This is a genomic window from Thiolinea disciformis DSM 14473 (assembly GCF_000371925.1).
Taxonomy (GTDB): Bacteria; Pseudomonadota; Gammaproteobacteria; order Thiotrichales; family Thiotrichaceae; genus Thiolinea; species Thiolinea disciformis.
Genome location: NZ_AQVE01000011.1, coordinates 57,672 through 104,417, shown reverse-complemented (window position 1 = coordinate 104,417; position 46,746 = coordinate 57,672). Strand labels below are relative to the sequence as shown.

Sequence of the window (46,746 nt, the reverse complement as noted above, 5' to 3'; positions counted from 1 at the left end):
TCGGGAATACCGTCGCGGTTGCCCACATTATGATAGTAAAGTTGAAAACTACGTTGGCAATCACGGCAGCGGTAACGCGGTTCACCACTACGCGCATAGCCGTGTTTGTAAATCGATGCACTTTGACAGTAGCGGCAGTCGACTGGTACGGTGGCCATACACACCTCTTCCTCAGATCAAATGCCTTTAACGATAAAGCTCCATCAAAGCGTTTTCAACTCCCTTAAATCACGACCATTTTTTGTTTGAGTTTTGTTTTATATACTGTTTTCAGCAACTGGTAGGGCGGTAGCTTTAATTTTGGCATAAATTTCAAAAATTCTCATTAGACCTCTTTTATATAATCAAGAATTAAGCACCACTAATGCTTATGGAGAGTGCCAAAGGTGTAGTAGTGGTTACAATAGGGGTATGAACACACCAACTCTTACCTTGACCGATATTCAGTTCAAACGGGTACTGGGCATTAGTCGTAAGACCTTCTGGGATCTATTGTCACATTTGCTCACGATTAATAACCTGGTCATGATTTAGAAGAGTTGAAGTTGAAATGGATTTGCGCGACCCTGTAGCTTCCCCTCTAAGATCCTAATAGGATAAAGCGATGGCAACGCTTGCAGTGAAATGTCGTTACTGTCAAAGTGAATTAATCTACAAACATGGTCGTGCTCGTAGTGGTGAACCTCGCTACCGTTGTCGAGTCTGTCTACGCAGTTTCCAAGTGGCTTATCGTTATGAAGGTAACAAAGCAGGTACTCTCGAAAAAATCATCGCCATGGCGATGAATGGGAGTGGTGTGCGCGCTACCAGTCGGGTATTAGGCGTGAGTATAACCACGGTGATCGCTCACTTAAAAAAAATTAAAACCTGTCCACGTCAATCCACAATCGTTTCAAGCCGTGCTGGAACATCATGAAGTTGAGCGGGTGTGTGAAATGGATGAGCAGTGGTCGTATGTGGGGCATAAACAGCAACACGCTGGCTGTGGTAGGCGTGGCAACCCCATCTGAAAACGGTGCTGGCTTATGCGCTGGGCGCACGAGGGGATGAAACCTTAAAGCGCTTACTCGCGTTGTTGAGTGTCTTCAAGATTCGGTTGTATTGCACCGATGGGTGGGAGGGCTATCAGCGCCACTTACCCGCTGATAAGCATCTGATCACTAAACGCTATACCCAGTCCATTGAGCGGCAAAATCTCAACTTCCGCACCCGCCTCAAACGCTTGGCTCGCAAGACCTTATGCTTTTCCAAATCCATCGAGGTTCACGACAAGGTCATTGGGGAATTCATTAATCGCATGTTCTTCAACTCTTCTAAAGCATGACCCTTTTTTTGTCCCGCTGCACAGGCATGTGCCCGCACCACGGTACTATTGATACCGCCTTCTTGATAGTCAGGCTCTACTTGAATGGCCTGAAATAAGGTAGCCCATACACCCATCGCCGCCCAACGATTATACCGTTTAAACACACTATTCCAGTGACCGTACTCACGCGGTAAACTCTGTCACTGACTGCCCGACCGCAGGATCCACAACACCGCCTGCAGGAATAAGCGACAGCGCTCTGGATTACCCACATACACCCGTGGATGTTGGAGAAGCAGATCATATAAGATAAGCCATTGCTTATCTGTTAACACATAGCGATTCGTCATAACACGCTGAAATCATTTGTTTTTAGCAAACTCTATCTATAAATGTCAACAGAACCTAGTCTAAAAACATGGATATGCCCGCTGGCGAGCCCCGTTATCGATGTCGAAGCTGCCAACACAGTTTCCAAGTGGCTTACTGTTATGAAGGTAACAAAGCCGGTACTCCCGAAAAGATTATCCAACTGGCGATGAACGGCAGCAGTGTCCGTGACACCAGTTGGGTGTTAGGCGTGAGTATCACTACGGTAATCGCTCACTTAAAAAAAATTAAAACCGGCCACCGTGAATCCCCTGCCAATTCAAGCCCTAGCTGAATGCCATGAGGTTGAGCTCGTGTGTGAAATGGATGAGCAGTGGTCTTATATGGGTCATAAAAAGCAGCCGCGCTGGTTATGGCCTGCGTCGTACCCCACCTGAAAACGGTGTTGGCATATGAGCTCGGTACGCGTAAGGATGATACATTAAAGCGCTTACTAGCGTTGTTGAGTGTCTTCAAGATTCGGCTTTATTGTACCGATGGCTGAGAGGGCTATCAGCGCCACTTACCTGCTGAGAAGCCTTTGAGCACTAAACGCTATACTCAGTCGATTGAACGGCAAAATATCAACTTCCGCACTCGCATCAAATGTCTGGCTCGTAAGATCTTATGCTTTTCCAAATCCCTCGAGATGCACGACAAGTTTATCGGCGAGTTTATTAATAGAATTTTTTCAACTCTTCTAAAGCATAACCGACTAACGCTAGGGTCATCGCTTGAAAAAAATGATGTGATGAATGCTCTGGATACTCAGGCGTTCAGTGAGAGGTTTGTGGACTGGGTGAATACCCTAAGCAGCCGTGAAGCCGATATCATTGCCATTGATGGTAAGACCTCAAGGCGCAGTGACAGAGCGGAGCAAGAGGCCTTACATCTAGTATCGGCCTGGGCAAGTGAGTAGCGTCTGGTCTTAGGCCAAGAAGCCACCAAGGCGAAGTCGAATGAAATCATCGCGATTCCCGCCTTGTTTAAAGGGTTGAACCTCCACGGTAGCTTAATTACTCTGGATACGATGGGCACACAACAGTCCATTGCTCAGAAGATCACTCAGGCAGGGGGTGATTACCTGTTGGCGGTGAAAGGCAATCAACGCACGCTGTACGACGCTATTCGTACCTTTTTCCAGCACACGCCCCACACATACACCTTCACCCTAGACTAGTATACCACCGTTGAAAAAGATCATGGGCGACTAGAACAACGCCGTTGTCGCCTGTGTACCAAGGTCGAATGGCTGGAGTCGCGTGCTCCGTGGGCAGGGCTAGCAGCTATTGTCGAAGTGACCCGTACAGTAGGGCAGCGAGGAAAATCAACCACCGATTATCGCTATTATATCACGAGCCTCGCTATGACCGCGAAGTGCCGCATTATACGCAGTTCGCTCTCATTGGGGCATTGAAAAAGCTGCACTGGGTGCTAGATGTCTTATCAAGGAAGACTACGCGCGTGTCCGTGTGGGGCATGGTGCTCATAACATGGCCATCGTGCGGCATATCATCACCAACCTACTACGACCAGTATCTGGCAAAACCAGCCTAAAAGTCAGGCGCAAACAGGCGGCTGGGTCGATTGATTTTTTGGAGTAGGTCTTGCGAAATCAGGCGTGATTTTTTCAAGCAATTGCCCTGCATCTACTATTACTTAAGCGCATTGGTTTAATGTATTCGTGCATGTTGAATACCTTGATTACCGATATAAAGATAAGATGCTTAAGCCTTCGTGGATTATACTTAAACAGTAAAGAAAGCCTGCAAGCCCTAGCCCCGTCTTAGGGCGACGCATTACGGCCTAGGTAATCGTATCAGACATGGTAAGTGACATCTAATCAAATGCCTTTTCAGTAAGATTAAATATTATTGGCGACTCTTTGCACGATTTGATAAACCCCTCAGCATTTTATGAATCCACACATAGCCTCCATGTACTACATGGTTTGTCTCATATCTCTAAATTAGCTCTAAAAATTTGGATAAATTCATGCTAAAAACAATTGAAAAATCAACTCTTGCTATTATGGGCCTAGGTTATGTCGGCCTGCCTTTAGCTGTTGAATTTGGCAAAATAATGCCAACTATCGGCTTTGATATTAATCAGTCTCGAATTAAAGAGCTTCAAGGTGGTAATGACCATACACTAGAGATCACTCCAGAAGAATTACAATCGACCAAACACTTAATCTATACCTCACAACTGGGCGATTTACGAGATGCTAATATCTTTATCGTAACAGTACCAACCCCTATAGATGCACACAAGCGTCCTGATCTAGCGCCATTAATCAAAGCAAGCGAAAGTATTGGTAAAATCATCAAAAGTGGGGATATAGTAATTTATGAGTCCACTGTCTATCCTGGAGCCACAGAGGAAGATTGCATTCCTGTGATTGAACAGGTATCTGGTCTGATCTTTAATGTTGATTTCTTTGCCGGGTACTCACCAGAGCGGATCAATCCCGGTGACAAAACGCACCGTCTGCCTACTATCAAAAAGATAACATCCGGTTCCATTCCTGAAGTGGCTGATTTTGTGGATGCTCTCTATCAACGCGTTATCACCGCTGGCACACACAAAGCCCCTAGCATTAAGGTTGCCGAAGCTGCCAAGGTTATTGAGAACACACAACGTGATTTGAATATTGCGTTAATCAATGAACTGGCAGTAATCTTTAATCGCATGGGCATTGATACAGAATCGGTGTTATTAGCTGCAGGGACTAAGTGGAATTTCCTCCCCTTCCGCCCTGGTTTAGTCGGCGGGCATTGCATCGGGGTTGACCCATATTATTTAACACATAAAGCGCAATCTTTAGGGTATCACCCTGAGGTAATTCTGGCAGGGCGGCGTATTAATGATAGCATGGGAGTTTATATTGTATCACAACTGGTCAAAGCAATGCTGAAAAAACGCATCCAAGTTGAGGGTGCAAGGATTCTAGTAATGGGTCTAGCCTTTAAAGAAAACTGTCCGGATTTGCGCAATACTCGTGTAATAGACATTTTGAAAGAGCTTTACGAATACGGTATTGAAGCAGATGTCTATGATCCGTGGATCTCAGTAGTCGAGGCACAGCATGAGTATAATATAACTCCCATTATTGAATTACAAAAGAATACGTATGACGCAATTATTTTAGCAGTTGCACATCAGCAATTTAAAGCAATGGGAATAGAAATGATCCGCGCCTTGGGTAAGGCCGATCACGTCATGTATGACGTCAAATATGTATTCCCTATCAACGCATCGGATTTAAGGCTTTAACCGATGACTCCATATGAAATATTATGCTCGACCCTGCCCTCGCAATCTAAAACATGGTTGATTACAGGAGTCGCTGGGTTTATTGGATCTAACTTGCTCGAAGCTTTACTTAAACTCAATCAGCAGGTAGTTGGACTTGATAATTTCGCCACAGGACACCAGCGTAATCTTGATCAGGTACAAAGCCTTGTCAATAGCAAACAATGGGCAAATTTTCGATTTATCAAGGGTGATATCCGTAAATTGAGCGATTGTCAGAGAGCATGTAAGGATGTGGATTATGTATTACATGAAGCGGCACTGGGAAGTGTTCCGCGATCATTAGCAGATCCTATCACTACTAATAGTACCAATATTGACGGGTTTCTAAATATGTTGGTAGCAGCACGAGATGCACAAGTAAAGCGTTTTGTGTATGCCGCTTCTAGCTCCACATATGGGGATCACCCAGCACTGCCCAAGGTTGAAGAAAATATTGGCAAACCTTTATCACCATATGCTGTTACTAAATACGTCAACGAGTTATATGCAGATGTATTTGCTCGCTTTTATGGTTTAAATGCAATAGGTTTGCGCTATTTCAACGTATTTGGTAAACGCCAAGACCCAAATGGAGCTTATGCAGCCGTTATCCCCAAGTGGATTGCTAGTATGATTAGAAATGAGCCTGTTTATATTAATGGTGATGGTCAAACTAGCCGAGATTTTTGTTATATCGACAATGCGGTACAGGCAAATTTATTAGCAGCGACAGCTGAAAATCCTGATGCAGCGAATCAGGTTTTTAATGTGGCTGTAGGTAAGCGTACTACGCTAAACGAACTATTTTGGTATTTACATAAGCACTTATTGCCCTATTTTGCACATTTGCAAGCATTTGAGCCGATCTATGTAGATTTCAGAGCTGGAGACGTAAGGCACTCACTAGCTGATGTCAGTAAATCTGCGCAGTTACTAGGTTATATACCCAGCCATCACATCGATGAAGGTTTAAAAATAGCTATAAATTGGTACTTAGCATAGAGAATTACTAATGCGAACTGATCCAAACACTATTCAGTCGTTAATTATTTGTTTGTGGCAACATATCAACTCACGTCGTCGTCGACAGTTTAGCCTCTTAGTGGTGCTGATGGTGTTAAGCTCTTTTGCTGAAATCATTAGTATTGGAGCTGTTTTACCATTTCTTGGTGTGCTAACTGCACCCGAACAGGTCTTTGGACATGCAACTGCTCAACCTTTTGTTCAAGCCTTAGGTTTAAGTAAACCCGAACAGTTATTATTACCACTGACTATTGCTTTCGGACTAGCTGCGGTCATTGCTGGAATCATGCGTTTGACACTATTGTGGGCAAGCACTCGTTTATCTTTCGCAACAGGGGCTGATTTAAGTATAAACATTTATCGTCGTACCCTTTACCAACCCTATGCAGTGCATTGTGCACGTAATAGCAGCGAAGTCATTACGGGAATCTCAACGAAAGCCAATCAGGTTATCTATCAAACTATTGTCCCTATCTTAACATTAATTAGTTCCAGCATTATGTTAGTTGTGATCCTAGTTGCACTGATGTTGGTCGATCCAAAGATTGCACTGATCACGTTTGGAGGATTTGGTTTGATTTACGCTTTTATTATTCGCGTGACTCGTAAACATCTACTAACAGGAAGCCAACGTATCGCTCACGAATCTACCCAAGTCATTAAATCATTACAAGAAGGGCTGGGGGGTATTCGCGATGTGCTGATTGATGGAAATCAGGCAACTTATTGCCAGGTTTATCGTAATGCAGACCTACCGCTACGTCGTGCCCAAGGCAATAACCTTTTTATTAGTAGTAGTCCTCGCTTTGGTATGGAAGCATTAGGAATGTTGTTAATCGCATTACTAGCCTATTCATTAGCCCAAAAAGAGGATGGCATCGCTCAAGCGATTCCAGTGCTAGGTGCTTTAGCGTTAGGAGCTCAACGTCTTTTACCTGTACTACAACAAGCTTATGGAGCTTGGTCACAAATCCGTGGCGGACAAATTTCATTACAAGATACATTAGCTTTATTAGGCCAACCACTTCCAACTCATGCTAACTATCCTATCCGCCAAGCTTTAACTTTCCAACGCCATATTCAACTTCAGCACTTGGCATTTCGCTATAGTACGGCAACACCTTGGGTACTACGGGATATTAATTTAAACATTTATAAAGGCAGCCGTATCGGTTTTATTGGTGCAACTGGCAGCGGCAAAAGTACATTGATTGATATAATTATGGGTTTATTAGAACCTACAGAAGGAGTATTAGCTATTGATGGGCAACTGATTACTCCAGAAAATCAGCGGGCTTGGCAACAACACATTGCCCATGTACCACAGAGTATTTTTTTAGCAGACAGCACGGTAGCGGAGAATATTGCCTTCGGAGTTCCCAAAAACCAAATTGATCATCAACGTGTGCTGTTAGCTGCACAACAAGCACAAATCGCTGTAAGTATAGAAAGTTGGCCCAAGCAATACCAAACCTTTGTAGGTGAACGTGGTATCCGCTTATCTGGTGGTCAACGGCAACGAATTGGTATTGCCCGCGCTCTGTATAAACAAGCAGACGTTATTGTGTTTGATGAAGCCACTAGTGCACTGGACACAGATACAGAACAGGCTGTCATGCAGGCAATTGAAAATCTTAGCAAAGACCTGACCCTTATTGTTATTGCACATAGGTTGACAACCCTAAAAAACTGCACACAGATTGTGGAGTTGGGTGATGGGCATATCAAACGTATAGGCAGTTACCAAACAATCATTAGCGACTCTATCAATACTCAGTCAAATGCTAAGGAACAACAAAGTTATGCTTAGAAACTCATCCATCCTAGTCACCGGCGGCACTGGTTCATTTGGTCATACATTCATTCCAATGACCCTCGCCAAATATACACCAAAAAAAATTATTATTTATTCCCGCGATGAAATGAAACAATGGGAAATGGCAAAATTATTTCAAGGTGATGAACGAGTACGATTCTTCATTGGCGATGTACGCGATAAAGACCGTCTATATCGTGCCTTAGATGGCGTGGACTATGTGGTTCACGCAGCAGCGACTAAAATTGTACCAACTGCAGAATATAATCCCTTTGAGTGTGTTAAGACAAATATCAATGGTGCAATGAACTTGATTGATGCCTGCATTGATAAAGGTGTGAAACGGGTTGTCTCACTTTCTACGGATAAAGCCAGTAGTCCTGCTAATTTATATGGGGCAACCAAGCTAGCTTCAGATAAATTATTTGTGGCGGGTAATTCTTACAGCGGCGGTAAACATACACGTTTTGCGGTGGTGCGTTACGGTAATGTGATGGGTTCACGGGGTTCTGTTATTCCATTTTTCCTATCAGTCGCCGATAAGGGTGTTTTGCCCATTACTGATGCTCGCATGACCCGTTTCATGATTACCCTAGAGCAAGGTGTAGAGCTTGTATGGCACGCTTTTGAGGATATGGTGGGTGGTGAAATTTACGTTAAAAAGATTCCATCGATGAAAGTTACAGATGTTGCTCGTACCATTGCACCTGACGCCGCACAACAGATAATAGGCATTCGACCCGGTGAAAAACTACATGAACAAATGATCAGTGCTGAAGATGCTTATCATACCTATCAGTACACTGATCATTTCAAAATACTACCCGCAATTCATAACTGGAGTAATGACCCTGATCGGATCAAAGATGGCATAAAAGTACCCGAAGATTTTGTGTATGAAAGTAACAGTAATACCGAATGGATGAGCATTGACACCCTAAAGCAGTGGATTATTCTAAATCAGCATAAAATTGGAAACATATAAATGAGTTTTATTCCTTATGGTCGGCAAGATATTAGCGAAGCTGATATTCAGACAGTTGTTGAGGTATTACGCTCTGATTTTCTTACACAGGGACCTGCTGTTCCAGCTTTTGAAGAAGCAGTAAGTCATTATTGTGGGGCAAAACACGCTATCGCGGTGAATAGTGCTACCTCTGCTTTACATATTGCTTGTTTAGCATTGGGAGTGGGCGAAGGTGATATAGTTTGGACTAGCCCAATTACTTTTGTTGCAAGTGCAAATTGTGCATTGTATTGCGGGGCAAGTGTAGATTTTGTTGATATAGATTCTCGCACTTATAATTTGAGTGTTGACCAATTACAAATAAAATTAGAGCAAGCTCGTCAAAAAAATTGCTTACCTAAGGTGGTGATTCCCGTACATTTATGCGGACAACCTTGCGAAATGGAACAGATTCACCAATTAAGCCAAGAATATGGCTTTCGGATTATTGAAGATGCCTCCCATGCTATCGGAGGCAAATACCAAGGACAACCTATTGGCAATGGTCTTTATAGTGATATAACTATTTTCAGCTTTCATCCCGTCAAAATCATTACTACAGCTGAAGGCGGAATGACACTTACCAATAACACTGCGTTAGCAGAAAGAATGATGTTATTGCGTAGTCATGGTATCACTCGAGATACAAAACAGATGACACATGAACCTGATGGAGCTTGGTACTATCAACAAATTGATTTAGGTTTCAACTACCGCATGACAGACATGCAAGCCGCATTGGGGCTTAGTCAAATGCAGCGTTTGGATAACTTTGTACAACGACGACACGAGCTGGCACAACATTATGATGAACTATTAGCACATCTCCCGATTACTTTGCCTTGGCAACATCCAGATAGTCATTCTGGTTTACACCTTTATGTAATACGTTTGCAACTGGATGTTATTAAATTAACGCATCGCGAAGTATTTGATGCACTACGCCAACAAGGTATTGGAGTCAATCTGCACTATATCCCAGTACATACACAGCCTTATTATCAGGCAATAGGATTTAAGCAAGGAACTTTTCCTCAAGCAGAGCGTTATTATCAAGAGGCAATTAGCCTACCTATGTTTTCAAGCATGACTAATGAGCAACAAGAATATGTTTGCTCTACACTAACAGCTATTTTATCAAAATGAATGTAGCTATTATTCCAGCACGTGGGGGTAGTAAACGAATACCACGAAAAAATATTAAAGATTTTTGTGGCAAGCAGATGATCGCATGGTCAATTGAAGCAGCGTTACAAAGTGGCTGTTTTGATCGGGTAATTGTTTCCACAGATGATAAAGAAATCGCCGCAGTTGCATTAAGCTTTGGCGCAGAAGTACCCTTTTTTCGTCCTGCTAAGTTAGCAGATGATTTTACTGGGACAATTCCTGTAGTTAAACATGCCATTGAGTGGTTGGAGCTTAACCAAATTATACCTGATTTGGTATGCTGCATTTATGCTACAGCCCCTTTTATTTCTGTCGATGCTTTGCAAAACGGTCTAAGTTTAATACAACAACAAAAAGCCGATTACGTTTTCTCTGTCACTAGTTATGCATTTCCTATTCAACGTGCTATTACCGTCCAGCCGAATGGTATAGTAAGGATGTTTACGCCTGAACATTTTCAAACTCGATCTCAGGATTTAGAACAAGCTTACCACGACGCAGGTCAATTTTACTGGGGAAATAGAAAAGCATGGTTAGAAGAAAAGCCTGTTTTTTTATCCAATTCTTATCCTCTCGTCTTACCTAGATATTTGGTACAAGACATTGATACGCAAGAAGACTGGATTAGAGCGGAATTTATGTTTAAAGCCGTCCACAATATGAGGGCTATATAAAATGATAGATAAGCTCAAAAAAAATGAGCTTGGTTTTTGGGAGGTCAGTCAAAAACCATCGCAACAAGAACTAACTGATTATTATGCTAAGAAATATTATCAAGATGCATTAGGAAGTTATCAGCACACTTACAGCACTGATGAATTAGCGTTATTTAATGCTAAACTTGAGCAAAAATATTTAATAATTAAAGAGAAAATAAAAACAAGCAACAAGCAACAAGCAACAAGGCTTTTAGATGTAGGCTGTGGCGAAGGTTTTGCCCTTGCTTATTTTCGCAAACAAGGCTGGATAGTAAAAGGAATTGATTTTAGTTCCTCTGGCATTGACTCTCAAAATCCTGAATGCCGTGATACCCTTCAAACTGGTGATATTTTTATACTATTAGATGAAGAAATTAGTGCAGGTAATAAATACCATGTTGTCTGGCTTCAAAATGTTCTTGAGCATGTACTAGAACCAATTAAACTACTTCAATCACTAAAATCCTTGCTGGAAATAGATGGAATTGCTGTTATCACAGTACCTAATGATTTTTCTATCATCCAACAAAAAGCACTCGAGTTGGGTTATATTGATAAAGAGTTTTGGGTAGCACTACCAGATCACCTGTCCTACTTTAATCACATTTCCTTACCTGCAACCACTACAGCCGCGGGGTGGAAATGTTTAGAAATGCTAGCAGACTTCCCCATAGATTGGTTTTTGTTTAATCAAAACTCGAATTACATTAAAAATAAAGAACTTGGCAAACTATCTCACCAAGCCAGAGTTCAAATTGAAAATCTTATTCATGTACAAGGAGCCGAAATATCCAATGAATTTTATTCTGCGATGGCCAAGCTTGGTATTGGGAGAAATTTAACTATTTTTTTACAAGCAGATTAAGCAATATGAAAAATACAGATATCAGAACAGTTGTAGGCTCAACTCAATCAGAGATTAAAAGAAAACAAACTCTTGTTAATCGTTTGCGTGCATCTCAAATACCTGATAGTGAATTACTGGACAACATCGGTTTATATTTAACTCGGCAAACACTCTCTCGAATAAACTTTATGCAAAGAATTTATCAAATGATAGTGCCTGTGCATGGTGTTGTAATGGAATTCGGGGTGCGCTGGGGGCAAAATTTAGCATTATTTTCGGCACTGAGGGGTATACACGAGCCATTCAACTATAATCGAAAGATTATTGGATTCGATACTTTTACTGGTTTTCCTTCGGTAGAATCACAAGATGGAGGAGGAGTCCAGCCAGGAGATTATGGAGTCATTGACGGATGGCCTGACGAATTAGATGAAATTTTGGATTTCCATAATCAAAACGCTCCAATCCCACATAAAAAAAAATATGCTCTCGTTAAAGGTGATGCAACAGTAACTTTGCCAGAATATCTCAAAAATAATCCTGAAACTATTGTGGCACTTGCGTATTTTGATTTTGATATTTATCAACCAACTCATGATTGTCTGAAAGCTATCTTGCCACATTTAACAAAAGGCAGTGTTTTAGCATTCGATGAGCTTAACACACCTGAATTTCCAGGTGAAACTATCGCTTTACGTGAAGTATTAGGTTTATCGCGTTATGCAATACGGCGAGATCCAATGAGTCCACTAACATCTTATTTAATAATAGAATGAGTTTCTATCCCATGCGTTACGCAGTAATGCCGCGCCCACAATTATCAATAGGAAACTTTGAGCTGCGCGCTGTTCAACCCACAGACATTGAATCTATAAGACAGTGGCGTAACGCTCAAATGGATGTGCTAAGACAGAAAAATCCTATCGACGTCCAACAACAAGTGGACTATTACGAACAGAATATTTGGCCTACGATGGCACACCCTAAGCCTCCCAACATCTTACTTGGCCTAGAGCAGGCTCATCAACTTATTGGCTATGGTGGTCTAGTACACATTAATTGGGAGGATTCTAGATCAGAGGTTTCGTTTTTGCTTTCACCTGAAAAAGTGAAAGATAGTTTAGTTTATACTACTTGCTTTTCTAATTTTTTATTTCTAATAAAGCAATTGGCTTTTGAGGATCTAAAACTACATCGATTGTTTACCGAAACCTATAATATTCGTCCTCTTCATATATCCATATTAGAGGCTAATAGTTTTATAAGAGAAGGGGTTTTACGTGATAATATCAGAATTAATGACCACTTTATTGATTCAATTCTTCATGGGTGTCTAACTAAATGAGTATCAGAGGTAAACATATTTTTGTCAGTGGTGGTGCTGGTGTTATTGGTCTTGAGATAGTCCCGCGTTTGATTATGCGCGGTGCAATTGTTATGGTAGGAGACCTTAAATTTCGTCCAAATACTTTTACTAGTGATGTAATTTATCGACAAGGTGATCTTAACACGATGACAAGCGATGAATTAGCACAATTTCAACCTGAAATCTTCATACATTTAGCAGCTACATTCGAACGTAGTGCAGAAAGCTACGAATTTTGGGAAGAGAATTTTTGGCACAACGTACGTCTCAGTCACTACCTGATGACTCTTGTAAAGGATTTTCCCTCATTACGTCGCGTTGTATTTGCATCTAGCTATTTGATCTATGATCCAAGGCTTTACCAATTCAATAAAGCGCACACTCAAATCCGATCACTAAAAGAATCGGACTCGATTCTACCTCGGAATTTAACAGGTATGGCTAAACTAAGCCATGAAATCGAGCTTCGCTTTATTAATCAATTTAAATCTAAACAATTTACTACCATCTGTGCTAGAATTTATCGTGGGTATGGTTGCAACTCACGTGATATTATCTCACGTTGGATACGTGATTTACTGCAAAAAAAAGCTCTCACTGTATATCGTCCTGAAGGGATTTTTGACTACATTTATGCTGGTGACTCTGCTGAGGGTTTAATTCGACTGGCAGAAAATAATGAAGTGGATGGAATCATTAATCTTGGAACAGGTAAATCACGACAAGTTCAGGATGTCTTAAATATATTGAAACAGCACTTTCCAGATATAAAAATTAATGAGGTTGAATCAGAAATTCCTTTTGAAGCATCTCAAGCAGATATGAGCCATTATTTAAATCAAATTGGCTGGTTGCCTTCTTATACACTAGAAACTGCTATTCCTAAAATAATCGAGTTTGAGCGTAAACGAATTGAAGAATCGCTATATGCAAATCCAAAAATTCCTATCATTTTAGTTAGTAGTGCTTCACGAAAAATCCCGCTCATACAGGCAATGCAGCGTTCGGCTCGTAAAGTACATCCTGATGCTAAAGTTATAGCTGGTGATTTGTCGACCATTGCACTTTCATGCCATGTGGCGGATGATTTCTGGTGTATGCCACCTACGAAAGAAGTTTACCTCGCTGAACTTATACAAGGTTGCAAAGAAAGAGGAATAACTACTATTTTACCTACTCGTGATGGCGAGTTACTGTTCTGGGCCAAATCTTCCTCAGTTTTCGCTGAAGCTGGCATTCAAGTAATAGTTGCATCCGAAGCCTCTTTGGAAACATGTATTGACAAATTAGCATTTGCAAATTTTGGAAAATCTCACGCACTTCCATTTATCCCAACAGAAACAAATATTGAGTCAGTAACTGCAACAGCTTATGTTGTCAAAGAGCGCTTTGGTTCAGGTAGTCGGTCTATTGGTATTAATTTAGATAGAAAAGCTGCACAAGCATATTTACAAAAATTGGATCAAGGTATAATTCAGCCCTATATAGAAGGGATAGAAATTAGTGTTGACGCTTGGTTAAATAGAAACCATAAAGTTAAAGGTGTTATTCTGCGTAGGCGTGAACTAGTAACTAATGGTGAATCTCAAGTTACGACGACTTTTCGTGACGTAAACATCGAAATAATGGTAATTAAAGTACTAGAAACATTAAAGCTCTCAGGTCCAGTAGTGTTACAGGCCATAATTACAAAACAAAATCAATTACAAATTATAGAATGTAACGCACGTTTTGGTGGCGCTTCAACTACTGCTATTGCTGCTGGACTAGATAGTCTTTATTGGTCATTATTAGAGTCTCTGAGCGTTAATGTAGACGATTACCCTTTCACACGCATTTCAAGCGAAATCAAACAGGTACGTATTCCATCTGATTTACATTTTACCGCATGATTTTAATATTTGACCTTGATGATACGCTTTATCCAGAACACACGTTCGTGGAAAGTGGTTTTCAAGCAGTAGCAGAAATGCTTAGGATGCACTATGGGTGGGACGAAAGCCTGAGCCTTAAGATAATGATGGATACACTTAAAATGCAAGGTCGTGGTTCTGTGTTCAATGAATTGCTTAACAGCAAAAACTGCTTTTCAAAGAAATTAGTACAACATTGTTTACAAAAGTATCGTCAGCATAAACCAAATATACAATTATTTCCTGAAGCAAAAAAAATTTTAGAAGACTACAATGCTCGTCATCTTTATCTGGTTACTGATGGTAATAAAAATGTTCAGGCTAACAAAATTCAGGCTTTGGCAATTGAACCATTCTTTAGAAAAATTTTTATCACACATCGCTACAGTATAAAGCATGCTAAACCATCTATTTATTGCTTTGACCTTATCCGTAAACTAGAAAAATGTGAATGGTCTGATATGGCCTATATCGGAGATAATCCAGCCAAAGATTTTGTTAATCTTAACCATCTTGGAGTATTAACTGTCCGAGTTTTGACTGGTGAACACAGTAAAGTCATAGCCAAACCTGGTTTTGATGCCAAACTTCAGATACAGAAAATTGCTGATCTTCCTTCTGTCTTAAAATGAAGCCACATTATGAAAATACCTAACATTATTATTGATGGTACAACCATCGGTGCAAACTGCCCACCTTATATAATTGCTGAAATATCAGCTAACCACAATGGCTCTATTGATAGAGCCTTTAAAATCATAGATAAAGCAAAAAATGCAGGAGCGTCTGCTATTAAACTTCAAACTTATCGACCAGATACAATTACGCTCAATTGTGATACTGACGAATTCAAAGTTTTTGGAGGCCTATGGGATGGCCGAACACTTTATGATCTTTATAAGGAAGCCCATCTTCCATGGGACTGGCATAAACCCTTATTCGACTATGCTTATCGATTAGGCATTACTATTTTTAGCTCCCCCTTTGATAATACGGCAATTGATCTACTGGAAGACCTGAATGCACCTGCTTACAAAATTGCGTCATTTGAGGCAGTTGACCTTCCATTAATTAAATATGCTGCTAGCACAGGTAAACCCATAATAATCTCAACAGGTATGGCAGATGCAGAGGAAATACAAGAAGCGATTGAAGCAGCACGAGAAGGTGGATGTATAGAACTCGCTATTTTGCATTGTGTTAGTGGTTACCCTGCCCCAGCGTCTGATTATAATTTACGAACAATACCTGACATGATTCAACGTTTTGGATTAGTCACAGGGCTTTCAGATCACACAATTGATAACACAACAGCAGTTACCAGTATTGCTTTGGGCGCTTCAATCATTGAAAAGCATGTGACACTTGACCGTAACGGTGGCGGTCCCGATGACAGCTTCTCGCTAGAGCCACAGGAATTAGCCGCATTGTGTCGGGACACTAAAACAGCTTGGGAAGCGTTAGGGCAAGTAGATTATGGAATGAAATCTAGTGAACAAGGAAACGTTAAGTTTAGACGTTCTTTATATTTTGTCAAGGATATGGAAGCGGGAGAAATAATTACCGAAGAATGTGTGAGAAGTGTCAGACCAGGGTTTGGTTTAGCTCCTAAATATCTAACTGAAATATTAGGTAAAAAAATCACAGATAATATAAAAAGAAACACTCCCGTATCTTGGGCAATGTTGCAATAACTTATAGACAGATGAAATATCACATAAATGCTTGCTAAACCTTCAAACGATAATATTCCTAGACATTTAATTTGCACTGCGGATGAAAAAACGTGGAAATTTGATAGACCTGTAATATTTTTAGGAGAATGGTGCTTGCTTCATAGTAAAAAAAAAATCTGGCAAACAATGAATGCGATTATTGCATCTCCCTACGGTTTGGAGCCAGTGCAAAAAGATAAAGACTATGTTGAAGCGATAGCTATAGAAAATAAAATTCTGCCCCAAATTACTGTAATACTTAACCAATATCACAATACACATTACACTCAACGTTCGTGGAAAATTATACTAGGCCACTGGTTAAGACGTTATATTAACGTGATAATTAATAGAACTAAAACACTAGAGCAATGTCTCCAGAATTATAACGTTTCAGGAATAACAACATTTAATAAAAATCATTATACCTTAGCAACAACTAACTCTTATGATGCAATATGGTCCTTTAACGACTCTTATTGGAATAATATCTTAACAGCGCACTTATTAGATTTTTTGGACATAAAAAACATATCAATTAATTTCATTAATGTAAATCATACTGAAGAGTCCTTTTTTTTTAAGCAAAGCACTCAACCTATATCACTCAGTTTAAAAAAATATGCTGTTTCAGTCTACAAAAAAGCAAATAAATTAAGTCAACGTCTTTTTACTAAAGAAACTGATGCATTTATTATAAACAGTTATCTTCCAAAAGAAAAAGAACTTAAACTTCAATTATCTTTTGGACAGTTTCCGCACACATGGCAATCATCTTCATTTAGCACATCAACTAAAGTAAATTCTTTGCTAAGAGAACAATTAGCCGCACAATTAAACAATAATACACAAGACAAATTAGAATATATTATACGAGCTCTTTTATTCCAATTAATACCTATATGTTATTTAGAAGCATTCCAAGAGTTAGATCATTTAACTAGACAACAATACTGGCCTAATCATCCAAAATTTATTTTTACAAGCAATAATTTCGATACTGATGAAATCTTCAAACTATGGGTAGCAAAAAAGATTGAAATAAATATACCTTATATTGTAGGACAACATGGAAATAACTATGGCACTCATCGCTACGTAAATCCATCTATTGAAGAAGTAACCTCTAAAAAATTTCTAACTTGGGGTTGGACAGATGGGTTACCACAACATATTCCTACCTTCATATTGAAAAAAACAAAGAAGATTAAAAATACTTATAATCCAAACGGTGGATTATTATTAATAGAATTACCTTTAGGCCATCGTATCACTACATGGGACAATACCAGCGAATATAATGAATATTTTTTAGATCAAATAGATTTTGTTAAGAAATTAGATTCAACGATTAGAGAAAATCTGACTATACGATTGCACTCAGGTTATAAGTATCAGACATGGGATGACATAAATAGATGGAAAGAATTTGATCAAAAACTAAATGTGGACACTGGAAATAGAAAAATCGATCAATTAGTTTCTCAAAGTAGAATAATCGTTCATAGTTATGATTCAACAGGGATTCTGGAAACTTTAGCATTAAATATTCCAACACTTGCTTTTTGGCAAAATGACTTTGAACATTTGCGGGAAAGTGCCAAGCCCTACTATCAATTATTAGTTGATGTTGGAATTATTCATTTTTCACCAACATCTATTGCGATAAAAATAAATGAAATCTGGAACAATATTGATCAATGGTGGATGCAAAGTGAAATTCAACATGCTAGGAGGCAATTCTGCGACAGATATGCAAAAACCAGCCATAACCCTGAAAAAACCATTAAACAAATTTTATTGAGTGAAATCAATCAATGATGAAAGCACAAATAGAATTACCTCAACTCAAAATACTTGATCTTGGATGTGGCAAGAAAAAAAGAGCTGGTAGTATTGGTGTTGACTATTCTGACCGACATAATGCTGATATTATTCATGACTTAAACATTTTCCCCTATCCATTTGAAAGTAATTCAATTGATCAGATTTACTTAGATAATGTACTAGAACACCTGGAACAGCCGATGAGAGTAATGGAAGAAATCTATCGCATTACCAAAGCTGGAGGCAAAGTTAAAGTTATTGTTCCTTATTTTCGCTCCCTATGGGCATTTATTGACCCCACTCATAAGACCTTTTATACAGTAGATTCTTTTGCCTACTATGATCCACGAAATATTATTTGCCAACGCTATGATTATACATCAGCAAGGTTTTTAGTTGAAAAAATTGTTTTCAATGAAACACTAACAAATAAATGGTTTAAAAGAATTATAGTGAAAATTGCAAATAAATATCCAACTCGCTACGAGTCTTATTTAAGTCACTTATACCCACTAGATGACATTACATACTACTTAGTAAAGCAATAAAGCTGTTTTTAAAATGAGTCAAGCAAATCAAATATTGGTTACAGGGTTTAATGGTTTTTTAGGAAGACACTTATGTACCTCACTTATAAAAAATAACATTCAAGTAACTGGAATAGACTACAACGAAGGTTGCTTTAGCCATAAACTATTTACAAGCATTCCTCTGGACTTAACTAATAAACAAGATACACTAAACACTATAGCAAAAATCAAACCTGATTATTTAATTCATTTAGCTAGTTTAAAGAACAGATTTAGCTCTAACAGTGACTACTTTACCTCCTATCAAACCAATACATTAGCATCTTTAAATCTGATAGAAGCATGTCTTAATCTTAACAACTTTAAACGCTTTATCTTTTTAGGGTCTTGTGATGAATATGGTGATGTTTCTTTACCCTTTAATGAGAATCAACAGGAAAAGCCATTAAATAGTTATGGCTTATCCAAACTAGCTATTACAAAACTACTACTCTCTTTAAAAAAATCTCATGATTTCCCAGTAACCATATTACGTCCAACAGTCATCTATGGACCAGAGCAGGGAAGCGAAATGTTTGTACCTGCTTTAATTCAAAGCCTAATAAACAATAAAGATTTTTCCATGACTCAGGGCGAACAACTACGCGACTTTGTTTACATAGATGACGTTATTTCCGCCATTATTGATAGCGTAAAGGCTAGCGATGATATTAACGGAATTATTATTAACATTGGTTGTGGAGTGTCTCATCGCCTAAAAGATATAGCTTTAACAATAGCCAAATTAATTAATCCTGAAGCTCTAAAGCACCTAAAATTTGGCGCGTTATCTTATCGTCAAAATGAAGTTATGGACTATGCTGCAAACATTAGCTTAGCTCAGGAAAAACTTAACTGGAAACCAGAAATAAAATTAGAAGAAGGTCTAAAAAGAACAATTGAATATTATCAATCTCAGATTAGAAAAGACTAATTATGCCAAAGATACACTATCACTCAGAGTGCAGTTTTTTTGCTGGGTGTGAAAATATGCTAGCTAATTTTTTTAATTCCGAATCATTTAGTAAAGATTATAACATATCATTTAGTTACGTTTATTCCATTCCTTATAGCACAGGTTTCCATAAAAGAGTTAATCGAAAAATTAAAACCTATCCTCTAAACTTTATAGATTTATCTGATTTTGAGAAACTGCCATCTTGGCTTCCATTGTTTTCTCAAAAATTATTGATGGGACTTACACGCTTACTTATCAATATTCCACTGTTAGCCTATCAAGTAATAATACTATATCAGTTGTTTAAAAGAATAAAGCCAGATATTCTACATATCAATAATGGTGGTTATCCAGCCGCAAGATCAGCTAGGGCTGCGGCTATTGCAGGGAAACTTGCTTCTGTCCCTAAAATTATTATGGTTGTCAATAATCTTGCTGTAGGGTACAACCATTATTCTCGTTGGTTTGATTATCCAATTGACAGACTAGTAGCCCACTCCGTATCAATATTTATCACAGGATCAAAAGCAGCAAAACAACGTTTATGTGAGGTACTGAAGTTACCTATAGAACAAATCCATGCTATTCCTAATGGCATTACTTTGCGTAATTCAATAAAAACTGTGACTGCAACCCGTTATCGCCTAGGTCTAAATCATTTTGATGGTGTAATCTTTGGTGTAGTGGCATTATTAATTCCAAGAAAAGGGCATCAAATTTTATTAAATGCCATTTTAGATTTAAAAAGAGAAAAAAATATAATAGACAACTCTTTTAAAGTCTTAATTGAGGGTGATGGACCTCTTCGCGAAAGCCTTACTTTTTTTACAAAACATAATCAACTGGAAAACTTCGTAACTTTTGTAGGTGAAGAAGCTAATATTGTCGATTTTATGAGTACCATTGATGTATTAGTTCTCCCATCCATACAAAACGAAGATTTTCCCAATGTTATCCTAGAAGCAATGGCGTTAGGCAAACCAGTTATAGCGAGCCGTTTAGCTGGAACAGCTGAACAGGTAATTGATGGTGTCACAGGCTTTTTAGTAACACCTCATGATATCAAGCAACTAGCTGAAGCTATTTACACTCTAACGTTAAATTATAAACTTAGAAATCAAATGGGCGAGATGTCATACAAACGATTCAATAAACATTTTACTACTCAAATAGCCCTAAATACTTACAGTAATTTATATGAAAAACTTCTTAAGGAATCCGAATGACGAATATGAAAGATATTTTCCAACACCTTAAAGGGCGACGTGTATTTATTACTGGACACACTGGTTTTAAAGGCTCATGGTTAGCATTTTTATTACACGAAATTGGTGCAGATGTCATGGGTTTTGCACTCTCCCCTGCAACAACTCCCAGTCATTTCGACCTGCTGAATCTATCCCAAAAAATTAAGCATGTTGAAGGTGATATAAGAGATGCCTCAACGTTATCCAAAACACTAAACGATTTTCAGCCGGAATTTGTTTTTCATTTGGCTGCTCAAGCTTTAGTTAGACCCTCTTATGATAACCCTACAGCTACTTTCTCAACCAACGTCTTAGGCTCAGTTCATTTGCTGGACGCAGTTCGCCAATGCGAATCAGTACGTTCCTTGGTGTATATCACTTCCGACAAGTGTTACGAAAATGTTGAATGGATTTGGGGCTACAGAGAAAATGACCAATTGGGTGGTAGAGACCCTTATAGCGCATCCAAGGCGGTGGCAGAAATTGTTTTTTCATCTTATAATAGATCTTTTTTCATTCAAAGACCATTATTGGGTGCTGCTAGTACCCGTGCAGGCAATGTGATTGGTGGTGGTGATTGGGCAGTAGACCGTATCATTCCAGATTGCATCCGCGCTATTAACCAAGATAACCCTATACGCTTGCGTAGTCCTAACGCTACTCGACCTTGGCAACATGTGCTAGAACCATTGGCAGGTTACTTGTTGTTAGCAGTGCGTTTATATGAAGAACCCAAACGTTGGAATGGTTCATGGAATTTCGGACCCTCCACGCATGAAGTGCGTACAGTCCAAAATGTTGCAGAAATAATAATAGATCACCTAGGAAAGGGAAATATTGAAATTGTTGAGTCTCAAACACAGGTTCATGAAGCAAGATTACTACAACTGAACTGTGATAAGGCACATCAGTTACTTAACTGGTATCCACGTTGGAATGCTGATACAACGCTCAAAGCAACCGCTCTTTGGTACAAAGCTATTATGGCAGGTCAGGATGCAGAACAAATTACCCGAACTCAAATTCACGCATTTTTCCCAGAATTAACATGATAGACGGCGTAATTCTTACCCCTCTTCGACAAATTTTTGATGAGCGGGGAAAGGTCATGCATATGCTACGCGAAGACTCTCCTGTTTTCTCAAGATTTGGCGAAATCTATTTCTCTTGTACTCATCCTGGCGTCGTCAAAGCATGGCATTTGCATAAAGAAATGACATTAAATTATGCTGTTATTTACGGTGAAATAAAGTTTGTACTATTTGATGATCGCCCTGATAGCTCTACTCGGGGTGAAGTTCAAGAACTGTTTATTTCCCCAGAAAATTATATGTTAGTCACTGTTCCACCCATGATCTGGAACGGTTTCAAATGTGTTGGGACTGTGGCTTCCATCGTAGCTAACTGCGCTACGTTACCACATCATCCTGATGAACTTGTACGTCGATCTCCTAGTGATACTAGTATTCCGTATCAATGGGCACTAGAACACCGTTAAAAGTATCTACCAAAAGGTTTGATTATATGAAAGTTATTCTTCTTGCCGGGGGATTCGGCACTCGTTTATCTGAATATACTGGAGTGATCCCCAAACCCATGGTTCCGATAGGTGGAAAACCCATTCTCTGGCATATTATGCAAACCTATGCTCATTTTGGACATAAGGACTTTTATGTCGCCTTAGGTTACAAAGCAGAGGTCATCAAAGAATACTTCCTAAATTACCGCTCCCTTAATGCAGACTTCACGGTAGATCTTGCTAGCGGCAATGTCACCGCCCTCCAAGTTGATCCCGTAGATTGGCGAGTGACCCTAGCCAATACAGGTGCTAACTCAATGACGGGTGGGCGGGTCAAACGACTGCAATCATTTATTGGTAACGAAACATTTATGTTGACCTATGGTGATGGTGTGGCAAATATTGACCTAGATGCACTACTCGACTTTCACCGTAGCCACGGGAAAATGGTTACTGTCTCTGCCGTGCGTCCGACCGCGCGTTTTGGTGAGTTAGAAATAGATGGGATGCAGGTAGCCAGCTTCCAAGAAAAACCACAATTACACGATGGCTGGATCAATGGTGGTTACTTTGTGATTGAACCTGAATTCTTCGATTTGATTGCAGGTGACGAGACGATGTTGGAAAGAGAACCTTTAGAGCAAGTTACTCAAGCAGGTGAGTTAATGGCTTATCGCCATGAAGGTTTTTGGCATTGCATGGATACCAAACGTGATCATGAATTATTAGAAACACTATGGGCAAATGATGCCCCATGGAAAGTTTAATATGGCTACGGTACTAATCACAGGTGGTTTCGGCTTCGTAGGCGGACGGATTGCAGCGCATCTAGCTCAGGCAGGTTATCAGATTATTCTGGGTTCGCGAAATGCTGTTACTCCTCCAAAATGGCTACCACAAGCAAAAGTCGTACAAATGCTATGGGATGGTACTGCTGCTCTTGAAAAGTGCTGTGTCAATGTCGATATTGTCATTCATGCAGCGGGTATGAATGCACAAGACTGCTCTGCCGACCCAGTAGCTGCTTTAACGTTTAACGGCGTGGCAACTACGCGATTAACAACCGCAGCCAAACGTGCGGGTGTATCGCGTTTCATCTATTTTTCCACTGCGCATGTTTATGCCAGCCCTCTTGTTGGTAATATCACCGAAGATCAGTGTCCACGCAATTTGCACCCTTATGCAACCTCACACCTTGCCGGGGAACAGGCAGTATTAAGTGCAACTCAATATGGAACAATGCAAGGTATTGTATTACGATTATCCAATGCTTTTGGCGCACCTACACATAAAGATGTCAACTGCTGGATGTTGTTAGTGAATGACTTATGTAAACAAGCTGTGCAATCACATAAGTTAGTTTTGCAAACCAATGGACTACAATATCGCGATTTTATTAGCATGAGCGATGTCTGCCGTGTGACTCAGGATCTGACTGAGGCCCCATCTGAAATACTGCACACTAATCTATTTAATATAGGCTCCGGTCTATCACAAACTGTACTGGAAATAGCACAACTGATTCAAAAAAGATCACTTGCTATACTAGGCTTTGAACCGATGCTATATAGAGCTGAAACAACCTCAAATGAATATCATCAAAATATAAAGTTTAGCAATCATCGTTTGAATACATTAGGTATAAAAATTAAAAACACAGAGAACGTAATTGAAATTGATAATTTATTGAAATTTTGCTCCACTTCTTTTATGACACAGAAATCATCACAATGAGCAGTACAGACAAGCCATTAATATCTGTGATCATACCTACTTATAACCATGCTCAATACTTAGGTCGTGCATTACAGTCAGTGCTTGATCAAACATATAGCAACTGGGAGGCTATAGTTATAGATAACCACTCTACTGACCATACAGACGATGTTTTATCAAGCTTTAATGACTCCAGAATTATTGTACTTAAAATCCATAATAATGGTGTAATCGCAATGTCCAGAAATACTGGAATAAATATTGCTAAAGGTGAATGGGTTGCTTTCCTAGATTCTGATGATTGGTGGACAAAAGATAAAATTCAAAAATGCCAAGAATACCTAACCAATGATTTTGATATTATTTATCATGACCTAAAAATAATATATGAAAAATATAATGTATTCCCAAGTAAAAAAGTGATTTGTAGGCAACTAAAAAAACCTACTCTAATTGACTTATTAGAGAATGGCAATGCTTTAGCTACATCTTCAGTAATTATCAGGAAAAAACTACTTCATCGAATTAAAGGAATGAACTCTTTAAAAGAGTTAGTAGGAGCAGAAGATTATAATACTTGGCTAAGAATAGCTCAAATAACAGATAATTTTAAATATATACCGACTACTTATGGTTATTACTATATGCACGGCCAGAACATCTCCAAAAAAAATATGGCTGCACCTATAAAACTTGCAACAAAAGATTTTAGATACTTACTAAACCAAGGCCAAAAAAATAAACTTGATTCGATTATAAATTATAATTTAGGCAAGTACTATCTAAACTATTCCGACTATGAGAATGCAAGTAAATTTTTCAAGAAAGCTTTTCCCTATGCCCAAACCTATCTAAAAATAAAAATAGTCATACTGACAATATATATTTTTATGCTTCAAATCAAGCAAATTGGATCTTAGATGCGTAAGAATAATTTTTTTTATAAAACTATCAACTTACCGTTTCACCAAAAGATACTACTAATCATATTTAGTGTGGTTTTTTTCTTTCAATTAACAGAATATAGAAATATGTATAATATTTCTTTATCAACTTTAATAAATGGAATCATTCTAGCAATAAGTTTTATAATTTTCCCATTATTTGGCTTCTCAAAAAAAATAAATATAAGAATATTATATTCAATAATAATCCCTAGCCTACTAATAATCTTTGGATACTCCATTAATATAATGCTTTTCCTATCAGATACTTCATCTTTAAGTGTTTTGGCAATTTTCCTACCGTGGGGCGTATTAATAAATATACCATATCTAATAAAAGCCGATTCTATTAGTATATCTTTATTATGGAGTTATTTTAACAAATGCATGATATTATTAACAATTACTTCATTAGTAGATTACTTCGGCATGTCAAATGGCTATATAAAACCGACCACTTTTGTATACCAAGGCGGAGAGTATGTAAAAGGTTACTTTTCTATTATGTATGCATCAATCTACAATGGAGAATTATCATATAGATTATATGGTAGTTTTGCTGAGCCAGGTACTTTCGCAATGTGGCTTATACCTGTAACAATCCTTTCCTTTCTAAAAAAACAATATGTTTTTCTACTAATTTATTCAATTGCAATGTTTTTTACTTATTCCCTTGGTGGATATATCAGCATTGCACTTGCGTTTTCCCTCCTTTTTATTTTAAATTCAAAAAAAAATATAATATCCTTATTATTTATTGCAATATGTATCGCTTTTGTTTTTAATTTCCTTCTATTAGATTATTTTATAGATGCCTATGTTAATAAACAAGAGTCAGCTACTATTAGGGAAGATAATTTTTCAAACTTCATCATATATCTACCTGACTTGATAATTAGCTATCCATTTGGTTTATCACCTGAAACAAATTCTGAATCAAACAATGCTCTTTATTTTGGTTCAAATTTTATGCCACTATTAGTTTATAATAGAGGAGGATTGCTTTCTTTATTTGGTTATGTAACAATTCTATCATCATCATTAGTTTATGCGCTTAAGTTATATATACAAAACAAAAAAAACATAGAAATTGAAGAAAAGATGGTTATCATTTCAATAATATCAATTTTTCCTTTTATATTTCAGAGAACCACTATTTGGGATTCTGCCATGTTCGCACTCTTATTTTCTCCATATATTATAAGATCATTAAGTAAAGGCTATCGTTTTCTATGAATTATGAATTTTTTCACTATAAAATTATATGTTAATACTTCACATAATAATAGGACTTAATACTGGTGGTGCTGAAATGTCACTGATGAGGTTAATTGATGCGCACAGTGAAAGTAGGTATTATAAACACCACGTTGTTTCCCTTACATCTCTTGGAAACATAGGTCTTTTACTGAGAAAAAATGGCATTCCAGTTCATAGTTTAAATCTAACTTCTATACTTAATGCTCCATATGTATTCTTTAAATTATTAAAAATAATATATTTCACCAAACCCTCTGTTGTTCACACTTGGATGTATCACGCTAATTTTCTTGGGGGTTTAGCGACCCTAGTTACTGGAAACAGAAATATTATCTGGGCCATACACAACAGTGATATATCCGTTAAAAACGGAACTGCAATATCTACCAAATACATTATGAAAATATCCTCTTTTCTATCGTATATAATCCCAAACCGAATAGTCTGTGTTTCTAACACATCTGCTTCAGCACATATTAAATATGGATATAAGAAAAGTATAATCTCTATCATTCCGAATGGGTTCGATATTCAAAAAATAAAATCATCAGCAAATATTGAAGAAAGAATAAAAATTAGAGAATTACTAAACATTAGTGATGATTATATCTTAGTAGGGTCAGTGGGTAGGTATAATGACTACAAGGACTACCCTACTTTCATAAGAGCAGCCGCTATTATATTAAAATTAAATAGAAAAGTAAAATTCTTGCTTATAGGTAAGAATCTTGATCAAGAAAATCAATCTTTGATGGATCAGATAAATAACACAGGTCATGCGGAAAACTTTATATTAATTGGTGAACAATCAAATATTCCTCTTTATTTAGCAGCTATGGATATATTTTGCTTACATTCTATTAGTGAAGGCTTTCCGAATGTTTTAGGTGAAGCTATGTGTATGGCTCTGCCATGTATCACAACAAATGCAGGCGACTCAGCTTTAATGTTAAGAAACCCTCACTTAATTTGCCCTGTCGAAGATCCTTACACTTTAGCTAATAAAATTCTCAATCTTATCAGCATGAATGAGACAGAGAGAAAAAAAATCGGTAAAGAATTAGAAAACATCATAGAAAGAAACTACACAATACAGAAAATAAGAGAACTATATGAAACACTTTATAGTAAGGTTTTAAATACATGATATCAAAAAATATACACACCAAAACCATAAATGGCTTTGGTGATGAATGGGAGAGATTTGATCAAACTCAATTACCCAGCGAAGAACATCAACGCCTTTTTGATGCTTATTTTTCAATATTCCCTTGGAATCACTTAACAAAAAATGCTCAAGGTTTTGATTTAGGTTGTGGTAGCGGACGATGGGCGAAATTAGTAGCGCCTCGCGTAAGCACACTGCACTGTATTGATCCTAGCTCGGCTATTGAAGTAGCGAAAAAAAATCTAATGGGTCAGGCTAATTGTCTTTTTCACAAGGCATCGGTAGATAATATTCCCTTACAAGATTCTACAATGGACTTCGGCTACTCTCTGGGTGTTTTACACCATATACCTGATACACAGGCAGCTTTAGATTCATGTGTAAAAAAACTAAAAACAGGAGCACCTTTTTTAGTTTATCTCTATTACGCATTTGATAATCGACCATTATGGTTTCGATCTATTTGGAAGTTTAGCGAAATATTTCGTTCTATTATTTCACGAATGCCACACAACTTAAGATATGCTACATCTCAGGTAATTGCTGCTATTATTTATTTACCATTAGCAAAGCTTTCTCTAGTTCTAGAAAAAATTGGTTTAAATGTTGATAATACCCCTCTTAGTGCTTATCGTCATTGTAGTTTTTATACTATGCGAACCGATGCACTGGATCGTTTCGGAACACAGTTAGAACAACGTTTCACAAAAAAGCAGATACAGCAAATGATGGAACTAGCGGGATTAGAAAACATACAGTTTTCCTCCAACCTACCTTTTTGGTGTGCTGTAGGTTATCGTAAAAGATAAAAGGCTATAAAATGCTGTAGGTTATCGTAAAAGATAAAAGGCTATAAAATAATGTGCGGCATCACTGGTTTCTTAAGCAATCACATCTTTAGCCCTGAACAACTCTCCAACATGGCTGATGCCATGTTTCGGCGTGGTCCTGATGATTCCGGCATTTGGCATAACAATGATGCAGGTATTGGCTTAGCTCACCGCCGCCTCGCCATCGTCGATCTTTCCCCCGCTGGTCATCAACCCATGCAATCTGGCAATGGCCGTTACGTCATTGCCTTCAACGGGGAAATCTACAACCACCACAAACTACGTACCGAGCTTGAAAAAACCAACCTCAGCATTAATTGGCGTGGACATTCCGACACTGAAACCCTCTTAGCCGCCTTGGAAACATGGGGTATTGAAGCGACCCTACAACGCTGCATCGGCATGTTTGCCATTGCCCTATGGGACAAACACACCCAAACTTTAACCCTAGCCCGCGACCGCTTGGGTGAAAAACCACTATATTACGGTTGGCAAGGCGACACCTTCCTCTTCGGCTCAGAACTCAAAGCCTTAAAAGCCTATCCTGCTTTTCAAGCAAACATTGATCGTGATGCGCTATGCCTCTATATGCGCCACAACTACATCCCCGCCCCTTATTCCATTTACCAAGGCATTCATAAACTCCTACCCGGCACATGGCTACAAGTATCACGCCAACAACGCGAGCCACACATCCAGACTTATTGGTCAGGTGTTGACATTAGCCGCCAAGGCAAAGCCAATTCCTTTACTGGCTCACACGAAGATGCGGTAAATGCGCTAGAAAATCTACTCAAAGATGCTATCAAGCAACAAATGATGGCAGATGTCCCGCTAGGTGCGTTTCTTTCTGGGGGTATTGACTCCTCAACCGTCGTTGCCCTAATGCAGGCACAATCCACCCAACCGATTAAAACATTCTCCATCGGTTTTCATGAAGGACTCTATAATGAAGCCACTCATGCCAAAGCCGTAGCGCAATATTTGGGTACTGATCATACTGAACTTTACGTCACACCTGATGAATGTATGCAGGTTATCCCACGTCTGCCGACTCTATACGACGAACCCTTTGCGGACTCCTCCCAAATACCCACTTTTCTGGTTTCACAACTCGCACGGCAACACGTCACCGTGTCACTCTCAGGCGATGCGGGGGATGAGCTATTCGCTGGCTACAACCGCTATCAACTCACCGCCAACACATGGGGCAAACTATCACGCATTCCCCGCCCACTACGGCAATGGATAGCAAAAATCATCACTAGCGTTTCACCCGCAAGCTGGAATCACATCGCCGCCACACTAAAAGCTGTCATTCCTGCTTTCGGTCAATGGGCTAATATCGGCGATAAGTTACATAAAGGCGCTGGGGTTATGGCAAGCCATTCTGCGGCTGATTTGTACCAAGGTATGGTATCTGGCTGGCAACATCCCTCTAACGTAATCATTGGTGGCACAGAACCAAGCACTTTCCTCACTGGGTCTCTGCCAGATTTGAGCCATCTCAACACCGTCGAACGCATGATGGTACTCGACCTGCTTACTTATCTCCCCGATGATATCCTCTGCAAAGTAGACCGTGCCGCAATGGGCGTATCGCTGGAAAGCCGCGTCCCCTTCCTTGATCATCGTGTGGTCGAATTTGCTTGGCAGTTGCCACTGGAATACAAACTGCGCGAAGGTCAAACTAAGTGGGTATTACGCCAAGTGCTCTATCGCCACGTTCCCAAGGAACTCATCGAACGCCCGAAAATGGGCTTTGGCGTACCGATTGATAGCTGGCTACGCGGTTCCTTACGCGATTGGGCAGAAAATTTATTGGATGAATCACGCCTGAGCCAAGAAGGTTACTTCAACCCCGCGCCCATCCGCCAAAAGTGGAAAGAACACCTATCGGGGCAGCGTAACTGGCAACATCACCTATGGGATGTATTAATCTTCAACCAATGGCTTAACCATAATCGCTCATAACATCATGACTCGTTTTATTCTTATAGGCGCACTCCCCGAATCCCTCATCAACTTCCGTGGCCCACTCATCCAGTCACTACTAAAAGCCAATTGCCAAGTCACTGCAATGGCATCAGAAACACAAACCAATGTTACTCAACAGCTAACGACATGGGGCGCAAACTTCTGCGCCTACCCTGTAGAGCGCAATAGCCTAAATCCACTCGCCGACTTAAAAACTTGGCAATCGTTACGCCAAACTTTCCGCGAACGACAACCCGATGTCATTCTCGCTTATACCATCAAGCCCGTTATCTGGGGTGGACTAGCAAGTCATGTTTTACCCAACAGGCGCTTTTACGCACTTATCACTGGACTTGGCTTCGCCTTTCAAGGGGAAACACTCAAACGTAAACTATTAGTAACATTAGTAACATTTCTATACCGCACCGCCTTAAAGCGTGCTGAGCGCGTTATTTTTCAAAACCCAGACAACCTCAATGAGTTTGTTCGACGTGGAATTATACCTGCTTCCAAAGGTGCTTTAGTTAATGGTTCAGGTGTCGATATTAGTCGCTACCCACTCACACCATTACCCGATAGCAGCATTACTTTCTTAACCATTGGGCGTTTACTGGGTGAAAAAGGCTTTCGTGAATACGCCCAAGCCGCCCAAATCGTCAAAACCCGCTACCCAGAAACTATTTTCCAACTACTCGGCCCCCATGATCCCTCACCCGATGGCATACCGTTGACTGAAGTACAACAATGGTATCAACAAGGTTGGCTCGAATATCTTGGCTCAACCAATGATGTGCGCCCTTATTTACAAAACTGCCATATCTATGTATTACCATCCTATCACGAAGGAATGCCACGTACGGTACTAGAAGCCATGGCAATTGGTCGTCCTATCCTTACTACGGATACCCCTGGATGTCGTGAAACTGTCATCAATGATGAGAATGGTTATTTGGTTCCCAAAGCTGATGTGCAAGCTCTCGCTGAACGTATGATTTGGTTCATAGAAAATCGCAATCAATGGGAACGTATGGGCAAATGTAGTCGCGAACTTGCTGAGGAAAAATACGATGTCCGCAAGGTTAATGCCCAACTGATGGAAATAATGGGATTATGAAACGCATTTTAGATTTTATAATTGCTATAATCAGCCTGCTTCTACTCAGCCCTATAATCCTCACTTTAATACTGCTCATCCATCTAAAATTAGGGTCTCCTGTTTTCTTCACTCAAAACCGACCGGGTCTAAACGGTAAACCTTTCAAGATGGTTAAGTTCCGTACTATGACCGATAAAAAAGACGAGAACGGTAATTTACTTCCTGATGCCGTACGCCTAACGAAATTCGGTAGACTCTTGCGTGCCACCAGCCTCGACGAACTTCCAGAACTCTGGAATGTCCTCAAAGGTGAAATGAGTCTAGTAGGACCTCGCCCCTTACTAATGGAATACCTACTATATTATAGTTCTGAGCAAGCACGTCGCCACGAAGTCCGCCCTGGAATTACAGGCTGGGCACAAATTAATGGGCGCAATACCATTAGTTGGGAAGATAAATTTAAATTGGATGTTTGGTACGTGGACAATCAATCTTTCTGGATTGACCTAAAGATCTTGTTTTTGACTATCAAAAAAGTATTTATACGCGAAGGCATTAGTGCTGAGGGTGAAGCGACTATGCCAAAATTCACAGGTACTCATGGATAAAATATATATTTATGGTGCTGGCGGTCATGGTAAAATCGCTTTTTATACTTTGGCCCAAAATGGAAATAATATTGAAAGCCTCATTGACGATAATGCTAAAGGGTTGTTCTGTGGAGTTCCCATTATCTCTCCAACAGAGCTTCAGAATTTAACTGCTTATACTATCCACTTTGCTATTGGCAACAACACCATACGTAGTCGACTTCAAAATGAATGGCATCGCACTGGTATAATAGCCAAAACTGCTATCCATCCAAATGCAACCATTTATCCTAACACAGCTATTGGTTTAGGTAGTCTTATTGCTGTTGGCGCAATTATTGGACCTGATACTTATCTGGGTGAAGGTTGCATCATCAATCATAATGCTGTGGTCGACCATGATTGTATTATTGGCAGCTTTTGTCATATCGCCCCCTCTGCTACTTTGGGCGGTGGCGTAACACTTGGCAAAGAATGTTTGATTGGAGCAGGGGCAACTATCTTACCTTATATTACCATCGGGAATAATGTCACGGTTGGAGCAGGTGCTGTTGTGACAAATAATTTGCCTGATAATATTACTGTAATTGGGTGTCCTGCCCGCTCCATATAAGTAATGCTAAAAGTAAAAATATGCTAAATACCCCATTCCCCTCTTGGCCTTCTTTCACGCAAGAAGAAGCCGATGCTATTTCCCAGACCCTCCTCTCCAATAAAGTTAACTACTGGACAGGCAACGAGTGCCGCGAATTCGAAAAAGAATTTGCTGTATGGTGCGGTACTAAATACGCCATTGCTTTAGCTAATGGGACAGTAGCATTAGATGTAGCACTTAAAGCATTAAATATTGGGCAAGGTGATGAGGTTATTGTTACCTCACGTACTTTCCTAGCCTCTGTTTCTTGTATTGTAACAGCTGAAGCTACCCCAATTTTTGCCGATATTGATCGTAATAACCAAAATATTAGTGCTGAAACGATTCGAGCTGTGATCACTCCAAAAACTCGCGCAATTATTTGTGTGCATCTAGCAGGTTGGCCTTGTGAAATGGATGATATTATGGCACTGGCACGAGAACATAACCTTTATGTGATAGAGGATTGTGCTCAAGCACATGGAGCAACTTATAAAGGAAAATCTGTAGGGAGTATTGGACATATCGGCGCGTGGTCATTCTGTCAAGATAAAATCATGACCACGGGTGGTGAAGGTGGTATGGTGACTACTAATAATCGTGAGCTCTGGTCAAAAATGTGGAGCTATAAAGATCATGGCAAAAGCTGGGAAGCTGTTTATGAGCATCAACATCCAACAGGCTTCCGTTGGCTACATGAGAGTTTTGGTACCAATTGGCGAATGTTAGAAATCCAAGCAGTAATTGGACGCATTCAGCTTAAACATATGTCCGAATGGACAAGGAAACGTCAACATAATGCCCATCAAATTTGGGAATGTGCTAAAACCTTGAGGGGTTTACGAGTACCTATTGTTCCAGAACATATTAAGCATGCTTGTTACAAATGTTATGTATTTGTAGAGCCTACTCAATTAAAACCTGAATGGAATAGAGATAGAATTATTGAAGTAATTAATGCGCAAGGAGTACCTTGTTATTCAGGTTCCTGCTCAGAAGTCTATTTAGAAAAGGCATTTGATAATACTGGTTGGCGGCCACAAGAGAGATTACCCACGGCGAAGGAGTTAGGCGAAACAAGTCTAATGTTTTTAGTTCATCCTACTTTGAACGATAAAAACATACAGCTAACTTGTGATGTTTTGACCAGCGTACTGATCGAAGCCACGAAGAAGCCATAATAATAATTCTCAATTTATATGAAAATAACCTCCCTGTTTCAACTCCCCCGCTGGCAAAAACGCCTAATCATTATCTTACTAGATATATTATTACTACCACTAGCCTTGTGGTTGAGCTATGCTATGCGTTTAGGTAGTTGGATGCCTGACTTAAGAGATGGCGCATGGTTACTTGTGGTGGCGCCTTTTATTACCATACCCATTTTTACTAAATTGGGTTTATATCGTGCGATTATTCGCTTCTTAGGCCACAAAGCAATCATTGCTGTTTCACAGGGTGTGGCTTTTTCCGCCTGTGGCTTAATACTAATTACATATTTATTTAAGTTACAAGGAGTACCAAAATCAGTTTTCGCTATTTATCTAGGTACTGCTTTCTTATTGGTTTCCTCTAGTCGGCACTTTATCCGCCGTTATTATCAATATTTTAATCATAAAGATCAGCGTATTCCCGTTGTTATTTATGGAGCAGGCTCGTCAGGCTCTCAATTAGCACAAGCTTTATTTAATAGTCCTGAATATGAACCACTGGCGTTTATTGATGATGATAAAAGCCTACAGGGTTCTTATATTCATAGCCTTAAGATTTACTCATTTGAACAGTTACAACAATTGATTGATAACACAGGCATCAAACAGATTTTACTAGCATTACCCTCTGCGACACAACAACGTCGTAGGGAAATCGTGCAATTACTAGAACCTTATCCGATTCATGTACGCTCTATTCCAGGGATGGCGGATTTAGTTTCGGGGCAAAAAAGCATTGAGGAAATACGCGAAATTGAAATCGACGAACTATTGGGACGACCATCTGTTAATCCTCAATCGGAATTACTAGAATTATGTATCAAAAATAAAAATATTCTGGTTACAGGCGCAGGTGGGTCGATTGGTTCCGAATTATGTCGTCAAATTATCCAGTTAGAACCCCAAAAACTTATTCTTTTTGAGCTATCAGAAGTAAGTCTATATCTGATTGAAAAGGAACTGAGTGAACACTTAACTAAACAGTCAAGCGCTATAGAATTAATTGCCTTACTCGGCTCTGTGCAAAATCAAGATTATTTATATCAAATTCTAACCACTCACCAGATTCATACGCTATATCATGCAGCCGCCTACAAACATGTGCCTTTAGTTGAATTCAATCCGATCGAAGGGATTAAAAATAATGCCATTGGTACATGGTGTGCCGCTAATGCGGCTTATAAAGCGGGTATTGATCATTTTGTATTGATTTCTACCGATAAAGCGGTACGTCCTACTAATGTGATGGGGGCTACCAAACGAATTGCGGAACTAGTTCTACAAGGCTTTGCACAAAAAGGCTCTAAGAGTCGTTTTGCGATGGTGCGTTTTGGGAATGTATTGGGTTCTTCGGGTTCAGTAGTACCATTATTTAGAAGGCAAATTAAAGCTGGTGGGCCTATTACGGTTACTCACCCTGATATTATCCGTTACTTTATGACCATTCCAGAAGCGGCTCAATTAGTGATACAAGCAGGAGCAATGGCAGAAGGAGGGGAAGTTTTTTTATTAGATATGGGTGAGCCTGTAAAAATTGTTGATTTAGCCAAACGGATGATTCGATTGAGTGGCTTAGCCATCAAGGATGACCAACACCCTGAAGGCAATATAGCCATTCAATTTACAGGCTTAAGGCCTGGTGAGAAGCTTTATGAAGAACTACTCATAGAAAATAATGCTAATCCCACTCAACACCCAAGAATATTTAAAGCAAATGAAGACTGCCTAACCTGGTCAGAACTAGAAACAACTATTCAAATGATTATTCGCGCTACCGATCAATACGATATTAATACTATCTATCAAATTCTTGAAACCTATGTGCAAGGCTATAAAAAACCTAATGAACAACCTTTAATAGTTGCGCAAGCTGCGTAAAATATACAATTTAGTTCACAATTATTTATCATGCACGTTCTCGAATCCGAATCCATTGAAATTATCCGCGAGGCGGTAGCCACCGCTAAAAATCCCGTGATGATGTACTCCGTCGGCAAAGACTCTTCCGTGATGCTACATCTTGCTCGTAAAGCATTTTACCCAGCCCCGCCACCCTTTCCCTTGCTCCATGTCGATACCTTATGGAAGTTCAAAGCCATGTATGCGCATCGTGATCGCATGGCGCAAGAAAGTGGTATGAAATTATTGGTTCATACCAATCTACAGGGCATTGAGGAAAAAATTAGCCCTTTTACCCACGGCAGTAATTATCACACCGATGTGATGAAAACACAGGGTTTAAAGCAAGCCTTAGATCAGTATGGGTTTGATGTGGTATTTGGTGGTGCGCGCCGTGATGAAGAAAAAAGCCGTGCGAAAGAACGTGTATTCTCGTTTCGCGCCGCAGGGCATCGTTGGCAACCCAATGCTCAGCGTCCTGAATTATGGAATCTTTATAATACCCACATTCAACCTGATGAAACCATTCGTGTTTTCCCTTTAAGTAACTGGACAGAGTTAGATATTTGGCAATATATCTATGCTGAAAAAATTCCGATTGTGCCACTTTATTTGGCCGCAGAACGTCCTGTTGTACAACGCAACGGTCAGCTTATTATGGTCGATGATGAGCGTTTTCCTTTTGCTGAAGGCGAAAAAGCGCAAATACGTAAGGTCAGATTTCGTACCCTAGGCTGCTGGCCTTTAACCGCCGCTATTGAAAGTGATGCAGATACGATTGAGTCGATTATTGCTGAAACTTTTACTGCACGCAGCTCAGAGCGTCAAGGCCGTTTAATTGATACTGATACACCTGGCTCCATGGAAAAGAAAAAACAAGAAGGATATTTCTAATGAATCAGGTCAATAATTCAATAGATATCGTTGCTTATTTAAAAGCACAAGAAAGCAAATCCACCTTACGTTTTATTACCTGCGGCAGTGTGGATGATGGCAAAAGTACTTTAATTGGTCGTTTACTATATGAAAGTAAAAATATTTTTGACGACCAATTACAATCCTTAGAAAAGGATTCAAAACACTACGGCACACAAGGCGAAAAACTCGATCTTGCTTTATTAGTAGATGGTTTACAGGCGGAACGCGAACAAGGGATTACCATCGATGTAGCTTATCGTTTTTTTGCTACGGATAAACGCCATTATATTGTGGCGGATACCCCCGGCCATGAGCAATACACACGTAATATGGCCACGGGTGCGTCGACGGCTGATGTGGCTATTATATTGATTGATGCTCGTAAAGGTATTCTCACACAAACCCGCCGCCATAGTCGTATTGTTTCCTTAATGGGGATACGGCATATTATTCTCGCCATTAATAAGATGGATTTAGTCAACTTCGACCAAGCTATCTTTAATCAAATTAGTCAAGACTATAAAAACTTCGTTGAGCCTTTTGGTTTTAAGACCCTTCAGATTATTCCTGTATCGGGTTTAGACGGCGATAATATATTCAGTAAAAGTGCTAAAACACCTTGGTACCCAGGACTCAGTTTAATTGATTATTTGGATGCTCTCGATCTAGCAAAAGCCCAGGAGCTACAACCGTTTCGTTTACCCGTTCAATATGTCAATCGCCCCAACCTTGATTTTCGTGGGTATTGTGGGCGCTTAGTAGAAGGCACCGTCCAAAAAGGTGATGCCATTCGTGTATTACCTTCAGGTATTACCACCACCGTTAAAACTATTATTAAGGGGTTATCTGAAGTTGAAATGGCAACACTGGGGGAATCGATTACCATAACACTTACGGATGAAGTTGATATTAGTCGCGGTGATGTATTGGTGGCATGCGATCATCCACCTGAAGTCGCTGATCAATTTGAAGCGCGTCTGCTTTGGATGAGTGAGCATTCTATGTCACCTGGACGCCAATATTTTTTGAAATTGGCGACTAAAGAAGTCACTGCTACTATTACTGAAATAAAATTCCGCGAGGATGTTAATACAGGTGCTCATTTAGCGGCTAAACAATTGAGTCTAAATGAAATCGCTACCATTAAATTATCCACTAGCACCCCTATAGTATTTGAACCTTATCAGCAAAATCGCCAGCTAGGCAGCTTTATCCTCATTGATAAACTCACCTTCCAAACGGTAGGTGCTGGCATGATTGAATTCGCATTGCGTCGCGCCAGTAATATTCATTGGCAAGCATTAGAAATCAATCAATCTGCACGCGCTGCACAAAAACATCAACAACCGAAATGTCTTTGGTTTACAGGACTATCGGGTTCAGGTAAATCAACGATTGCCAATTTATTAGAAAAACGCCTACATGCTGAAGGTAAACACACTTATATTCTGGATGGTGATAATGTACGTCACGGTTTAAATCGTGATTTAGGTTTTACTGAACAAGATCGTGTAGAAAATATTCGCCGTGTTGCTGAAGTCGCAAAACTCATGGTCGATGCGGGACTAATTGTATTGGTCAGTTTTATTTCACCGTTTCGCAATGAACGCCAAATGGCACGTGAATTATTTGCTAACGATGAGTTTCTCGAAGTATTTGTTGACACCCCTCTAGCAATTTGCGAAGAACGTGATGTGAAAGGTTTATATAAGAAAGCACGTGCAGGGCAATTGAAGAACTTCACAGGTATAGACAGTCCCTACGAAGTCCCTACTCAGGCAGATATACATATTCAAACGCATCAATGTACTACCGATCAATGTGTTGAACAAATTTTAAAGCAATTACTATGACGATTTTAATTACAGGCGGCGCAGGTTATATAGGTTCACATACTGTTCTAACTTTATTAGAGCAAGGTTATGCTATAGCAGCGTTAGATAATTTGTGCAATGCGAGTATTGAATCTTTACATCGCGTGCAACATATTACTGGAAAAGCACTCACCTTTTACCAAGGCGATATTCAAGATAAGGTTTTATTGCAGCAAATCTTTAAACAAGAAACCATTGATAGTGTCATTCATTTCGCAGGGTTAAAAGCGGTAGGAGAAAGTGTACAAAAACCATTAGAGTACTACCGCAATAATGTCTATGGCACACTGGTTTTATTAGAGGCTATGCAAGCAGCAGAAGTGCGAAATATTGTCTTTAGCTCTTCCGCTACTGTTTATGGAGAGGATGCACCTGTACCTTATGTAGAAACTATGCCTAGAGGAAAAACTACTAATCCTTATGGCACATCTAAAGCAATGGTTGAACAGATTCTCACTGATTTAAGCCTTGCTGATAAGCGCTGGAATATCAGCCTATTACGTTATTTCAATCCCATTGGAGCACATGAATCTGGGTTAATTGGTGAAGACCCTCAAGGTATTCCCAATAACTTACTACCCTTTGTCACGCAAGTAGCGATTGGTAAGCTTGAATACTTATCCATTTTTGGAAATGATTATCCAACCCCCGATGGTACTTGTATTCGCGACTATATTCATGTTGTAGATCTCGCTGAAGCTCATTTAAGAGCGCTAGAACATTTAAAGAATGGACTTGAGATTTATAATTTAGGAACAGGACGAGGTACTTCTGTATTAGAGTTAGTTAATACTTTTGAAAAAGTTATTCGACAAAAACTCTCTTACCAAATCACTAATCGTCGTGAAGGGGACATAGCTGCCACATGGGCAGATGCCAGTAAAGCTCAACGAAAACTAAACTGGGTCGCCAAACGCGACCTCAATGCCATGTTAAAAGACGCATGGCGTTGGCAATCTAATAATCCAAATGGCTATTCTATCTAATCCAACACTAAATTCCAATCCCCTATTCTTTCTACATCCTCTTGCTGGTGAGTTACTAGCAAGACGGTTTTTTGCTGCATCTTGGCATGGTCTTTAATCCATTGACTGGTGTGAAAACGCGTAAACTCATCCAATTCAGCCAAGGGTTCGTCTAATAACACTAGTGGCTCGGGTCTTAATAAAGCTCTAATAATCCCTACACGCTGTCTTTGCCCACCGGATAATCCACTGGGTTTACGTTCTACTAATTCCCCTATTCCTAAAGCCTGCGCTGCCGCTAGCATTTTTTGCTTTAAATAATCAAATTCTCGACTAAGACCTAAAAATAAATTATCTTTTACTAAAATATGCTCAAATAAATTATGATCTTGAAAAAGCATCATAATGGGTCTTTGTTCTACAGCTAATCGACTTAAGCTTTTTCCCTGCCAGCCAATCTCTCCTTCATAAATTTTTTCAAATCCAGCAATGGCCATGAGCAATGCTGTTTTTCCAGCCCCACTCTGCCCTTGAATTGTCACAATCTCCCCTGTTTGCACAGAAAAATTATAAGTGCGCTGCCACGTGCCTCTTTGCAATACAATTTTATTAACTTTAAGCATGATTCGAACCTATATCCTTATTATGCTTATCCATCTGTAGCACCAAGAACAAACACAATAGTAGAAAAATCGTTGATACGAGAGATGCTTCTGACAATTTATAACTACCAATATAACTATAAATTAGCCATGGCAAAGTGCTCCACTCTTTATTACCAAATAAAGCAAATACAGCTATATCACCAAGCACTAGTAAAATCCCTACTATTAATGCATGCACAACTACTGGCTGCAGCGCCCTAAATTCTAAAAAAACTTTTACTCTAAAACTCAATTTCAACACACTTACCAGACGTACATATTGATCATCATAGCTCAAAAGACTTGTTCGTATATTCTGTAAAATAAATGGAAGAATAAGCAGGGTATTCAATAAGATTAGTACGAAAACACCCCATTGCTCTATATCAATTTTATTTAATAAATAAATATAGATACCTGTAGACAAAACCATAGTCGGGGCCACCATGTGTTGATTGGCTAGAAAATCGAGCCATATTTTCTGATATTTATTAGTAGCTTTGCGTGCATAACGCATTAGTAGCAAAATAAAATAAGCCAAGAAAAGACTACTCACAGCACTAATAAAACTTAACGCAAGACTTGTACCGACAGCTTCTAATAAGCCTTTAAAAGCAAAATCTTTCCAATTAACGGAAATACTTTCAGGCAATAATGCCAGCAGGGGTAATAGCAGAATCAGCCATAATAAGGTATATAAAAGATAAGCTAAGAATTTTTTGCTGTTATGAATCTCTGGTAGGTATGCTATTTTATTATTGGTAGGCGATAGCCAATTAAATTTATTAAAGCGTATTATAAACAATAAAGCCCCGCCTGCTATCGCACATTGCAACCACGCTAAGGTCACTGCCTCACTAAGATTAAAGCTATATTTCAGCGCCTGATAGATTGCCAACTCTAATGTTGTTGCCTGTGGCCCACCTCCCAAAGCTAACACCACTGCAAAGCTATTGAAACAGAGGATAAATATAAAGCCTAGTAAATAAGTTATAGTCGCTTTTAAAGCTCCCCACTCTAAGTATTTTATTTTCTCCCATCTTGATAACTTCAACTGCCTTGCTAACATCCAACTGCTCGCCGGAATTTGATTGAGATGCAAATAAATAACACGAACCACATAGGGCATATTGAGGAAAACATGGGCAATTAAAATACCTTTCAAACCATAAAGGTTCCAGCTCTCACCCAAATAGGGGGTTAGCCAACCGGATTGCCCTAATAAAACAACTAGACCAGTAATTAAGACGAAACTAGGCAATACAAAGCACAAGAGGCATAAAGTGAGGAATAAATTTTTTGCCCATAAATGAGGCGTATAATAAAGCAATCGTGCAATCATTAACCCTAGAGTCACTGATAAAACACTACTCAAGACAGCCTGTTTAAGCGAAAACCCAATAATGGCTTGAAGATAAGGATCTTTGAACAAACTTAGATCAAGATGCGTATTGTCAAAGCGCAATAAGCCATAAAACGCTAGTACTGTTACGCCTGATTGGAGCAACAGCACCAAATAGCCTAATTTTCTCATTTAGCCGCAGCAGCACGCCATGTTTTAATCCAGTCTTCACGTCTTTTAGAAATTTCACTAGGCGTAAAACCGATAGGTTTTGGCTTTACTAACTCACCAAATACTGGTGGCAATTCAATACCATCCACGACAGGCAACATCCAATTCGTTACTGGAATAATAGCTTGTGCTTCAGGCGAAATTAAAAAGCTCAAAAACTGCTTAGCTAACACTGGCTGTTTGCTAGTTTTCAAAATAGCAGCTAATTCAATTTGCGCGACATGCCCTTCTGAAAATTCTGCTGCTTTATATTGTGTCTTACTTTCACTAATCACATGATAAGCCGGTGAAGTGGTATAACTCAAAACATAATCCGCTCCCCCTTTTAAGAACATGCTATACGCATCCCACCAACCTTTAGTAACTGTTACGGTATGCTGAGCTAAAGCTGTCCATGCTTGAGCAGTCTCATCACCGTAAACCGTATTCATCCAGTTCATCAAACCTTGTCCGGGCGTGCTGGTACGAGGGTCTTGGTAAAGTACCTTAGCTTTAGAATTAATCAGTTCTTTTAGCGATTTAACGGGAGTGCTAATTTTACTACTGTCGTAAATAAACGCGAAATAACCGAAATCATAAGGTAAAAACTGTTTATCTTGCCAATTAAGCTCTTTTTTCAAACCTTCCAACGCTTGCTCATGCTCAGCTATTAGCCCTGTGGCGCGAGTCTCTTCCATCAAGCCATCATCAATCCCTAAAATCACATCGGCTTTTGCTTTATCACCTTCGATTTTTAGACGATTGAGAATGCTTACACCATCTTCAACCCCGATGAATTTCACCTCACAATCGCAGTGTTTTTCAAATGCCGTTTTCAGCTTAGGGCCAGAACCCCATTCTGAAATAAACGAGTCGTAGGTATAAACAATAAGTTCGGATTTTGCTGCGTAACTATTGGGAATCAGTAATGAGCAAGCAATAGCGAGAATGCTACGTTTCATGAAAGTTGTACCTGTAAGTGACACTACATAGATACAACGGCACAGGAGAATGAACCAAGGTTTACTCTTCCCTACGCCGGTATCAGCCGGATCAGGTTCTACGGGTCTGTGCGTTAACACATCTCAGCCTAATGAGGCACCCCGAGAGCGAAGTTGACTGTAGCAAATTGGATTTAGGCTGTCACTATTCCCGATTCGAAACACACAAAATAAAAAGGCTGGATAATTCCAGCCTTTTATTGTTCCAGCAAGTAATGATTAGCTAGCTTATTGTGCTGACAATTGTTGCACGTAGTTAGTCAAGACCTTGATTTCGGTTTCGTTCAAGCGTTGACCAAATACTGGCATTTGACGCTGCACACCATTGCTAATAACCGCCTTGATTTTTGTCAAATTGTCTTCTGGCTTGGCATTCGCATCAATCGTTGCAATAGTCCACACTTTATCAGTCAAGTTAGCGGCGCCTTGGCTTTGCAAACCTTTACCCACTTTCGTATGGCAATAATAGCAACCACCAGTTTCTGTATTGAAAATCCGCTCACCCTTCGCCGCTGCATCTGCATCCGCTGGCAAACCCGATAAACTCAACACATAATTTGAAACCTGAGTCAACTGCTCTTCATTAAAGGTTTCTTTAAAAGCGGGCATAAAACCATTACGACCATAAGTAATAGTGTGTTGAACCGCATCAGCTGTACCACCCCATAACCAATCATTATCGGCCAAACTTGGATATTTACCGAGAACACCTTTACCACCGGCCTGATGGCAAGCTGCACAGTTATCATTGAACACACTCGCGCCATAAGAACGAACGAAAGCACTCATATCAGGGTCTTGAGCAATTTGATCATAGGGAGTCGCGGCTACTTTTTCTAAGTACTGACGTTGCTTAACGGCAAATTCGCCTTCTTGCATATCCTTAGCAAATAAGGCACGCATACTCCAATGTGTCGTTTTTTCCTGACCCTCTGCCGTTTGGTAAGTAACGGTGTTAAAGCCTTTCGTGAAACTACTGGCAAACGGCCATGCTGGATAGAGTATCCAATAGCCGATAGAGAAGATGATGGTGCCATAGAAGGCATATAACCACCAACGTGGGAGCGGATTATTAAACTCTTGTAAGGTATCATCCCAGACGTGACCCGTTGTTTCCGCACCTGTTAACGGGTCTTTGATAGGTTGTGTAGATTGTGCCATAACTTATTTCTCATCTCGCTTGGGTGAAGCCTGTTGGGCAGGAGGCTTAGGTGCGTCATCATCCATTAAAGGCAGGTAGCGATACGACTCAAGGCGCTCGCTACGTGCTTTATTGGTGTAGACATACAGCACAATGCTAATGAAGGTGAAAAAGAAAATCAGTAATGAAACGATCTTACTATTGCCTAGATCCGTAATCCAAGCCCACCATGTTGCTAGCATTGTTTTGTCCCTTCCCTATTAAGCTTCACTGAGTCTAGTAGCCAGATCAACGGAACTGGACGAAGTAGTCACTTTCAAATTTAGTGAAATCAACCATGGTGCCTAACACTTGCAAATAAGCGACTAGCGCATCCATTTCACTGAGCAGTTCAGGATTGCCATCGTAGTTGCCCTTTTCAGCTTGAGCCACTATGTTCTGTTCAGCACGGTTAATATCTAATAAATTCGCAGTAGCTTCGCCAAAACGTTCTACTGTACCTGGATGGCGAACCACTTGATCCCCAGGCTTCTTCTCGTCCCAACCAGCATACTCGTCTTTAGTCAAGGTATAAGGCACGCCTACCTTTTTCAAAGCAATCATGCGCTCTTTAATATCACTATAATCCAGCGGTGTCGTAGCCAACCACGAGTAATTAGGCATGATCGACTCAGGGACAACCGAGCGTGGAGCGGTAAGATGTTGGGTATGCCATTCATTGGAATACTTACCACCTACCCGTGCCAAATCGGGACCGGTACGCTTTGAACCCCATTGGAAAGGATGGTCATACTTTGACTCTGCACCCAAAGAGTAATGCCCATAACGCAAGTCTTCATCACGGAACGGACGAATCATTTGCGAATGGCAAGTGTAACAACCCTCACGGACATAGATGTCACGTCCACGCTGTTCTAACGGCGTATAAGGACGTACCATCTCTAATCCTGTTTGTGGATCTTTCACTTCTTCAACCGTACTGTCGATATAGTGCAATGGCACAATCTCAACCAAACCACCGATTGAAATAGCGACCAAAGTTAGAACAATTAACAGTGCCGAATTGGTTTCAATACTTTCGTGCTTTAACATAGGTATCCCTTCCTTATGCCTGAACGGGTGTTGCAGTAGTAGTTGCAGGAACCTCTTGACGAGCACGTGCAATAGTCATGTAGATGTTGTAAGCCATCACCAACATACCTGCAACGAAGAACATACCGCCAATCGCACGGAAAATATAAGGCACATGCATGAAGCTTACGGTTTCAATGAAACTGAAGGCCAAGTTGCCATATTGATCAAAAGCACGCAGCATCAAACCTTGACCGATACCCGCCACCCACATAGAAGTGATATAAAGGATGACGCCAATGGTTGCTAAGAAGAAGTGGTTATAAACTAATTTGGTACTATACAGCGTAGTATTCCAAATACGTGGAATCATGTGATAGAAAGAACCAATCGAGACCATCGCCACCCAACCTAATGCGCCTGAGTGTACGTGCCCTACCGTCCAGTCAGTGTAATGGGATAAAGCATTAACACTCTTCAATGACATCATAGGGCCTTCAAAGGTAGACATACCGTAGAAGGACAATGAAGTAATTAGGAACATCATGATGGGGTCAGTACGTAATTTGTCCCATGCACCTGACAAAGTCATGATACCGTTAATCATACCACCCCAAGATGGCATCAATAACAGAATAGAGAAGGTAGCCGCTAAGGTGGATGTCCAATCAGGAATCGCTGTCCAGTGCAAGTGGTGAGTACCAACCCACATATACATGAAGCTTAAGGCCCAGAAGTGAACAATAGATAAGCGATATGAGTAAACAGGACGACCTGCTTGCTTAGGAACGAAATAGTACATCATCCCCAAGAAGGCCGCTGTCAAGAAAAAGCCTACTGCGTTATGCCCATACCACCACTGTGTCATCGCATCTTGTACACCTGAAAATAGGCTATAAGAATGCACAGAAGTCAAGCTAATTGGCATCGCTAAGTTATTGAAAATATGCAATAAGGCTGTAGCCAAAATGAAGGACATGAAGAACCAGTTCGCAACATAAATATGTGGTTGGTTACGACGCATCAAAGTGCCAGTGTAAAGGATGAAATAGACAACCCACACGACAGTAATGGCTAAGTCAACATACCATTCTGGCTCAGCATACTCACGACCTTGAGTGATACCGAATAAATAGCCGATTCCGCCTACCGCTAAGGCTAAGTTCCAGCCCCAGAAGGTAAATTCTGGCCAGAATTTGCCACCAATTAAGCGCGCTTGGCAGGTACGTTGTACGATATAGTACGACGTTGCAAATAAGGCATTACCGCCGAACCCGAAGATAACACCACTGGTATGAACCGGCCGTAACCGTCCGAAGGTAATTTGTGCTAAATCGAAGTTCAAAAATGGCCAAGCCAATTCTGATGCGATATAGACACCGGCAGTCATACCGGCAATACCCCAGACAATAGCGGCAATCGCGAATTTCTTCACGATGTCATAGTTATATTGCTCCGAGGAGACTACTGCACTATGAGCCATCACTTGCCCTCAACACATAAATAAAAAAACTGTTAGTCATGAGCAAGCTGTTTATAAATCAAAAGCTTACCCAAAAAAATCTCATTAGCCGTATGATGTTGGTAGATTCACACACTTAGTGCGTGAAAA

46 protein-coding genes, 2 pseudogenes and 1 riboswitch are annotated in these 46,746 nt (G+C 39.8%); of the genes and pseudogenes, 39 read left to right on the top strand and 9 right to left on the bottom strand.

Annotated features, from left to right (window positions below):
* The coding region (locus A3IE_RS23390; RefSeq protein WP_020395574.1) for an IS1/IS1595 family N-terminal zinc-binding domain-containing protein at positions 1-158 on the bottom strand (158 nt) is incomplete at its 3' end.
* A 253-nt stretch (positions 159-411) separates the two neighbouring features.
* Here A3IE_RS23390 and A3IE_RS23280 point away from each other — a divergent pair.
* Positions 412-534 (top strand): hypothetical protein, encoded by a 123-nt coding sequence (locus tag A3IE_RS23280; protein WP_281167178.1) that lies wholly within the window; start codon positions 412-414, stop codon positions 532-534.
* 70 nt (positions 535-604) lie between these two features.
* Positions 605-1,324, top strand: a pseudogene (locus A3IE_RS22490) (IS1 family transposase).
* Here the strand turns inward: A3IE_RS22490 and A3IE_RS22485 are convergent.
* A complete protein-coding gene (locus A3IE_RS22485; RefSeq protein ID WP_083900623.1) occupies positions 1,264-1,470 on the bottom strand; it encodes a hypothetical protein in 207 nt (68 codons plus the stop codon). The pseudogene A3IE_RS22490 and the gene A3IE_RS22485 overlap by 61 nt on opposite strands.
* Before the next feature lie 254 nt (positions 1,471-1,724).
* Between A3IE_RS22485 and A3IE_RS21640 the strand changes: the two genes are divergently transcribed.
* The 37 genes and pseudogenes from A3IE_RS21640 (at position 1,725) to galE (ending at position 39,746) form a co-directional block, all read left to right on the top strand.
* Positions 1,725-1,970: an IS1-like element transposase gene (locus tag A3IE_RS21640; RefSeq protein ID WP_083900621.1), complete on the top strand. Its 246-nt coding sequence runs from the start codon at positions 1,725-1,727 to the stop codon at positions 1,968-1,970.
* The gene (locus tag A3IE_RS23385) at positions 1,939-2,073 is read left to right on the top strand and encodes an IS1 family transposase (protein ID WP_157832863.1); all 135 of its coding nucleotides are present in this window, start codon (positions 1,939-1,941) and stop codon (positions 2,071-2,073) included. The genes A3IE_RS21640 and A3IE_RS23385 overlap by 32 nt, the downstream gene beginning before the upstream one ends.
* Positions 2,049-2,594: pseudogene (locus A3IE_RS22050) on the top strand (IS1 family transposase). The gene A3IE_RS23385 and the pseudogene A3IE_RS22050 overlap by 25 nt, the downstream one beginning before the upstream one ends.
* A 3-nt stretch (positions 2,595-2,597) precedes the next feature.
* A complete protein-coding gene (locus tag A3IE_RS23380; protein ID WP_110721451.1) occupies positions 2,598-2,855 on the top strand; it encodes an ISAs1 family transposase in 258 nt (85 codons plus the stop codon).
* Between the two features lie 815 nt (positions 2,856-3,670).
* Positions 3,671-4,951 (top strand): Vi polysaccharide biosynthesis UDP-N-acetylglucosamine C-6 dehydrogenase TviB, encoded by a 1,281-nt coding sequence (tviB, locus tag A3IE_RS0110435; protein ID WP_020395568.1) that lies wholly within the window; start codon positions 3,671-3,673, stop codon positions 4,949-4,951.
* Between the two features lie 3 nt (positions 4,952-4,954).
* Positions 4,955-5,974, top strand: a complete 1,020-nt coding sequence (locus A3IE_RS0110430; RefSeq protein WP_020395567.1) for an NAD-dependent epimerase/dehydratase family protein — start codon at positions 4,955-4,957, stop codon at positions 5,972-5,974.
* Positions 5,975-5,984: 10 nt separating this feature from the next.
* A complete protein-coding gene (locus A3IE_RS0110425) occupies positions 5,985-7,805 on the top strand; it encodes an ABC transporter ATP-binding protein (RefSeq protein WP_020395566.1) in 1,821 nt (606 codons plus the stop codon).
* On the top strand, positions 7,798-8,796 hold the full coding sequence (gene pseB / locus A3IE_RS0110420) for a UDP-N-acetylglucosamine 4,6-dehydratase (inverting) (RefSeq protein WP_020395565.1): 999 nt from the start codon (positions 7,798-7,800) through the stop codon (positions 8,794-8,796). The genes A3IE_RS0110425 and pseB overlap by 8 nt, the downstream gene beginning before the upstream one ends.
* Positions 8,797-9,963, top strand: coding sequence for a UDP-4-amino-4,6-dideoxy-N-acetyl-beta-L-altrosamine transaminase (gene pseC / locus A3IE_RS0110415; protein WP_020395564.1), 1,167 nt, complete (start codon positions 8,797-8,799; stop codon positions 9,961-9,963).
* Positions 9,960-10,658, top strand: a complete 699-nt coding sequence (gene pseF, locus A3IE_RS0110410; protein WP_020395563.1) for a pseudaminic acid cytidylyltransferase — start codon at positions 9,960-9,962, stop codon at positions 10,656-10,658. The genes pseC and pseF overlap by 4 nt, the downstream gene beginning before the upstream one ends.
* A 1-nt stretch (position 10,659) precedes the next feature.
* A complete protein-coding gene (locus A3IE_RS0110405; RefSeq protein ID WP_020395562.1) occupies positions 10,660-11,547 on the top strand; it encodes a class I SAM-dependent methyltransferase in 888 nt (295 codons plus the stop codon).
* Between the two features lie 5 nt (positions 11,548-11,552).
* Complete coding sequence (locus tag A3IE_RS0110400; RefSeq protein WP_020395561.1) at positions 11,553-12,305, top strand: crotonobetainyl-CoA--carnitine CoA-transferase; 753 nt, start codon at positions 11,553-11,555, stop codon at positions 12,303-12,305.
* A gap of 11 nt (positions 12,306-12,316) precedes the next feature.
* Positions 12,317-12,874: a GNAT family N-acetyltransferase gene (locus A3IE_RS0110395; RefSeq protein WP_211206820.1), complete on the top strand. Its 558-nt coding sequence runs from the start codon at positions 12,317-12,319 to the stop codon at positions 12,872-12,874.
* Positions 12,871-14,787 carry an NAD-dependent epimerase/dehydratase family protein gene (locus A3IE_RS22040; protein WP_020395559.1) on the top strand — a complete coding sequence of 639 codons (1,917 nt, stop codon included), beginning with the start codon at positions 12,871-12,873 and terminating at the stop codon, positions 14,785-14,787. Before A3IE_RS0110395 ends, A3IE_RS22040 begins: the two co-directional genes overlap by 4 nt.
* A complete protein-coding gene (locus tag A3IE_RS0110385) occupies positions 14,784-15,440 on the top strand; it encodes an HAD family hydrolase (RefSeq protein WP_020395558.1) in 657 nt (218 codons plus the stop codon). Before A3IE_RS22040 ends, A3IE_RS0110385 begins: the two co-directional genes overlap by 4 nt.
* Positions 15,441-15,449: 9 nt before the next feature.
* A complete protein-coding gene (gene pseI / locus A3IE_RS0110380) occupies positions 15,450-16,502 on the top strand; it encodes a pseudaminic acid synthase (protein WP_020395557.1) in 1,053 nt (350 codons plus the stop codon).
* Positions 16,503-16,529: 27 nt separating this feature from the next.
* Positions 16,530-18,344, top strand: a complete 1,815-nt coding sequence (locus A3IE_RS0110375) for an LIC12162 family transferase (protein ID WP_020395556.1) — start codon at positions 16,530-16,532, stop codon at positions 18,342-18,344.
* Complete coding sequence (locus A3IE_RS0110370) at positions 18,341-18,898, top strand: class I SAM-dependent methyltransferase (protein WP_020395555.1); 558 nt, start codon at positions 18,341-18,343, stop codon at positions 18,896-18,898. The genes A3IE_RS0110375 and A3IE_RS0110370 overlap by 4 nt, the downstream gene beginning before the upstream one ends.
* A gap of 13 nt (positions 18,899-18,911) precedes the next feature.
* Positions 18,912-19,853 (top strand): NAD-dependent epimerase/dehydratase family protein, encoded by a 942-nt coding sequence (locus A3IE_RS0110365; RefSeq protein ID WP_020395554.1) that lies wholly within the window; start codon positions 18,912-18,914, stop codon positions 19,851-19,853.
* A gap of 56 nt (positions 19,854-19,909) precedes the next feature.
* Positions 19,910-21,103, top strand: a complete 1,194-nt coding sequence (locus A3IE_RS0110360; RefSeq protein WP_020395553.1) for a glycosyltransferase family 4 protein — start codon at positions 19,910-19,912, stop codon at positions 21,101-21,103.
* Positions 21,100-22,176, top strand: a complete 1,077-nt coding sequence (gene rfbG / locus A3IE_RS0110355; RefSeq protein ID WP_020395552.1) for a CDP-glucose 4,6-dehydratase — start codon at positions 21,100-21,102, stop codon at positions 22,174-22,176. The genes A3IE_RS0110360 and rfbG overlap by 4 nt, the downstream gene beginning before the upstream one ends.
* Positions 22,173-22,622: a dTDP-4-dehydrorhamnose 3,5-epimerase family protein gene (locus tag A3IE_RS0110350; RefSeq protein ID WP_020395551.1), complete on the top strand. Its 450-nt coding sequence runs from the start codon at positions 22,173-22,175 to the stop codon at positions 22,620-22,622. The genes rfbG and A3IE_RS0110350 overlap by 4 nt, the downstream gene beginning before the upstream one ends.
* A 26-nt stretch (positions 22,623-22,648) precedes the next feature.
* Positions 22,649-23,410, top strand: coding sequence for a glucose-1-phosphate cytidylyltransferase (rfbF, locus tag A3IE_RS0110345; protein WP_020395550.1), 762 nt, complete (start codon positions 22,649-22,651; stop codon positions 23,408-23,410).
* 1 nt (position 23,411) lies between these two features.
* The gene (locus tag A3IE_RS0110340) at positions 23,412-24,377 is read left to right on the top strand and encodes an SDR family oxidoreductase (RefSeq protein WP_020395549.1); all 966 of its coding nucleotides are present in this window, start codon (positions 23,412-23,414) and stop codon (positions 24,375-24,377) included.
* Positions 24,374-25,279 (top strand): glycosyltransferase family 2 protein, encoded by a 906-nt coding sequence (locus tag A3IE_RS0110335; RefSeq protein WP_020395548.1) that lies wholly within the window; start codon positions 24,374-24,376, stop codon positions 25,277-25,279. The genes A3IE_RS0110340 and A3IE_RS0110335 overlap by 4 nt, the downstream gene beginning before the upstream one ends.
* Positions 25,280-26,539 carry a hypothetical protein gene (locus A3IE_RS0110325; RefSeq protein WP_157832862.1) on the top strand — a complete coding sequence of 420 codons (1,260 nt, stop codon included), beginning with the start codon at positions 25,280-25,282 and terminating at the stop codon, positions 26,537-26,539. It abuts the gene before it with no gap.
* A gap of 28 nt (positions 26,540-26,567) precedes the next feature.
* The gene (locus A3IE_RS0110320; RefSeq protein WP_020395545.1) at positions 26,568-27,710 is read left to right on the top strand and encodes a glycosyltransferase; all 1,143 of its coding nucleotides are present in this window, start codon (positions 26,568-26,570) and stop codon (positions 27,708-27,710) included.
* Positions 27,707-28,540 (top strand): class I SAM-dependent methyltransferase, encoded by an 834-nt coding sequence (locus A3IE_RS0110315; RefSeq protein WP_020395544.1) that lies wholly within the window; start codon positions 27,707-27,709, stop codon positions 28,538-28,540. The genes A3IE_RS0110320 and A3IE_RS0110315 overlap by 4 nt, the downstream gene beginning before the upstream one ends.
* A gap of 51 nt (positions 28,541-28,591) precedes the next feature.
* Positions 28,592-30,535, top strand: a complete 1,944-nt coding sequence (gene asnB / locus A3IE_RS0110310; RefSeq protein WP_020395543.1) for an asparagine synthase (glutamine-hydrolyzing) — start codon at positions 28,592-28,594, stop codon at positions 30,533-30,535.
* Positions 30,536-30,539: 4 nt separating this feature from the next.
* A complete protein-coding gene (locus tag A3IE_RS0110305) occupies positions 30,540-31,652 on the top strand; it encodes a glycosyltransferase family 4 protein (protein WP_026154880.1) in 1,113 nt (370 codons plus the stop codon).
* The gene (locus A3IE_RS0110300; protein ID WP_020395541.1) at positions 31,649-32,242 is read left to right on the top strand and encodes a sugar transferase; all 594 of its coding nucleotides are present in this window, start codon (positions 31,649-31,651) and stop codon (positions 32,240-32,242) included. Before A3IE_RS0110305 ends, A3IE_RS0110300 begins: the two co-directional genes overlap by 4 nt.
* Complete coding sequence (locus A3IE_RS0110295) at positions 32,235-32,837, top strand: acetyltransferase (protein WP_020395540.1); 603 nt, start codon at positions 32,235-32,237, stop codon at positions 32,835-32,837. The genes A3IE_RS0110300 and A3IE_RS0110295 overlap by 8 nt, the downstream gene beginning before the upstream one ends.
* Before the next feature lie 20 nt (positions 32,838-32,857).
* On the top strand, positions 32,858-34,039 hold the full coding sequence (locus tag A3IE_RS0110290; protein ID WP_020395539.1) for a DegT/DnrJ/EryC1/StrS family aminotransferase: 1,182 nt from the start codon (positions 32,858-32,860) through the stop codon (positions 34,037-34,039).
* 141 nt (positions 34,040-34,180) lie between these two features.
* Entirely contained in the window at positions 34,181-35,947 is a 1,767-nt protein-coding gene (locus A3IE_RS0110285) for a polysaccharide biosynthesis protein (protein ID WP_211206819.1), read from the top strand.
* Between the two features lie 30 nt (positions 35,948-35,977).
* Positions 35,978-36,862, top strand: coding sequence for a sulfate adenylyltransferase subunit CysD (cysD, locus tag A3IE_RS0110280; protein WP_020395537.1), 885 nt, complete (start codon positions 35,978-35,980; stop codon positions 36,860-36,862).
* Positions 36,862-38,739: a sulfate adenylyltransferase subunit CysN gene (cysN, locus tag A3IE_RS0110275; protein WP_020395536.1), complete on the top strand. Its 1,878-nt coding sequence runs from the start codon at positions 36,862-36,864 to the stop codon at positions 38,737-38,739. Before cysD ends, cysN begins: the two co-directional genes overlap by 1 nt.
* Positions 38,730-39,746 carry a UDP-glucose 4-epimerase GalE gene (gene galE, locus A3IE_RS0110270; RefSeq protein WP_211206821.1) on the top strand — a complete coding sequence of 339 codons (1,017 nt, stop codon included), beginning with the start codon at positions 38,730-38,732 and terminating at the stop codon, positions 39,744-39,746. Before cysN ends, galE begins: the two co-directional genes overlap by 10 nt.
* On the opposite strand, the gene A3IE_RS0110265 is transcribed toward galE, so the two are convergent.
* From A3IE_RS0110265 to ccoN, 7 genes are all read right to left on the bottom strand, one after another.
* A complete protein-coding gene (locus A3IE_RS0110265; protein ID WP_020395534.1) occupies positions 39,743-40,348 on the bottom strand; it encodes an ATP-binding cassette domain-containing protein in 606 nt (201 codons plus the stop codon). The two genes, galE and A3IE_RS0110265, sit on opposite strands and share 4 nt — an antisense overlap.
* Positions 40,341-41,903 carry an ABC transporter permease subunit gene (locus A3IE_RS0110260; RefSeq protein ID WP_020395533.1) on the bottom strand — a complete coding sequence of 521 codons (1,563 nt, stop codon included), beginning with the start codon at positions 41,901-41,903 and terminating at the stop codon, positions 40,341-40,343. Before A3IE_RS0110260 ends, A3IE_RS0110265 begins: the two co-directional genes overlap by 8 nt.
* Positions 41,900-42,883 carry a thiamine ABC transporter substrate binding subunit gene (gene thiB, locus A3IE_RS0110255; protein ID WP_020395532.1) on the bottom strand — a complete coding sequence of 328 codons (984 nt, stop codon included), beginning with the start codon at positions 42,881-42,883 and terminating at the stop codon, positions 41,900-41,902. Before thiB ends, A3IE_RS0110260 begins: the two co-directional genes overlap by 4 nt.
* A gap of 51 nt (positions 42,884-42,934) precedes the next feature.
* A riboswitch (TPP riboswitch) is annotated at positions 42,935-43,037 on the bottom strand.
* A gap of 113 nt (positions 43,038-43,150) precedes the next feature.
* Positions 43,151-44,083, bottom strand: coding sequence for a cytochrome-c oxidase, cbb3-type subunit III (ccoP, locus tag A3IE_RS0110250; RefSeq protein ID WP_020395531.1), 933 nt, complete (start codon positions 44,081-44,083; stop codon positions 43,151-43,153).
* Positions 44,084-44,086: 3 nt separating this feature from the next.
* Positions 44,087-44,305: a CcoQ/FixQ family Cbb3-type cytochrome c oxidase assembly chaperone gene (locus A3IE_RS0110245; RefSeq protein WP_020395530.1), complete on the bottom strand. Its 219-nt coding sequence runs from the start codon at positions 44,303-44,305 to the stop codon at positions 44,087-44,089.
* A 46-nt stretch (positions 44,306-44,351) separates the two neighbouring features.
* Positions 44,352-45,155, bottom strand: coding sequence for a cytochrome-c oxidase, cbb3-type subunit II (ccoO, locus tag A3IE_RS0110240; RefSeq protein WP_020395529.1), 804 nt, complete (start codon positions 45,153-45,155; stop codon positions 44,352-44,354).
* A 13-nt stretch (positions 45,156-45,168) separates the two neighbouring features.
* Positions 45,169-46,617 carry a cytochrome-c oxidase, cbb3-type subunit I gene (gene ccoN, locus A3IE_RS0110235; protein ID WP_020395528.1) on the bottom strand — a complete coding sequence of 483 codons (1,449 nt, stop codon included), beginning with the start codon at positions 46,615-46,617 and terminating at the stop codon, positions 45,169-45,171.
* Between the last annotated feature and the right edge of the window lie 129 nt (positions 46,618-46,746).

Bases quoted from the DNA above. Each gene is read 5' to 3' on its own strand.
- A3IE_RS23280 (WP_281167178.1), top strand. From the start codon at position 412: ATGAACACACCAACTCTTACCTTGACCGATATTCAGTTCAAACGGGTA.
- A3IE_RS21640 (WP_083900621.1), top strand. From the start codon at position 1,725: ATGGATATGCCCGCTGGCGAGCCCCGTTATCGATGTCGAAGCTGCCAA.
- tviB (WP_020395568.1), top strand. From the start codon at position 3,671: ATGCTAAAAACAATTGAAAAATCAACTCTTGCTATTATGGGCCTAGGT.
- A3IE_RS0110430 (WP_020395567.1), top strand. From the start codon at position 4,955: ATGACTCCATATGAAATATTATGCTCGACCCTGCCCTCGCAATCTAAA.
- A3IE_RS0110425 (WP_020395566.1), top strand. From the start codon at position 5,985: ATGCGAACTGATCCAAACACTATTCAGTCGTTAATTATTTGTTTGTGG.
- pseB (WP_020395565.1), top strand. From the start codon at position 7,798: ATGCTTAGAAACTCATCCATCCTAGTCACCGGCGGCACTGGTTCATTT.
- pseC (WP_020395564.1), top strand. From the start codon at position 8,797: ATGAGTTTTATTCCTTATGGTCGGCAAGATATTAGCGAAGCTGATATT.
- pseF (WP_020395563.1), top strand. From the start codon at position 9,960: ATGAATGTAGCTATTATTCCAGCACGTGGGGGTAGTAAACGAATACCA.
- A3IE_RS0110405 (WP_020395562.1), top strand. From the start codon at position 10,660: ATGATAGATAAGCTCAAAAAAAATGAGCTTGGTTTTTGGGAGGTCAGT.
- A3IE_RS0110400 (WP_020395561.1), top strand. From the start codon at position 11,553: ATGAAAAATACAGATATCAGAACAGTTGTAGGCTCAACTCAATCAGAG.
- A3IE_RS0110395 (WP_211206820.1), top strand. From the start codon at position 12,317: ATGCGTTACGCAGTAATGCCGCGCCCACAATTATCAATAGGAAACTTT.
- A3IE_RS22040 (WP_020395559.1), top strand. From the start codon at position 12,871: ATGAGTATCAGAGGTAAACATATTTTTGTCAGTGGTGGTGCTGGTGTT.
- A3IE_RS0110385 (WP_020395558.1), top strand. From the start codon at position 14,784: ATGATTTTAATATTTGACCTTGATGATACGCTTTATCCAGAACACACG.
- pseI (WP_020395557.1), top strand. From the start codon at position 15,450: ATGAAAATACCTAACATTATTATTGATGGTACAACCATCGGTGCAAAC.
- A3IE_RS0110375 (WP_020395556.1), top strand. From the start codon at position 16,530: ATGCTTGCTAAACCTTCAAACGATAATATTCCTAGACATTTAATTTGC.
- A3IE_RS0110370 (WP_020395555.1), top strand. From the start codon at position 18,341: ATGATGAAAGCACAAATAGAATTACCTCAACTCAAAATACTTGATCTT.
- A3IE_RS0110365 (WP_020395554.1), top strand. From the start codon at position 18,912: ATGAGTCAAGCAAATCAAATATTGGTTACAGGGTTTAATGGTTTTTTA.
- A3IE_RS0110360 (WP_020395553.1), top strand. From the start codon at position 19,910: ATGCTAGCTAATTTTTTTAATTCCGAATCATTTAGTAAAGATTATAAC.
- rfbG (WP_020395552.1), top strand. From the start codon at position 21,100: ATGACGAATATGAAAGATATTTTCCAACACCTTAAAGGGCGACGTGTA.
- A3IE_RS0110350 (WP_020395551.1), top strand. From the start codon at position 22,173: ATGATAGACGGCGTAATTCTTACCCCTCTTCGACAAATTTTTGATGAG.
- rfbF (WP_020395550.1), top strand. From the start codon at position 22,649: ATGAAAGTTATTCTTCTTGCCGGGGGATTCGGCACTCGTTTATCTGAA.
- A3IE_RS0110340 (WP_020395549.1), top strand. From the start codon at position 23,412: ATGGCTACGGTACTAATCACAGGTGGTTTCGGCTTCGTAGGCGGACGG.
- A3IE_RS0110335 (WP_020395548.1), top strand. From the start codon at position 24,374: ATGAGCAGTACAGACAAGCCATTAATATCTGTGATCATACCTACTTAT.
- A3IE_RS0110325 (WP_157832862.1), top strand. From the start codon at position 25,280: ATGCGTAAGAATAATTTTTTTTATAAAACTATCAACTTACCGTTTCAC.
- A3IE_RS0110320 (WP_020395545.1), top strand. From the start codon at position 26,568: ATGTTAATACTTCACATAATAATAGGACTTAATACTGGTGGTGCTGAA.
- A3IE_RS0110315 (WP_020395544.1), top strand. From the start codon at position 27,707: ATGATATCAAAAAATATACACACCAAAACCATAAATGGCTTTGGTGAT.
- asnB (WP_020395543.1), top strand. From the start codon at position 28,592: ATGTGCGGCATCACTGGTTTCTTAAGCAATCACATCTTTAGCCCTGAA.
- A3IE_RS0110305 (WP_026154880.1), top strand. From the start codon at position 30,540: ATGACTCGTTTTATTCTTATAGGCGCACTCCCCGAATCCCTCATCAAC.
- A3IE_RS0110300 (WP_020395541.1), top strand. From the start codon at position 31,649: ATGAAACGCATTTTAGATTTTATAATTGCTATAATCAGCCTGCTTCTA.
- A3IE_RS0110295 (WP_020395540.1), top strand. From the start codon at position 32,235: ATGGATAAAATATATATTTATGGTGCTGGCGGTCATGGTAAAATCGCT.
- A3IE_RS0110290 (WP_020395539.1), top strand. From the start codon at position 32,858: ATGCTAAATACCCCATTCCCCTCTTGGCCTTCTTTCACGCAAGAAGAA.
- A3IE_RS0110285 (WP_211206819.1), top strand. From the start codon at position 34,181: ATGCCTGACTTAAGAGATGGCGCATGGTTACTTGTGGTGGCGCCTTTT.
- cysD (WP_020395537.1), top strand. From the start codon at position 35,978: ATGCACGTTCTCGAATCCGAATCCATTGAAATTATCCGCGAGGCGGTA.
- cysN (WP_020395536.1), top strand. From the start codon at position 36,862: ATGAATCAGGTCAATAATTCAATAGATATCGTTGCTTATTTAAAAGCA.
- A3IE_RS0110265 (WP_020395534.1), bottom strand. From the start codon at position 40,348: ATGCTTAAAGTTAATAAAATTGTATTGCAAAGAGGCACGTGGCAGCGC.
- A3IE_RS0110260 (WP_020395533.1), bottom strand. From the start codon at position 41,903: ATGAGAAAATTAGGCTATTTGGTGCTGTTGCTCCAATCAGGCGTAACA.
- thiB (WP_020395532.1), bottom strand. From the start codon at position 42,883: ATGAAACGTAGCATTCTCGCTATTGCTTGCTCATTACTGATTCCCAAT.
- ccoP (WP_020395531.1), bottom strand. From the start codon at position 44,083: ATGGCACAATCTACACAACCTATCAAAGACCCGTTAACAGGTGCGGAA.
- A3IE_RS0110245 (WP_020395530.1), bottom strand. From the start codon at position 44,305: ATGCTAGCAACATGGTGGGCTTGGATTACGGATCTAGGCAATAGTAAG.
- ccoO (WP_020395529.1), bottom strand. From the start codon at position 45,155: ATGTTAAAGCACGAAAGTATTGAAACCAATTCGGCACTGTTAATTGTT.
- ccoN (WP_020395528.1), bottom strand. From the start codon at position 46,617: ATGGCTCATAGTGCAGTAGTCTCCTCGGAGCAATATAACTATGACATC.